The following is a 57,671-nucleotide window of genomic DNA, read 5'->3' as shown; positions in this document are numbered from 1 at the left end:
AGGCGACGGGGTGCAAGAGCCACCTGATTCTGGGTGAGGAACTCGGCGATGCGTTCGTCGTCCGCGTCGTAGAGGGGCTGTTCGTGGGCGGTGTCTTTGACGAAGGGCAGGGAGATTTGCCCTTCGGCGACACCGATCGCCAGCCCAATGGTCGCCAGGTCGGAGGTGTCCCGCCAGCACAGGTAGCGGGGCACCCACTCGGGGTCGTACTTGAGGTTGGAGCGGTAGAGCTGCTCAATCTGGAAGCGGCGGGACACCGCACTCACGGCGCCGCGGCTGAGCCGCTGCAGGAAGGTCGCGCCGACGTCTTCGCCGGCGGCGATGACCTCGCGGAGGGCGGCAAAGTTCAGCGAGATGCGCTGCACGCCGAGCTCCCGGGATTTCTCCACGAGCCCGGTCACCATGAACTCGGTGACGCCGTTTTCGGCGTGGGTGGTATCGCGCCGCATGACGTCGAGGGACAACCCGTGGCGGCCCCAGGGCACGAAGCTGAGCAGGCCACGCGGCTGGCCGGTGGCGTCGAGCGCTTCGACGACGACGCAGTCCCCGTCGAGGGGATCGCCCAAGCGGTTGAGCGCCATGGAGAACCCGCGGTCGTCGCCGTTTTGGCGCCAGGTGTCGGCCAGCTCAATCAGCCGGCTCATCTCCTCCGGGTGGATGTCGCGGTGGCGGCGCACCCGCACCTCATAGCCGGCGGCGCGGACCCGGTTGACGGCGTGCCGCACCGCCTTGAGCTTCGGTGAGTTGATGTCGAAACGGTCGACGAGGAGCACCGCCTCGTCACCAATGACGCGCGCTTTGAGCCCCTTGGCGGCATAGGCCTCCGCGCCCTCCTTCGACGCGCCCACGACGGCGGGCGCGAGCCCCTTGTCGGCGGCGTGCCGCAGGAACGCCTCGACCGCGCCCGGCCAGTGATCCTTCGGCCCCACCGGGTCCCCGGAGGCCAAGCACACGCCCGCCAGGCTGCGGAACGTCACCGCCGCCCGGTGCTCCGGGCCGAACACGCAGCCCTTGTCGCGGCGGGTCGCGAAGTAGCCCAGGGAGTCGCTCTGCCCCGACTCGTCACCCGCGCGCAGCAGGTTCCGCAACACCAGCTCGCTGCTCAAGTCGGTGAACTGCATCGTCGTCTGGGAGCGCATGAGCACAATGAGCGCCACGACCACCGTCGCCGAGAACCCAATCGCCACCACCGTGTCCGGCCAGTGATTGACCGCCCGGGTGCCGGTGAGGAAGTGGTTGACCAGCTCGCCGGCGCTGGGGCGCTCGGTCGAATTCGGGTAGCTCACGATGGCGGTGATGACCGCCAGCACCCACGTCACCGCAGTACCCACCGCCAGGGTGAGCAGCGTGTGCCGCAGGGACTTCTCCGCCAAGCGTGCATGGAACAGCTTCCTCTTGAGTAGCAGCGCCACCAAGAACAGCGTTTGGACGGCGCCGGCGACGACGATGCGCACCATATCCACCGTGGAGACAATGCCGCGCAGCTCATAGGCGTTGGCCGCGAAGCTCGCCAACGCGACCGCGACGACGAAGACTTCGAAGGACAGGTAGATGACCGCGATCCACCAGCCGACACGTTTTAACCTACTTAAGGCATGCGCGATGACTGCCGTCACCAGCGCGGTGAGCAGCGACTCGCCCTGCAGGGGCAGCACGAAGCTGGCGATGCCAGCGATCGTGGCGAACAAGCGCGTGCTCCCCAGCAGGTGGTCGAAGAAGACAAACAGCGCGGTGACGTAGAAGTACATTGGAATGTACTTCTGGACGATTTTTTCCAAAGGGAGCGGGGAAGTCATACACACAACAAGGGGGAGAGATGATGGTGTGGAAAGCCAACGGCGGGCGACATGCCCCCGCCACGGCTGACCGGGGCCGGCGCGCCACGGCCCTCCGGGGCCTACCGCCGTCGGCGTCCCGCCCCTGAAAAAAGGGGAGTGATGATCCAGGGATCGTCCGGGGCTTGCACGGCGGGGTGGGCACGACACCACACGCGGGTGGGGGAGCGCGCGGCGCGCGCGGGTGGCCGGGCCACACACATCAGAGTGAATAAATAAATAAAAAACAGTCGACACGTGCCCCCGAGGCAGGTGTGCGACCGGGTGCGACCAGGGGCAGACACCCTCACGCGGTGGGGCGGGACGCCCGCCGGGGTGGGGTGCAACCTTTGGCTGTCAGTGTTGGCACCGATTGTGCCACCCTGCGGCGGGCGGCGTCTAGAGGCCACGGCGTGCACTGTGCATGGGGGAGGCTATCGCCGGTCCAATCACCCCATCTACTGCGGGCGGGTGACACTCCGCCAGCCCGCCCGATGCGCTGGTACTGCCCCGGCGCACACCTCGCAGCCGCATCCTCACACGCCCCTCCCGGGGCGCATTCGGCCCCGGCGGGCCGGTGGCGCAGGCGGACTTATGCTCCCGGGGTCGGGCCGGTACCCGGGGCGTCAGGCCCGTCGTCGGTGGGCTCGGCGTGTGGGATGGCCCACGCATCCTGCTCCCCGGGCAGGCCGTAGGTCTGGTAAAGCTTCTCGATCGCGATCGCCACCCAAATACAGAACAACAGCGGCAGGATCGTTAAGTTCAAATTATCGGGCTGCAGCGCCACGTCGACGATGACTTGGACGCCGGTGGCGTTTTTCACGTCGTTGGCGGCATCGCTCAAGGTTTGGAAGATCAGCTGGTAGACGGTGAGGTAGATCGTCGTCCACTGGATGATGTACTCCGCGAAGTCGGTTTCCTCCGGGGTGAGCAACAGTCGCGGGAAACGGGTGACGAGGTGGCGGTGAATCCACGCCGTCGTCGTGCCGGTGAGCCCCAGCACGGCGAGCGCGGGCACCATGAGCTCCGCGGGGCTGAAGCGGAACAACTCCGACTCGAAAGGCTCGGGGCGGATGTAGGCCACCACGGAGGCCACGATGAGGACGGCGACCGTGATGAACCCCAACAGCAGGGCGCTCTCCAGCGCGGTGATGACGAGCCCACCCAGCACCCGGAGGATGAGCTTCGGCCCCGCGAACCCTTGGTGGGGGCGCATGAGGAGGCCCGCGCAGATCACCACGATGAGGATTGCTGCGAGGTTGATCCAGAAAGCCACGGTGGGTGCTCTTTTCAGCCGGGGGTGCGGTCGAAAGCAGTGTATCGCCGCTCCCGCGGACATCGGTGGCGTGGCCACAGTTCCCCGTGCGTCGGTGTCCCCCTGTGTTCTTTGCGCCCCGGACCCCCGTGGCGCGGGTACCACCCGTGGGGTCTCGCCCTCGGGCGCCACCCAGCGGGGGCGCCACTCAGCGGGGGTGGGCTACAGGGGGATGTTGCCGTGCTTGCGCGCCGGGCGGGGAATGTTTTTGTCCCGCAGCAGGCGCAGGTGGCGGGCGATGTGGCTGCGGGTTTCGCAGGGCAGGATGACGGCGTCGATGAGCCCCCGCTCGGCCGCGAGGTACGGGGTGAGCATGTAGTCGTCGTACTCGCGCTCAAAGGAGGCGACGAGGTCGGCGAGGTCCTCCTGGCTCATGCCGCGGGCTTCGGCGGCGCTGATATCCCGGCGATGGAGGAACTTCACCGCACCGGCGGCCCCCATGACGGCGATCTGGGCGGTCGGCCACGCGAGGTTGACGTCGGCGCCGAGCCCCTTGGATCCCATGACGCAGTAGGCGCCGCCATAGGCCTTGCGCAGGGTCACGGTGATTTTCGGCACGGTGGCTTCCCCGTAGGCGTAGAGCAGCTTCGCGCCGCGGCGGAGGATGCCCTCGTGTTCTTGGCCGGCGCCGGGGAGGAAGCCGGGCACGTCGACGAGCATGACGATGGGGATGTTGAAGGCGTCGCAGGTGCGGACGAAGCGGGCGGCTTTTTCGCTCGCGTCGATGTCGAGGCAGCCCGCAAAGTGGGTGGGCTGGTTGGCGACGAAGCCGACCGACTGGCCGTCGATGCGGCCGAAGCAGGTAACGACGTTGTCGGCGCGCTCCGCCTGGATTTCGAGGTACTCGCCGTCGTCGGTGAGGCACTCGATGACGTCGCGGACATCGTAGGGAACGGCCGGGGAGTCGGGGATGATCCCGTCGAGCCTTAGATCGTCGGCGGTGAAGCCCTCCTCCCCGGCGCCCGCCTCGGCCGTGTCGGCGGGGAGGTGCGGCGGCAGGCTGCGGTTGTTGTCCGGCAGGAAACCCAACAGGTCGTGCACCCAGTCCAGGGCATCCTCGTCGCTGTCGGCGGTGTAGTGGGAGTTCCCGGCGGTCGTGAGGTGGGTGCCGGCGCCGCCGAGTTCCTCCTGGGTGATGGTTTCCCCGGTGACGGTGTGGATGACGTCGGGGCCGGTGACGAACATCTTCGAAGTGCCGTCGACCATGACGACGAAGTCCGTCAGTGCCGGCGAGTAGGCGTTGCCGCCGGCGCAGGCGCCCATGATGACGCTGATCTGCGGCACCACCCCGGAGGCCTGCACGTTGTGGAAGAACGTGCGGGCGATGAGGTCGAGGGACACCGCCCCGTCCTGGATGCGGGCACCCGCACCCTCGTAGAGGCCGATGAGCGGCCGGCCGGTGGCGACGGCGAGCTCCATCACCTTGATCATTTTCTCCCCGTACACCTCGCCCAAGGCCCCGCCGAAGACGGTGCCGTCCTGGGAGAAGATGCACACTTCCCGGCCGTCGATGGTGCCCCAGCCGGTGATGATGCCGTCGCCGGTGGGGCGGCGGGCCTGCATCCCGAAGGCGTGGGTGCGGTGGCGGGCCAGCTGGTCGAGTTCCACGAAGGAGCCCTCGTCGAGGAGGTAGTCGAGCCGCTCCCGGGCGGTGAGCCGGCCGGCGTCACGGACCTTCGCCAGTGCCGGCGCGCCCATGGGGGCGTAGGCGTCCGCGCGGCGCTGTTTGAGGTCGGCGATTTTCTGGGCGGTGGTGGCCGGTGCCGGGGCGACGCCGGTGGCCGGATCCACCACACGCGGCAAAGGTGAGGAAATAGTCATGTTTTGCATAGTAGCCCCGAGCCGCTTTAGTTTCCACAACCAAATCCGGGTGATCTCCGTCACCAGCACACCTCCAGCAGTGTGATACCCATCCCCAGCAGGCACAACGCCCCACCCGACACCCCAGCCACACGCCCATCACGCCCGCCCCACCGGCGCGCCGGGCCACTGGGAGGGGCCGGCAGGCATCCACGCACGACACTCGCTGTCGCCTGGGTGGTGCCGCCTGTGCCCGATGAACAGTCCGGTGAACAGAGCGCGCGGGCGAGTGTGGGGGAGGGGCCCACCGGGGTGGGCGGTGGGTATCCCGGCGGGGGCAGTCTTCGCATACAGTGATGGCCATGACTTCGCGCGCCCCCCTCAACCGAGAACGCCTCACCAACGCACTGGTACTCAGCGGCGACTACGCCGCCGTGAGCGTCTACGACCAGATCGGCTCCACCAACTCCGAACTCGCCAGCCTCGGCCGGCAGGGGGCTGCGCAGTGGACGGCGCTGCTCGCAGAGGAACAGACCGCCGGACACGGCCGCCACGGCCGCCCCTGGGAAGCGCCCCGCAGCAGCCAGCTCATCATGAGCGTGCTCATCCGGCCCCCGGCGTCCGCGCTCGCGCACCTGGGGCTGCTGCCGCTGGTCAGCGGCCTGGCCATGATCGACACCCTGCGCGCCTTCGAGGAGCTTGCGCCCCTCAACGCGCAACTGAAATGGCCCAACGACGTCCTCGTCGACGGGCGCAAACTCTGCGGCATCCTCGGCGAGGCCGTCGCCCTCGACGAGCATCCCTGTCTCATCATGGGCATCGGGCTCAACATCTCCCTCACGGAGGAAGAACTGCCCGTCCCGCACGCCACCTCCCTCGACCTGGCGGCCGCCGCCCACGGCATCGACCTCGACCTCGACCGCACCGAATTCGCCATCGTCGCCCTGCGGTACGTGAAAAAGCGCCTCGCCCAGTGGGCCGCAGGCGATACCTCCGTGCTCGCGGACTACCGGGCGGTGTGCTCCTCCATCGGGCTGGATGTCTCCGTCCACCTGCCCGACCACTCGCAGCTCATCGGCACCGTCACCACCGTCGACGACACAGGCCACATCGTGGTGCGCGACTCCGGCGGCGACCTCCACGCCCTCGCCGCGGGCGACGTTACCCACCTGCGCAAAGCCGACGGTACTTACGCCAATTAACGGCCATCGCCCACGTCGGGCACCGCGGCGCGGGGCACGTCAGTGCTGGGCGCTGCGGTGGTGGCACCGGGTGGTGGACGCAGTAGACTTTTGAGCCACAGCACCCACCCCACGCCCGCACCAGGAGAGGAGCACACGATGGCCCGGCTACATCTCGTCCCCGGCGAAGTCATCTACGTCAACCTCACCACCCCGCTGCTGCGGAACAGCTACCTGGTGCTGCGGGCCATCCTGCTCACCGGACTGGTGTGGATCGGGGTCGGTTTCATCGACAACTACCTCCTGGCGGGTGGCTACACCTTCGACGGCACCACCTTCCCCCCGAATGATGGGGCCCTGCTGCTGCGGCGGGGTCTGCTCGTGGCGTGGGCGGTGCTCATGGTGACCGCCCTCGTCATCCCCGTGTGGAAGCAGCAACGCCGCCGCATCATCGTCTCCGACCGGCGGCTGCTCGTCCGCAGCCCCGGCTTCGCTGGTGCCGTCATGGATGTGCCTCTCGACCAGATTCTCGGGGTGGCCCGGCAGGGCAGCGACGTGCAGGTCCGCATCCTCGGGGCGCGCCGCCCCCTGGTCATCGCGAAAGCGCCGAAGGCGAAGCGTTTCGCCGAGTCGCTCGACATCCTCGCCGCTCACAGTCGCGGCCACGTGCCCTACCTGCGCGACTAACACAGCCTCCCGGGTGCCGCCCGCTGTGCGGGCGGTGGCCTGCGGCCCCGCCCCTCGGCCTTGTGGCGCGGCCCCACCCCGCGGGGGCAACCGGGGCCTTGTCACAGGGTCGCGTCCGGGCTCTATAGTGGGCACTCGTGACGACACCTGCACCGACTGCATCCACACGTGACACTGATTCCACCCCGCAGGCGTATGAGCCGGCGGCGATGCCCACCATCGTGTGCATCGGTGACGGGCAACTCGCCCGCATGCTCCACAGCGAGGCCACAGAGCTCGGGTTGCGTTTCCGCATCCTGGCCTCCGGGGCGGAGGAATCCGCCGCCCAGGTCGTGGGCGATGTGGTGCTGGGGGACTACCGGGTGGAGGCCGATGTGCGCCGCGCCGTCGACGGCGCGGACGTCGTCACCTTTGAGCACGAGCACGTGCCGGGGGAGATCATCGCCCACCTCATCGCCGACGGCGTCAACGTCCAGCCCCACGACCGGGCGCTCGTGCACGCCCAGGACAAGCTCGTCATGCGGCAGGCGCTCGCCGCCGCGGGTGCCCCGGTGCCGCCCTTTGCCCCCATCGACTCGGTCGACGATGCGCGCGCCTTCTACGCCGCCATGGATGGCGCGGTGTGCCTCAAAGCCCGCCGGGGCGGCTACGACGGCAAGGGCGTGTGGTTCCCCGCGGACGAAGCCGACCTCATCCGGCTGGTGGAGGAACAACTCGCCGCCGGCACCCCGCTCATGGCGGAGCGCAAAGTCACCCTGCTGCGGGAGCTGTCCGCCCTGCTGGCCCGCAGCCCCCGCGGCGAGGTTCGCCTGTGGGATATTGCCGAAACCAACCAGGACGGCGGGGTGTGCCGCTGGGCGCTGGCCCCGGCTGTCGATGTCGATGAGGAGCGGGTCACCGCCATCGCCACCGGCATCGCTGAGGCCACCGACGTCACCGGTGTCCTCGCCGTCGAACTCTTCGACACCCCCGACGGCATCTTCGTCAACGAGCTCGCGATGCGCCCCCACAACACCGGGCACTGGACCCAGAATGGTTCGGTGACCTCCCAGTTTGAGCAGCACCTGCGGGCCGTGGCGAACTGGCCGCTGGGGTCCACCGACATGACCGCCCCCGTCGCCGTCATGGCGAATGTGCTCGGGGCGGGCGAGGACTGGCAGGACACCCTCGCCGAACGCATGGCGACCGTATGGCGCACCTACCCGGACGCCAAAATCCACCTCTACGGCAAGGGGCACCGGGCGGGCCGCAAACTGGGGCACGTCAACCTCACGGGCAGCGACCGGGACGCCACCCTCGCGGATGCGCTCGCCGCCGCCCACTACCTGGCCCACGGCCGCTGGCCCAACTAGGCCACCTGCACCACACCGCCCACACCCCGCACGCTGCACGCCCGTGTGCCCGCGCCGCTCATGCACTGATTCAATGACGTCGGTGACGACTTCGGTGACTCAGCGACTCGTGGATGTACTGATTGGTGGCTGCGCGGGTGCACGAATGCAGGGCCTTAGTGGCCTTGGTGGCCTTGGTGGCCGTTGTGGCCTGTGTGCGACTTTTCCCTTCTTTTCCCTGTTTTCCAGTTTCCCCGTTGTCTTTCTGACCCCACCACTGCTGCAAGGACCCCACCATGACTGACTCACCCACCACCCCCACCACCGCCGGCCCCCTCGTGGGCCTCATCATGGGATCCGACTCCGACTGGGACACCGTGGAACCCGCCGCGGACGTCCTCGTCGAGTTCGGCATCCCCTTCGAAGTGGGTGTGCTCTCCGCGCACCGCACGCCCCAGCGCATGCTCGCCTACGCGGAGCAGGCCCACACCCGGGGGCTCAAGTGCATCATCGCCTGCGCGGGCGGTGCCGCCCACCTGCCGGGCATGGTGGCGGCCGCCACCCCGCTGCCCGTCATCGGTATCCCCCGGGCGCTGAAAGACTTGGACGGCATGGACTCCCTGCTGTCGATCGTGCAGATGCCCGCCGGGGTGCCCGTCGCCACGGTGAGCATCGGTGGGGCGAAGAATGCCGGCCTGCTGGCCGCCCGCATCCTCGGGGCCGGTGACCCGCAGCTGCAGCAGAAGATGGTCGACTACCAGGCCGGCATGGCCGCCGACGTGGAGCGCAAGGACGCCGCCCTGCGCGCCCGGCTGCTGGGGCAGTAGAATCCCGCCCGTGAGCACCCGCCCGGCAAACACCCCCACCACCCCTACGCCCGCGCCCGCGGAGGAGACGCGCTGGCCGGACCTGCGGCCGCTGGTGATCCTCGGCTGCAAAACCGAAGGGCACCGGCCCGGCCCCGCCCTCGAGCGCCGGCTCAAAGCCGCCTTGCCCTACGCCCTCGACGGGCGCGTTGTCGTCGTCAGCGGGCGGGATGAAGCCCCCATCATGGCCGACTGGCTCATCGCCCGCGGCGTCGACCCCCAACACATCCGCCAAGACAACCGGGCCACATCCACCAACGAAAACCTCGAGAACTCCCTCCACCTGGCGACACCCCCATGGCTGGTGGTGACCTCCGACTTCCACGCACCCCGGGTGAAAATGTGGGCCGCCCACCACTCCCTCGACGTCGAGGTCCTCACCGCGCCCACCCCGAAGCGGCGCATCCCGGTGCTCTACGGGCGGGAAATCTTGGCGGTCGTCCACTCGACCGCCCGCATGGCGTGGCGGCGCTACCGCCGGGAGCGCGAATAACGCCAGGCGCTCACCGCCGCGACGACCAACACCAGAGCCAGCAGCGCCGGCCCGAGACTCGGGTCGGGGCGCAGCACGTTCATCACGGCCTGGATGACGGCGACGACGGCGAAGAATGACAAAAAGCCCACGATTGTGTCCCACTGCAACCGCTGACGCGTCGGCGAATCCCCCGCCACAGGTGCCCGCTGCGGGGCAGGGTCGTGGGAGCCCTGGGCGTGCGGGGCGGGGTGCTGGTCGTGGGGCTGGGGGTTGTCGTGCACGCCCTCCATTATGGCCCGTGCCGCATGCCACCGGGTGGCACAACCCCCGGAGAGTGCGGTGACTCCGCCTGCGGGGCGAGCGGCCGCCACGCCAGCGGCAGAGTCTGCTCTTAGGCCTTCACACCGCCGGCGGTCAGCCCGGCGACGATGCGACGCTGGAAGACCAGCACCATGATCACCAGGGGGATCGTCACCAAGGAACCCGCGGCCATGATGGAGGCGTACGGGAACTCGAAGGAGCTCGGCCCACTAAAGCGGGCGATCGCCACGGTGACGGGCTCCGTACTCAAGTTACTCAACTGCTTGGCGAGCATGAACTCGTTCCAGGAGGCGATGAACGCCAGGATCGCCGTGGTAAACAGGGCGGGCGCCGCCAAGGGCAGCAGCACCAGCCGGAACGCCTGGCCGCGGGTCGCCCCGTCGACGCGGGCGGCTTCCTCCAACTCCCAGGGCAGCTGGTTGAAGAAGCTCATGAGCGTGTAAATCGTCAGCGGCAGCGCGAAAGAAATATTCGGCACAATCAGCGCCTGGTAGGTGCCGATCCACCCCAGGTCGCCGAAGAGCTGGAACAGGGGGGTCACCAGCGCAATGCCGGGGAACATGCTCGCCGCGAGGACAATGCCCGTGACGAAGCCACGGCCCCGGAAATTCAGCCTGGTGAGCGCATAGGCGGCGAAGACGCCTACGAGCACCGACAGGGCGGTTGTACTTAGGCCGATGATGAGCGAGTTGCCAATCGCCCCGAGGAAGTCGTTGCCCTTATCGGTGGCCAGCGCGTCGCGGAAGTTCTCCAGGGTGACGTGCGTCGGCCAGGGGGTGGTGTCGAAGGTGTAGTCCTTGTTCCGCAGGGCGGTGACCAGCATCCAGTAGAAGGGGCTCAACCCCCAGACGAGGATGAACACCACCCCGGCGTAGGTGCGGATGAGGGTGCGTGCACGGCTCACAGGTGGTCTCCCATCGGGGTGCGGTCAGCAGTCGCTACGGCGGCGGATGGCGCCGGCGCCCGGAAACCCTCCGGCAGTACCACAGGTGTGGCTGCCACCACGGCGGGCGTGTGCTCGAGGGCGGGACGCGTCGTGGAGCGCGTCGCGCTGCGAATATCGGCGCCGAGGAAACGGATCATGATGAACGCCACCGCGAAAATCAGCAGGAACACCAGCGTCGACAGCGCGGAGGCGGAATTGAAGTGGTTCTGCCGCATGTCCTCGACCACGAGCTGGGAGATCGTCGCCGTCGGCGCATTCGAGGAGGCAGAAATCAAAATGACCGGCAGGTCGTACATGCGCAGCGCATCCAGGGTGCGGAACAGCACCGCCACCATGAGCGCAGGTTTCACCAGCGGCAGCGTGATCTGGGTAAAGATCTGCCAGCGGCTCGCCCCATCGACCCGGGCCGCCTCGTACACCTCCTTCGGGATCATCTGCAGGCCCGCGAGGATGAGCAACGCCATGAACGGGGTGGTCTTCCACACGTCCGCGATGATGACGGCGGTGCGCGCCGCCCACGGGTCGGTGGTCCACGCGATCTTCACCCCCAGCAGGGAGTTGATGATGCCGCGCTCCGCGAAGATGAACTGCCACAGCTTCGCCGTCACCGCCGTCGGAATCGCCCAGGGGATGAGCACTGCGGCGCGCAGGAGGCCACGGCCCCGGAACTCCCGGTTCATCACCGTCGCCATCCACATGCCCAGTGCTGTCTCCAGGGCGACGGTCACGACCGCGAAAAACAGGGTGATGCGCAGCGCCGGCCAGAAGTCCGTGGCCAGCACGCCGGGCGGGCAGGGTGCCGTCGCACCTGAGGGGCTCGTGCACTCCTGGGTCAGCCAGTACAGGTAGTGCTTGAAGCCGGCGAAACCGCCGTCGACAAACATGCCCGTCGTGGGGTCCAGGCCCTTATCCGCCTGGAAGGACAGCCAGATGGCCCGCAGAATCGGGTACCCGATGACCACCGTCAGCACCATGAGCGTCGGCGCGATGAGCAGCAGCGCCTGCCGAGTGGTTGTGCGCTGCATGCGGCGGCCCGCAGCGGCCGCGGAACCTGCGGCACTATCCGGGTGCGTTGACGCCGCAGCGGCCGGGGTGGGGGTCGTGGGTGTGGGAGGTGCGGTCACGGTGAAGTACTCGCCTAACGCCGTAGGAAGACCACGAGCGAACCGCACCCCCATCTCGCGTGCGTCCCACCGCACCGCCGCACACCGCAGGGAGCGCGGCGGGGGAGAAGAGGGAGGCACGCAGGAGGGCGTGGGATTCGACGTGGCGCGCGCACCACGCTCACAGCCCCACCGGTGCCGGAGCGTGGGGGAAGCTGTGCGCGTGGGCGCGCCGAGGATAACGAAGGAAGAAAAGAAAGAAGGAAAAAGATAAGGGACGAAGGAGAGAAAAAGAGAGGAAGAGAAGAAGACACAAGGTGCAAGGGACGTGGTGACGCAGTCATCACCATGCCGCGCACAGCAGGCCTCGTGCCGGCAGCGGCACGCGGGGGTAAGTCACTCGAGGAGACCTACAGCACCCAGGGATGCCGTGCGTGACATGCGGCGCTTTTACTGTATTACACACGCACAATCGCTGCGGGGTGTGAAACTGCGACCAGCCACCCCGGCGACCCCTGGGCGGGGGCGGGATGGCTGGGCGGGTGCGGCCGCACTCGGGGTCCGGGCGGCGCGCGGTGGGGGTTACTTGGTGGCTGCCTCGATGGCGGACTTCATGTCCTGGGCGGCTTGCTCGACGTCGGTCTGGCCGGTCAGCGCCGCGTAGGCGTTGTCCTGGATGGCCTTAGAGATCGCCGGGTAGAACGGGGACACGGGGCGCGGCACCGCGTTCTCCAGGGAGGTCTTCAGCGCCGGCAGGTAGGGGTACTTCTCGGTCAGTGCGGCATCGTCGTAGATGGAGGCCAGCACCGGCGGGAAGGAGTTATCGGCGAAGGAGGTCTGGTTCTCCTCGTTGATGATGAACTCGATGAAGTCGCGGGCGGTCGCCTTGTGCTTGGAGTTGATGTTGATGGCGTTGTTGTAGCCACCCAGCGTGGACGCGCCCACGCCGTCCTTGCCGACGAGCGGGGACACGGCGAACTTGCCCTTGACGGCCGAGTCGTCCTTCTCCGCGTTGGTGTACATGTACGGCCAGTTCACGGCGAACGCGGTCTCCCCGCCGACGAACGCGAGGTTGGTTTCCTCCTCGGTGGTGGCGGTGGAGTTCTTCGCGATGACACCATCGTTGTAGCCGTCGACCAGGGCTTTGAGGCCGGCGACGGAGTTCGCGGAGTCCACCTCGGGGGTCTTGCCGTCGGTGCCAAGCACGTGGCCGCCCCAGCCCTCCATGAAGTCGGCGGTGTTGACGGTCAGGCCCTCATACTGCTTGAGCTGCAGGGTCAGGCACTCCTTGCCGGCATCCTTGGCGGCACCACAGGAGTCGATGAGTTCCTGCCAGGTGCCCGGCGCCTCGGGGACGAGCTCGGTGTTACGGAACAGCAGCTGGCCGTTGGTGTTCTGCGGCACCGCGTACAGGGTGTCCTGGTAGGTCGCGGATTCGACGGTCGGCTGCAGCAGCTTGGAGGTGTCGACCGCGAGGTCGCCAGTCAGCGGGGCGATCCACTGGTGGGCGGCGAAGTCCGCAGTCCACACCACGTCGAGCGCCATGACGTCGTAGTCGTCGCTCTTGGCCTGCAGGGACTGCACGAGGGTTTCGCGCTGCGCGTCGGCTTCGCCGGCGAGCTCCTTCAGGGTGACCTTCTCGTCCGGGTGCTCCTTGTTCCACGCCTCAATGACGGGCTTGAGCTTGTCGGTGTCGTTCTTGCCCATGGCGAAGGTGATGGGGCCGCGAGCGTCATCGCCCGCAGCGGCGGTGGTGCCCGCATCGTTGGCGGCGGGCGCGTCGGTCGACTCGGAGGAGCAGCCAGTCAGCGCCAGGGCGCCGGCCAGTCCCAGGACGGCCAGGGAGGCTGCGGCGGGGCGGATACGGGGGCGGATGTGAGCGGTCATGTACGTCACTTTCTTCTGCCGGGGTCGGTGAACTTCACACCATGGTAAACCCAAAACCGCAACCCCGTGTGACTGTTGGGGGTAAAACTGCGCCGAAAAGGGGGTGAGATTGTGCATAGTGTTTTCTGCTGTCACGTCACCCACGCGCCCCTGTGGCGTCACCCACCCGTATCGGGAGCGCAACTGTGTCGTCACCCGCACCACGGACACCGGTTCATCGGCACGCCACCGACAGGCCACGCCTGCGCAAGGTGTGCGGTGGTCTGCGCGGTGCGGCGCCACACCACGGACGGATGTACCGCCCAGCCCCCGGCACGCCCCACCGGGGGACCCCACGGGCGCGGCCACGAGACCCCGCGACAAAGGATGCCCCACCGCGCGCCTGCGCAGCCCCGCACCCCTACGCCCCCAGATGCACCGCACCCCGAAAAACACCCCACCCCCGCGCCGTGCGCCGTGCCGGGCACAATCGCTGCGGGGGTGGGGAGAGGAGGGGCCAGTGCTGCCGGGGGTTGTCTGGGGCGTGCGGGCGGGGTTGCCAGAGGTTGCCTGGGCGCTAGACCTCGATGCGCTCTTCAGTGGTGGGGTCGAAGAAGTGGCAGCGGGCAAACGGGGCGCGCAGCGTGACCTGGGAGCCGACCTGCGGGGTGGCCTCCCGGGGAGTGCGTGCGGTGAGAATGACCTCCGGGGCATCCGCACGGTGGGCGTAGATGTAGCTCTCCGCGCCGAGTTCCTCCACGAGATCCACCGTGGCGGCAATCTCCAGTACCTCTGCGCTGTTCCCAGCCGCGGGAGCACCTGCTGCACCTGCAGGGGCCGTGGTGGCGACGTCGACGTCCTCGGGGCGGATCCCCAGAATCACCTCACCCGCAGAGGGGTGGGTGGCGCGCAGCAGGTTCATCGCCGGGCTGCCAATAAAGCCCGCGACGAACGCATTCGCCGGGCGGTCGTAGAGCTCCCGGGGGCTGGCGACCTGCTGCAGGACACCGTCTTTGAGGACTGCGACACGATCGCCCATCGTCATCGCCTCCACCTGGTCGTGGGTGACATAGACGGTGGTGGTGCCCAGGCGGCGCTGCAGGGCGGCGAGCTCCGTGCGGGTTTGCACGCGCAGCTTCGCATCCAAGTTGGACAGGGGCTCGTCCATCAAAAACACCCGCGGGTTGCGCACGATCGCCCGCCCCATGGCCACGCGCTGCCGCTGCCCGCCGGACAGATCCTTCGGCCGCCGCTCCAGGTAGGGCGTGAGCCCCAGGATGTCGGCCGCCTCCCGCACCTTGAGGTCAATGGTGTGCTTGTCGATGCCCGCGAGCTTGAGCGCAAAGCCCATGTTCTTCGCCACTGTCATGTGGGGGTAGAGGGCGTAGTTCTGGAACACCATCGCCACGTCACGTTCCGCGGGCTCCTGCCCGGTGACGTCCTCGCCGTCGATGAGGATCCGCCCGGAGGAGACGTTTTCCAGCCCGGCGAGCGCCCGGAGGGACGTCGACTTTCCGCAGCCGGAGGGCCCCACCAGCACCAGGAATTCGCCGTCGGCGATGTCCAGGTTCAGGCCGGTGACCGTCGGCGCATCGGCCCCGGGGTAGCGGATCGAAACGTCCTCAAACGTGATACGTGCCATGACTAGCGAATCTAGCACCCCGCGCCACAGGCCACCCCCGCGACCCCCACCAGCGGTGGCAGACAGTCCCCGTGAAAGATCGCCTCCCCGCAAGGATCCCCCGCGCACATCCCACCCGTGCTGCGGGGAACCCGCGCCCCGAGTGGCCTCACCCCGGGCCGCCAGATCGCCAGGCCGCGAGGTGTGCCCCCGCGGGCCCTACAGGATGGTGGTGGCTTTTTCCTCCTGTGCGATCGCCTCCAGGCGCTGGGTGCTGGCCATGCCCAACACCACGATGGCCGAACCGCCCGCCGCCCAGGGGCTGAGCACACAGCGGGCAAAGCCTGCGGCGTCGGCGAAACCCGTCGACAACACCCGGGGGGATGAGGGGAATTCTTCGTCCGCGAGCGCGTCCGCGCCGGGGTAGTCGGCGAGGACCTCCTCCAGGGTGCGGCTGGGGCCGGCGTAGGCGTCGTCGTACATCCGCACCACCGGCCCGAAGTCCACCATCCCGTCAGGCACCTGCCCGCCGGTTTCCTCCACACCGCGGCCGAAAGGATCCGTGGTGATGAGACAGACCTCGCAGTCCGCATCGGCCGGCACCCGATCCGGGGACGCAAACAACACGGCCACATCCTCGGCGGTGTCGTAGGCGACGTCGACGCCGATCGCGTTCGCGCCGCACGCCAGCACGCAGGACTGCCACCCCGAGGGCAAGGCGATGCCGATGGTGTCGCCGGAAACGAGGTCGAACTCCTCGCTGAGCATGTTGGCGATCTTGCACGCCCAGTTGTTCAAGGTCGTGGCGGAAAAGTCGAGGCGGGCGCCGCTCGTCTCGTCGTAGACGGTGAGTCGGGGGCTCGCAGGATCCTGTGCGAGCAGGGTGGCGAAGAACTCCATGCCTCCCACAGTAGGCATTGCGCGCCAGGCGTGCAGGACGTGCACCGGGTGCACCCGCAGGATGCTGTGATTCAAGCTTTCCTACGAGACACGCCCCCACCGCAGTAGTGCGGTGGGGGCGTGGAGGATGGGGAGGCAACCGGGGAGGATGGGGAGAAAACCGGCGCCTGGGGCGTGGGGTGTTAGTTCACGCAGCGCGGGCCGTCGGAGCCGGCGTCGATGACGGGGGAGGCATCCGGGTCGGCGGCATCGCCCGGCTGGCCGACGATGTCCGGGGTGGCGGTGGCGTCCGCCATGGTGTCCTCGGCGGGGCTGGTGCTGTACGGCTCCTCCGAGGTCGGGCCGGCGTAATCCTCGGTGACCACCACGGTGACTTCACCCGGCGCCATCGACGGGGAGGTGGTGATCGGCAGCCCGCCCAGGCGGGCGGCGAGTTCCTTCGCCGCCGGGTCGGCGGGGTCGTGGGCGACGATCTGCGACTGGGTGTACAGGCCATCGGCGGCGTTGCCGACCTCGCTGATGCGGTAGCCGAGCTGCGCGAGCCCAGAGGCCGCCCGGCCGGCCAGGCCGTCGACGTCGCTGGCGTTGAGCACGAACACGTCCACGTCGGCCACGGGCTGCGCGGCAGCGCTCGGGGCGGCGGACTCGCTGGCGGGGGCGTCTTTGTCGCCGAGCAGCGTCTGGAAGAAGGAGTGCACCTCGTTGCGGTCGATGGTGACCACCGATTCGCCGTAGTCGCCGACACCGTCGATGGAGACCACCGGGATCGTCGTGAACTTCACATTGCCGCCGGTGAGGTTCTTCATCTGCGTCGCCAGGCCCACAATGTCCCAGTCGTCGTCCATCGTCAGCGAACGCTTCGCCGCATCCGCCAGCCCGTTGAGCTTCGTCGGGCTCGACAGGGTGTCCCCGGACAGCACCTTGTGCACCAGGGAGGCCATGAATGCTTGCTGGCGCACAATCCGGTCGAGGTCGCCGCGCGGCAGGTCGTGGCGCTGACGGACGAAGGACAACGCGTCCGGCCCGTCGAGGGTTTGCCGGCCGGCGGGGAAGTTCGCCCCCGACAGCGGCTCGTTGACCGCCTCGTTGAGGCACACTTCCACACCGCCGACAGCGTTGGTCAGCAGCACGAAGCCCAACAGGCCGACCTCGGCGTAGTGGTCGACTGTCACTCCCGACAGCTGGCTGACGGCACTGATGAGTGCTTTGCGGCCCGCCTCCTTGGACTGCTGCTCCAGCTTCTCCTCGTCGGTGACCCCAGACTCGAACAGCGACTCCTTCTTCGCGTTCTTGTACGCCCCATACACGCCGTTGATCTTCATGTTGCCCATGACATCGTCGTGAATGTAGGTGTCACGCGGGATGGAAATCGCGGTCGCCGAGGACCCATCGTTCGGCACACGGATGAGCATGATCGTGTCCGTGTTCTCGTTCTCCTCGTCGCCGGCCCGCAGCATCGCGATCTCCTCCGGGGACAAGGGTTTGCCCTGCGCGTCGGAGCGGGAGTCGATGCCGACGAGCAGAATGTCCTGGGCACCATCGGCGGCCTTCCAGGGCTTTGCGCCCTTACCCCCGCCGAGCGCCAAATCGCCCGCCGAGTTCGACACCTTGCCGCTGACGACGAAACCGGCGCCGCTGAGCATCAAGACAACACTGGCGAGCGCCGCCAGCAGGACGCGCAGGCTGGGGTGCCCGGCCTGCGCCGACAGGCGCGGTAGCGTCGGCGGCTGCACTTCACGGGGGCTGCGAGTAGTCCGGTTGCTCACGGTGGGTCAATCCACGCTTTCCGTAGGAGACGACGAGGGGAAGGAAGAAGGAAGAGGGGAAAGGATGACAGCGAAGGAGGGATGAAGAAGAAAGAGGGACGAAGAGGGAAGAAGAAAACAGGGGAAAGAAGAAAGAGGGGGAAGTAAAGAAAATAGCTGGAACACAGCGAAGGACACACACGCGGCGTGGGGCCCGAGGCACGACTGTCCGCGCGGCCCCTTGTGGGGTGTGGCGCGGGGTGTACGGTGGGGCTCCACCGGTGCGACCCTCCCAGGCTAGTAGGCAAACCTGGACGCTGGCTGGCAGGACACCCGCGCACCCTGGCAGGTGGGCCCGGCAGGTGGGTGATGCGCATCCCGGGGTGTCCACTACATTAGAAGCCGCACGCAGCCGGTACTCAATCCCCGCCCACCTCACCGACCGCGTGGGAGTGTGGGTTGGGCGGGGTGTGTTGTCCCCGTCTCCGAGTGTGGGTTGTGTTGCGTGTGCGTGCGCCGCGGGTGCGGCGCGCCCCTGGTGTCCCAAGAAAGTGGTGTGTCATGGTCCAGCCGGATGGATTCGAGCTTCTTGTCGTCCACGATGATCGGCCGGTGAGCTGGGCTGTGCTGCAGTTGCTGCGCGATGAGGCTTTCGCCGCCGCCCAGGGGGTGCTGCGGTGGCACGCCGTCGATGCGGGTGCGGTGGACTGCACCCGCGCGGGGGCGCTGCGGAACCACCCGGTGGTGGCGGCCGTGCGCGCCTCCGCGCATGGCCACCCGCGGGTCGTGATGAACCTCCTCGATGATGACCGGGTGGACCTCATCGAAACCGACCCGGAGGTCGCCGCCGGCCGCAACGTCACTGCAGCGCACGAGCTTGCCGCCGTGGCGGCGGAGCTGGGGGCGTATGTGGTCCAGCTGTCGAGCGTGTTCGTCTTCCCCCTCGCCCCGCAGCGTGACGCGACTGGTGCGCCCCGCCCCTTCGAGGCCACCGAACCGGTCGGGCCGGCGAGCGTGTACGGGATGATGAAAGCCCGCGCGGAAGATATCGCCCGCGCCGGTGATGCCCCGGCCACCATCGTGCGCACCGGCCTCGTCTACGGCGGCCCGGCCTACGGTGGGGCGGGTGAGCCCGGGAAGGACCTCGTCGGCTTCCTGGCTGAGAAGTTCCGGCAGGGCGGGGTGACGTTCGCCCCGCAGGATCAGGTGGTGAGCACCAGCTACGCGATCGATGTGGCGGCTGGGCTGCTGCGCGTCGCGCAGGCGCGGCAGCCGGGCACGGTGCACCTCGTCAACGAAGGGCAGGTCGGCCGCGCGGAGTTCGCGGCGGCGATCGCCGCCGCCGTCGGCGCCCCGGGCACTGTGGTGCGCGCCATGCCTGCGGAGCGCTACGCGCAGGCCGCGCCCCGCGGCAGCTTCGCGGTGCTCGGGACCGACACCTGGCGGGCGGGCGGGAATCGGCCGCTGCCGTCGTGGCGGGATGCGCTGCAGCGGGCCATCGCGGAGGACACCACCCCGCCGCAGCTGTAGGAGCCCCGGCGGCGTCCCCGGTGCCGACACTGTACGGGGGCAGTGCGTGCGCGGCGGTGCTTCGCTGTGGCGGGGGTGTGGGGCGGGTGTGGGCTGGCTGTTAAGGTGCCGCGAGTTCGAGTGTCCAGGCCCTCCCACGAGTGCATGCTTGTCTACACTGGGCCGGGTTATGAACCAAGCATCCGCGCCGCTGGCGGTCATCACCGTCACCTACTCCTCGGGCGACTACCTCACTCGCTTCATCGAGTCCCTGCCGCACGCCACCGGCCGAGACGTCGTCGTGGTCATGGCCGACAATGGCTCCACCGACGGCTCCCCGGAGCGCACCGAGGCGGCCTACGACCACGTCCACCTGCTGCGCACCGGCGGCAACCTGGGCTACGGCACCGCGATCAACGTTGCCGCCCGCGCCCTCGCCGAGGGGCAGTTCGGGGAGGTGGACCCGGAGGTGCTTCTCATCGCGAACCCGGATGTGGAGTTCGCCCCGGGCAGCATCGACACGATGCTGGACTGCCTTGAGCGCCACCCGGAGGCCGGGTGCACCGGCCCCGTCATCGTCGAACCCGACGGCAGCATTTACCCCTCGGCGCGGGCCGTGCCGACGGTCCGCAACGGGATCGGGCATGCGCTGTTCTCCAGCATCTGGCCGTCGAACCCGTGGACGCAGGCCTACCAGGATGACGCCGACATGGCCTCGGAGCGGGCGGCCGGCTGGCTGTCCGGCTCCTGCCTGCTGGTGCGCCGCCAAGCCTTCGAACAGATCGGTGGCTTCGACGAGCGCTACTTCATGTACATGGAGGACGTGGACCTGGGCGATCGCTTGGGCCGCGCCGGCTGGGCGAACGTGCTGTGCCCCTCGGCGCAGATCACCCACACCAAGGGCCACTCCACGGAGGCCGTCAGCGAACGAATGCTCAAAGCCCACCACGAAAGCGCCTACCGCTTCCAAGCCGACCGGCATGCGGGCGTACTCATGGCGCCGCTGCGGGCGGCCCTGTGGGTGGGGTTGCGGCTGCGCTGCCGGCTGGCGGTGTGGTGCGCCCGCCGCAAAAACTGCGCTTGACGTTCTCCGGCCACGCCTGTGCCCGCCGAAGGGGATGAGCCACGCCGTAAGCGTGCGCGTGGCTGGTGATTGTGTGCGTGCGCGTGGCTGGTGGTTGTGGTCCTGCTTACTGCGGCGGTGGCTATCACGGTGTGCCACACCCCGCGTTCGGTGGTGCGGGGGCTAGGCTGTGGGGCGAGTTTTTCCCTCACCCGGGAACAACCTCACCCCGCCTGCCGCGCCCCGGCGCCCCCGGGCGGAACACCCTTTTTTCCTGTTTTCGATGGGAGTACCCCACGTGATGACACTGAGCCACGACACCGACACCGACGCGCAGTCGGCCTACGAGGCGGTGAAGAACCTCGAGGTTCCCGCCCGCGAGGTCGACGCCGTCATCCTCGTCGGCGGCAAGGGCACCCGGCTGCGCCCCCTGACGGTGGGCACCCCGAAGCCGATGCTCCCCACCGCGGGATTCCCCTTCCTGGCGCACCTGTTGGCGCGCATCAAGGCCGCCGGCATCAACCACGTCGTGCTGGGCACCTCCTTCAAGGCGGAAGTGTTTGAAGAGTACTTCGGCGACGGTGCGGACCTTGGCCTGGACATCGACTACGTCGTCGAAGAGACCGCCCTGGGCACCGGTGGCGGTATCCGCAACGTCTTGGACAAGCTGCGCTACGACACGGCCGTGGTGTTCAACGGGGACGTGCTCGGGGGGACTGATATCGGTGAGGTCATCGCCACCCACGAGGCCAAGCAAGCGGACGTCACCATGCACCTGGTGCGAGTGGCAGACCCCCGGGCGTTTGGGTGCGTGCCCACCGGTCCGGACGGCCGGGTGCTGGAGTTTTTGGAGAAGACCAACGACCCGCCGACCGACCAGATCAACGCGGGCTGCTACGTGTTCAACCGGGACATCATCGCCCAGATCCCGCCGAACAAGGTCGTCTCCGTGGAGCGCGATGTCTTCCCCCGCCTCCTGGAGGAGGGCTACAAGGTCTACGGCCATGTCGACCAGGCCTACTGGCGTGACATGGGCACCCCGGACGATTTCGTGCGCGGCTCCTCGGATCTCGTGCGCGGCATTGCGCCCTCGCCGCTGCTGCGGGGGCGGACCGGGGAGAACCTCGTCGACCCGTCCGCGGGCGTGAAGGACGGGGTGCTGCTGCTCGGCGGCACGGTCGTCGGCCGCGGTTCGGAGATCGGCGCCGGCTGCCGCCTTGACGACACGGTGGTCTTCGACGGCGTGACCATCGAGCCGGGTGTGGTGGTGAGCAACTCGATCATCGCCGACGGCGCCCACATTGGTGCCGGTGCCCGCATCCACAACGCCATCATTGGTGAGGGCGCTGTCATCGGTGCCCGCTGTGAGCTGCAGGCCGGCATGCGTGTGTGGCCGGGCGTGCAGCTGCCCGACGGCGGCGTGCGTTTCAGCACCGACGCGTAAATAAAGCTCCCCAGCACGCCACCACCCCCAGCACACCCCTGGGGGCTGGCGCGAAGAGCAGCCAGGACTTTTCACCCCCAGGCGCCCGGACGCGCACACATGCGTCCGGGCGCCTTCCTGCGTGCGGCCATGCGCCGGGCACGACGGAACGACGTCACGACGCACCGCGGCCGTGCGCGCACTCTGTGCCAGTCAGTGGGGGTGTGCGCTGTGGTCGTCGCCGCGCAGCCAGGGCCGCAGCGCGCGGCCGAGGGCCGTGCCCAGCGCGGCGCAGCAGACGGTGCCGAAGACTGCGAAGACTAGGAGCTTGGCCGGTTCGTCCAGGGGCAGAAGGCCAAGGGCAGCCCATACGAGGAGCAGCAGCAGGCACGCTCCGAGGAACACGCCGAGACTCAACAGTGCCAGGCGCTGTGGGTTGAGCTTGGGCATTGCTAGGACTCCTTGTCATCGTCGGCATGGTCGGCATCGTCGCACCGCGTGCACCAGGGGGTTCCCGGTGCCCGGTCGCGGTGGGGTGGAATGAACCCCACCCTAGTCCGGCCACCTGCTGCGGGGCGGGGATGTCTACACACTGGGGTGTCCGTGGCGGGCGGGGGTATGAGTCGCGTGCGCGCGGGTGTGGGGGCGACACGCCCTCATCCGTGGGTGCTGGTGCTGGGGGTGGGTGTGCTGCTAGGTACTCGGCGGTGCGGGGGTTGCGGGTGTGCGTGGCGTGTGCTGTGGGGGTAGTTGCAGGTCGGCCGATATCTGCCGCCGCTGGGCGGGGGAAGAGCCGTCGGCGGGGGCCGTGTGGTGAGTGGTCCTGGGTGCGTTTATGCAAGCGACCACAACATGTAGTACCCCCGCGTTTTACCCCCGCATGGGGTGGATTGTGGCTTGTGTGACTACTGTGACCAGCTTCAAGGGGAAATGTCGGTTTTCGACTGAGAAAAGCCGCTCAGGGTTGACGGGGCACTACTACTACGTGTGTAATCACATCTGTGTAACCGCCCCGCCGTGGTCTTCACGCACCCCTCCCACGCACCGCGCGACAGGGGGCGAGTCGAACCGCAGGTGCGCATCACAGCTTCCAACCCCCGATGAGGGGTGGGGGAGTGCGTGCCGGGAACTTCCCTCAACAATCACCCGTTGCTTGGGAAGAGTGAGGTTGCATCACGCGCACGATTCTCGCGCGCCAGCCCATGCCCATCATTGTCGGAAACCTAGTGGAGAAAAGGAGCGCTCGTGGAGGAATTCGCGCCCGACGCACCTCGAAGCCTGGAGGGTGCCGCGCAGGTCGGCTTCGACCAGCTCTTTGAGCAGGTGGAGTGGGAATGGCAGGAACAAGCCCTGTGCGCGCAGACTGACCCGGAAGCCTTCTTCCCTGAAAAGGGTGGCTCGACCCGCGAAGCCAAGCGCATCTGCATGGCCTGCCAGGTCCGGGACGAATGTCTGGAGTTCGCGCTCACCAACGACGAGCGCTTCGGCATCTGGGGCGGACTCAGCGAACGTGAGCGCCGCCGCCTGCGCATCAACGAGGCTTAAAACACCCTCGCTGGCTGCACTAAGAACTTTGCGCCGCGCCCGTCCTGGGCGCGAGTGCTTGAAGAACGTGAAATATCTGGACTACACCAGTTTCTCGACAATTCCCACCTGCACCGGGTGGGAATTTTTTTTATCTCTCCAGGTCAAAGGCCGGATCAATGTCCTGCGGGGCGACGTTGAGATACGTCGCCACGAGCGACACCAACACCCGCCGGATGAGCGCTTCCCGCTCCTCGTCGGTGGCGGCGCGCGCCTCAATCGGGCGGCGGAAAATCACAATGCGCGGCCGCGTCGGCTGGCCCGCCGCATCCACGCCCGCCGGGATCACCCGACCCAAGGGCACCGGGCCATCCGCGCACACCTCGTCGGGAAGGATCGTGTTCGACGCCACCAGCCGCATTCGGGGGATGACGTCGACGGCGATGTCCATGTGCGCCAGCTCTTCCGCGAAGTTGTGCGCCAGGGGCGCGTAGGCGCTTGTGACGAGGGCGTCGAAACGATCGCTGCGGGACTGAAACCGCGGGATTGACTGCGGCATGACGATGCCGCGCTGCCCGCGCCCGTGTCGATTCCGGAAAGCCCTCGTGTGCATGACCCACACCCTAAAGCCCCCGTGGGTGCTGGCCGCGGTGTGACGCGCCCGGGCACCCCCGGCCGAGCCGGCGGGCGTTCCCGTGGTGCCCCGGTGGTGCAGGCACGGTCACGGGGTGGAAGGGGAAAAGGGGGATAGCAAGTTTTTCCTCCCCGCGGGGGTGTGGACCCCTAGAAAACCTTTGAGTAAAGGTCTAGACTTGGCGACCGTGAGTCACTTTCGTCGTTGTTCCCGCCCCGGATGCGGAAAGCCCGCTGTCGCCACACTGACCTACGCCTACGCGGATTCCACCGCCGTCGTCGGCCCCCTGGCCGCCGCCAGCGAGCCGCACACCTGGGACCTGTGCGAACACCACGCGGCCCGCATCACCGCGCCGCTGGGCTGGGAGCTGCTCCGGGTGGAAGACATCACCATCCACGACGATGACGACGACCTGACGGCCCTGGCGAAGGCCGTCCGTGAGGTCGGCGGCCACGCCGGCGACCTGCTGGACGACGGCCCCGTCCGCCACCCCTCCCAGCAGCCGAAGGCGCCTGCCCCGCGGACCCGCCGCGGCCACCTGAGCATCGTGCCCGACCCCATCGAGGACACGCCCAGCTAGGACATTCCGGTGCCGGCGCGCGCCGCGGGTGGGTGCCCGCGGTCGGCTGCCGGCCGTGGCACGCGGTGTGCCCGCCTGCGGGGAAGGGCACGCTGGATAGGCCGGTGGGGGTGTCGCGGCCTACAGTGGAGGCAACAATCGCCTCGCATCGTCGCCCTGAGCGTCGGCGGCGAGACGCCTGCGCAAGGACCCAGGTCGGTGTTCCTCGATCCGCAGGTGCCCGGGCTCTGTGCGCCTGAGGTTTTTCCTTCTTCGCTCCTTGACTTCCTTTCTTTCTTCGCGCTCGTCTCTTTCTTCGCCGGTGTGTGACCGGTCTTTTTCCGCGCGTGGGCACCCGCCTGTGTGCCCGTGCGGCACCACCCAGCCGCAGCACCGCTCGGGTGCCGCGTGCGCCCCACCACCCCCTTATTGTTTGATTCCCAGGAGTTTTCCCCCATGCACTCTCGCAGTCACGTGGACGCCAGCATCAAGGCCTACGATGTGCGCGGCGTCGTCGGCCCCGGCTTCGACGCCGACTTCTTCCGCGACATCGGCCAGGCCTTCGGCTGGCTCATGGCAGGGGAGGGCGCGACGAAGATCGTCATCGGCCACGACATGCGAGACAGCTCCCCGGAACTCTCCCGCGCGTTTGCTCACGGTGCGGCCGCCCAGGGCTTGGACGTGGACTTCCTGGGGCTGACGAGCACCGACGAGCTGTACTTCGCCTCCGGGGCGGGCAACTGCCCGGGCGCGATGTTCACCGCCTCCCACAACCCGGCGAAGTACAACGGCATCAAGATGTGCCGGGCGGGTGCTCGCCCCATCGGGCAGGAAACCGGCCTGGCGACGATCGCCGACATGCTCGTCGAAGGCATCCCCGCCCCCGCCGAGGGTGTCACCCCCGGCGAGATCCGTGACGTGGATGTGCTCGCCGACTATGGTGCGTTCCTCCGCAGCCTCGTGCCCCTGGAGGGCATGCGTCCTGTGACGGTCGCCGTCGACGCCGGCAACGGCATGGCCGGGCTCACGGTGCCTGCCGTGCTGGAGGGGCTGCCGATTGAGCTCAAGCCCCTGTACTTCGAACTCGACGGCTCCTTCCCCAACCACGAAGCCAACCCCCTGGAGCCCGCCAACCTTGTGGACCTGCAGAAGTTCACCGTGGAGGTCGGCGCCGATATCGGGCTTGCCTTCGACGGCGACGCCGACCGCTGCTTCGTCGTCGACGAGCTCGGCCAGCCGGTCACGCCCTCGGCGATCTGCGCGCTCGTGGCGAAGCGCTACCTGGCCACCCACCCGGGGGCGACGATCATCCACAACCTCATCACCTCGAAGACGGTGCCCGACATCATCACCGAAAACGGTGGCACCCCGGTGCGCACCCGCGTCGGCCACTCCTTCATCAAGGCCACCATGGCGGACACCGGTGCCGTCTTCGGCGGGGAGCACTCCGCCCACTACTACTTCACCGAGTTCTTCAACGCCGACTCCGGGCTGCTCGCGGCCCTGCACGTCCTCGCAGCCTTGGGGGAGTCCACCCGCCCGCTGAGTGAGCTCATGGCGGAGTACTCCCGCTACGAGGCCTCCGGGGAAATCAACTCCCGGCTCGCCAGCGCTGAAGCCCAGCAGGAGCGCACCCAGGCGGTGCTCGACGCCTTCGCGGAGCGCACCGAGTCCATTGACCGCCTCGACGGGGTCACCGTGCAGCTTGCCGGCACGCCCGCCTGGTTCAACGTGCGCGCCTCCAACACGGAGCCGCTGCTGCGTCTCAACGTCGAAGCACCCACCCGCGCCGAGGTCGACGCCCTCGTCGAGGAGATCCTCGGCATCATCCGCGCATAAGCGCACGCGCGCCGCTCCAGGCGCACGCACACCTGCGACACGCACCCCGCTGCCACACCCCAGGCCGCGGGGTGCGTGTCTTGCGTCCGGCACGGTGGGGTGGGGGAGTGCCTGAACGAAGGCTGAGAACTTCGGCACCCTCGCCCGCGGGCGTCGGGGCCCAAGGGGGTGATGCGTGCTAACCTAGGCGTTTGTTGTCCACTGCATTCGGCACCCGGTGAACCGGGTGTGTGAAGGGCCGTGGACCTGCCACAAATGCACGACATGTGAGAAGAATTCGCGGAGGATCCATGCAGCAGCTCACCGGCTCCATCCGGGCCTACCCGTGGGGATCCCGCACGCTGCTCGCAGGCCTGCGCGGGGAGGACGCCAGCGCCGACCGCGAAGCCGAACTCTGGTACGGGGCCCACCCCGGCAGCCCCAGCACCTTAGGAGGCGTGCCCCTGACCGAGGCACTCACCGCAGACGACATCGGCGCCCGCGTGCGGGACGAGTTCGGCGTCCAGCTGCCGTTTTTGCTGAAAATCCTCTGCGCCGATGAGCCGTTGAGCCTCCAGGCGCACCCGACGAAAACCCAGGCGGAGGCGGGCTTCGCCGCCGAGGAAGCCCAGGGCATTCCGTGCGCGGCCAACAACCGCAACTACAAGGACGACAACCACAAGCCGGAGCTCATCGTCGCCCTCACTGACTTCGCCGCGCTCGCCGGCTTTAGGCCCCTGGCCCGCACCCAGGAACTCTTCCAGGCACTCGACTGCCCGGAGTTGGCCCGGCACCTCACCGTCATTGACGACGTCGCCGAGCACGAGGAAGCCAACCTGCGGGCCCTGTTCACCACCTGGATCACCATCCCCAGCAGCATCCGCGTGCCGCTCGTCGAGGAGGTGCTGCGCTGCGCGGAGGCCTACCTCGCCCGCCCGGCCGCCGAGCAGGAGGAGTGGATCGCGGACGCGCTGCGCAACGTCGTTGACCTTGGGGCACGCTACCCCGGCGATATTGGGGTGCTGGGGGCGCTGCTGCTCAACAAGGTGACCCTCGCGCCCGGGGAGGCCCTCTACCTGGGGGCCGGGCAGCTGCACGCCTACATGCACGGCATGGGGGTGGAGATCATGGCGAACTCCGACAACGTGCTGCGGGGCGGGCTCACCGCCAAATATGTCGACGTCCCCGAACTGGTCAAGGTGCTGGATTTTTCCTCCCTGGCCGACCCCCGCGTGGAGGCCACCACGGACGGCTACCGCACCGACTACCCCTGCCCGGCCCGCGAGTACCACCTCGCGCGCTACCAGCTGCCCGCCGGCGCCACCCTCACCTTTGAGCACGACGGCCCCGCCGTGGTGCTGGGCACCGCCGGCACCACCATCGCCACCCTCGGCGAGCAGACCGAAACCATTGCCCCCACCGCGGCCCTGTGGGTGCCCGCCAGCGATCCGGCCATCACCCTCGGCAGCGGCGACGACGGCGACGTCGAATTCTTCATCGCCACCGCTTAAAGACCACACCCCGCGCCCACGCCGCCCCCAGCAGCAGCTGCACAGGGGGCGGCGTGGGCGGGCGCGTGCGAGAGACGACGAACGCCTCCACATCCCTCACCCACCCCGGATAACCAGGGTCAGTGAAGTGGAGGCGTTCGCGTGTACTCACAGATGTGAGGCGCCCCGCGGGCACCGGGGCCTATTCCGGCGTGACGTCCTCGTCCGCATCAAAATCTACGTCGGCGTCGGCGGCGTCGACCACGCCAGCGTCGGTGGCGTCAGAGGGCTCCTCCGCGGCGGTGGTCTCACCGGCCGTGAAATCGAGACCGAAGTCCGCGTCGTCGCCGGCGGCCACCGGGTGCTCGACGGGACCCCAGGGATCGGCATCCGGGTCCACGCCCGTGATACCTGGCGCCTCCACCGCGTTGCTGGGCGCGGAGTCCTCCGCAGCAGCATCCGCGTCGACGTCCTCGACGTCGTCGACCTCATCGGTGGTGTCCGCACCAGGGGTGTGCTCGTTCGGCCAGATCCACGTCGGCTCCGCGATCGGCAGCGACCACCACTGGTCCTCGCCATCGCCGGCATCCGGGTCGGCGGGGGCCATGCCCGCACTGGCCAGGTCAGGGTAGTACACACCCGGGTAGTCGTCCTCAGGCACGATGAGGCCTGAGTCCAGATCCCACCATTCGAATTCTTCCGCCGGGGTGACAGTCCACGTGCCCTCGTCATCAATGGTGATGACGACACCACCCTCGGGCTCCGAGGGGCCACCAATCCAGATGAACGACGGATCCCGGTCGCCCGCATCCCGCGAGGTGTCCTCAGAGTCGTGCGTCCCCTCCGGGGTGGTCGCTTCAGGATCGACAGGCTCACCGGTGGTGACCTCGTCGGGCAGTTCCTCATTCCCGGAGGACGGGGCGTCCGTATCCGGGAACTCAGGGGTGGTGGTCTCAGGGACTTCGGGAGTGCCAGGGACTTCAGCGTCCCCAGGCTCCGCCGGGGACCCTGGCTCGGGGACAACCGTGCCCGGGGCATCAGTGCCCGGGGTGCCAGGCACACCCGGATCCACCGTCTGCTGCGACAACGCCAGCTTCAGATCGTGCTCCACCCACGCCTCCGGGCGCGGGGCAAACACATCCTCACCACGACGATGCGCCTCAGCCTTGTCCAGCCACGGCCGGTACAAGTCCAACTGGTCCGAGGGCACAGTGATGTGCACATCGTTGGTCCACAAACCATCCCACGTCAGGCCATGACCAAAGCCATTCTTCGGTGGCACCATCGGCACATAGTCGACCTCGTCGACGCGCCACAGGTAATCCTCCAGCAGATCGCCGGCGGGGGAGTACACCTCCACGTGGATGAAGTAATCCTCCAGCACCGTCCAGTACACCCGGCACCCGTGGTACAGGTCCTCCGGGCGCTTCGTCGGTACCGGATCCGGAGTCGGCTCCGGGGTGGGTTCCGGCGTGGGTGCCGGGGTTGGCGGGGCCGAGGTCCCCGGCTCCGGGGAAGGCTCCTCCGTCGCCGGCGGAGTCGGCAACACTGACTCCGGCGGATCCAACGGCAGCGTCGACGGCCAGGGGTACTCCCCGTCCACCTCCGGGGGCTGCGGGTACAGCGTGCCCGACGGGTGCGGCAGCGGCGGCGCCGTCCGGTCCTGATACTCCGACGTCGTCGCCGGAGTCTCGTCCTCCGGCACGTCGGGCTCCACGATGATCGTGACCTCAGGGACCTCGGGGCGCGGCTCCTCACCAGTGCCGGAACTACCCGTGTTAGTACCGGTACCGGGCAGCGGCTCCGGGGTCGGCTTCCAGGTCGACGGCTCCACAGACGTCGGCTGCGGCTCCGGCTCATTCGACGTCGTCGGCTCCACCGGGGTGGGCTCCACCGCGGTGGGCTTCTCCGTCGGATCCACCGGAAGCGGATCCACCGAGGTCGTCTCGGGCGTCGTCGACTCCTCCGGAGTGGGCTCCGGGGTCACCGGCGGCGGCAACAACGGGGTCGTCGGCTCCGGGGTGACCGGATTCGACGTCACCACAGGCACATCAATGACCGGAGTCTCGACCGGCGTCGTCACCTCGGGCAGCGGCTCCACCACCGGCTCAGACGTCGGGGGCGGCAGCAGTGGCGTGCTCGGCTTCGCAGAAGTCGGCTTCGGCTTGGTCGGCTTGACGGACGTGGGCTTCGGCTTGGTCGGCTTCGCAGAGGTGGGCTTGACGGAGGTCGGCTTTGGCTGCGTCGGCTTAGCGGACGTGGGCTTGACCTGGGTGGGCTTCGGCTTCGTCGGCTTCGCAGAAGTCGGCTTGACCGCAGTGGGCTGAGCGCTGGTCGGCTTAACCGAGGTGGGCTTGACCGCGGTGGGCTTCGGCTTGGTCGGTTTGACCTGGGTGGGTTTAGCGGACGTCGGCTTGGGCTGCGTCGGCTTCGCAGAGGTGGGCTTCACCGCAGTCGGCTGAGCACTGGTCGGCTTTACTGCGGTGGGTTTCGGCTGCGTGGGCTTCGCGGACGTCGGCTTCGGCTGCGTCGGCTTCGCAGAGGTCGGCTTGACCTGCGTGGGCTGAGCGCTCGTCGGTTTCACCGGGGTGGGCTGTGCCGTGGTCGGCTTCGGCCGGGTCGGGCTCACCGGGGCAGGAGAATCCTGCGGGGTGCTTGGCGGCACAATGGCAGGAGATGACGGCCGCTGCGAGGGCTTGTCGGCAGGCCGGTCGGCAGGCGCACGGGTCGGCACCGGCCGGGAGGGGCGGGGCACGTCGTCCGCAATGATGAGGTCATCAGTAGTCGGACGGGAGTTTGCCGGGGCGGTCGGCTGCGGCTGCGCGGGGCGCACCGGCGACGCAGTCGGGGTGGTCATGACGACCGACACCTGACTGGGCTGCTGCCCAGTCGGCTGCGCGGCGGGCGATGCGGGGCGTGCGACAGGGCGCTGCGGACGCGGGCCTGCGGGCTGTGCCGCCTGCTGCGCGTTGGCCTGCGGCGCGGCGTTCTGGGCAGCCTGGCCGGCGCCAGCATTGTTGTGCCGCCCGGAGGTGGAGTTGCCGCTGCGGGAGCGCGGCATGTCGAGGTTGGGCTCGGCGTCGCTGGTGGGACGAGCGATGCGCATGACGGCTTCGCGGGCGCGGTTGCGCTGCTCCGCGAGGGCGTCGTTCGGGGTTTTGCCCGGCGCCGGGGTGCGGTTGAGCCCCGGGATGGCGTCCACGAGGAAGCCGTTGCCCTGGTTGTCGCCACCGTTGTCCTGGTTGCTGGAGACAATGCCATAACCCACGCTGGTCACCGCGAGGGAGCCCACGACGGTGAACGTCAGCATGCTGGGGTTGATCTTCACTGCGGAGGCTCCTTTCTTTCATTCAGTGCCGCACGGGCTGGTGATGGTGGGGTGGACAGGTGATCGGCGGGGCGGGGGTTCCCGACCGCACCGGCGACGTCGAAGGGGAACGGGGATCAAGGTGGACACGTGAGTGGAGCGCACCCCCAGGACAGCCGCAAGGACCGCGGGGATCTGCGACATGCCGCGGGCGGGGGAGCGCTGGATGAAGCGATGCTTCAGCGCCCCACACATTCCTTACATGCAGTGTCCCAGACACCTGCGGTGACCTTTCTGATCACACGCGGGATCCCCACGCACACGGGCCGTGAGCTGTGTTGCAGTCGGCGACAGTGCGGCTAAAAAGAGATGAACGTAAGCGTCGTCTCTCGGTGTGCGTGGTGGGCTCCTGGGGAGGTCTGCACAGCTCACGGCCGCCGGGATGGAATCCTCGGCGGCGGGGCGTGGCAAGTGTCTACACTTCAGCAGTAGGGGCCGTGTCACCACGAGGTCCCGCCGACTGCTGTCACGTCAAGGAAAAAGAGCGCATATATACCCCAGGGGGTATATATGGTTGTTATCTTCTTCCGCGTGATGCTGTGCGTCGCTCCGGGGTGGCCAAAGTTTTGGCCAAAGGATTCATCTACCCTAACACGCGACGCCTTTAAGGTAAATCTCAGAAAAATAGTGAAACTCTGAAAGGGTGTGCCACCGATGAGCGCCTGGGATCAAACAATCTTTGCGGTCGACGTCAATGTCGACTTCCTCGACGAGTTGGCAGAGCTCGACGACGACGCCATCGTCGAGGCTATTGAAGACATCTGCATGCTGGTCGCCCGCCAGTCCGGGGCGAGCGAAGACGATCGCAGCAATGCGCTGTGCGCTGCGACGATTGCTGCCATCTGGGCGGGCGCGCCGTACAGTGCCGGCGATGTGGCCGACCGCTACCCGTTCATCCGTCGCCACCACGGCGAGGTTTCCGAGGAGCTCGCCGAGGTCGCGACCGAGGTTCTGCAGGCAGGCGCGGATGCTGACGAGGTCGAAGAACTCCTCGAGGCGCTCTCCTAACGAGCCTGCCGCTACCTGAAGTGCCGCCGCCCATCTGGGCTGCGGTGGGCCTGAACCCGCCCCGCGTCGGGGGCGGGTTTTGTGCTGTCCGGAGCGTGTTGGACGGCGGGTGTCCGAGGTGGCGCCGGGGGTCGCTGCGGGGTGGTGCCAGGGCGTGTCCGTGGGGCCGGTGTGGGCGCGGCTGCGGTCGTGCGGTGGGTGGGGGATATATCACCCGAGCGGCTTGTCTGACATCAGGTCTTTGGGCGCTTGCGAGGGGCTTTCGTAGTACCTATCAGAGTCTTTAAAAAAACCATTGCGCGAGTGAAAAAACCGTGCCGTGAAAAGTCCTGCGGGTGCCGCTAAATCCGCACCGTGGATATTGGCGTTTTCCCATGGGGGAAATTGGCTATTTTCTTAGAGTCTTTTTAGGTCTTTTTTCGATGGGTGTCGATAAGGTGTCGGGGTGAGGCAAAACGTATCGGCGGCTATAGGTTGGGGTGCGGTCGGCGGCAAGCGTGTAGCGCACGTGCTACTGGGTAAACTCCCCAGAAGTATCAACAAATTTTTATACATAAGGGTGCTCCTGTTGGGGTGTGGGGACTGCTGTGTCGGGCGCGCTTGCGACCCAGCTCACAGCACTTTTTGACCATGTCGGACATCCTGGATGGCGCGGGAAGGGAAGCTGTGTGTGGCCTGTGAAGTGGGGTTGTGGTGGGGTGGCTGCACTTTTTCTTCCCTGCCTCTTCCATTGCCTGCAACCGGGTTTAGTTGCTGTAAAAATGCTGCATTAGCCAGGTTTGGGGCCATGAACTTGGCTTTGGGGTCTGCAAGGGGTTCTGGCTGGGGTGTGCGCGGCTTTTGGGCCTGTGTGTCGCTATTGGCGCGGACGGGTTGTTGGCTGCGCAATTGCGACCGGACGCACGCGGATTTCCTTCTGTGACGCCAACCACCGTCGCCGGTGTGGTGGGGGTGATTGCGGGGGAGCCCGCACTGTCGGCCACTGTCGCAAACATCACAGGTGTGTTCCCTGTGGGCGCTGTTGGCTCCCCGTGGGGGCCTGGGGCGTCGTGCTGTCGCTCCGGTGCGGGCAGGCCAGTTCGGGTGGTGCTCTAGAGTGGTTGCCAAGCATGACCGGCCCGCCCGCGGCCACCGGCACCAGGACACACGCCCACCTCCGTGTGGGTGAGCACCCTGCGGTGGCGCGTGCGACGTCTGCCGGAGACGACGTCACTTCACCCCCAGGAGCGTGAATCCCGCATGGACTACCGTGTTGCCGACCTGAGCCTCAACGAGGCTGGCCGCCACCAGATTCGACTCGCCGAGCACGAGATGCCCGGCCTGATGGAACTGCGCCGCGAGTACGCCGAGGAGCAGCCCCTGGCGGGTGCGCGCATCGCGGGCTCCATCCACATGACGGTGCAGACCGCCGTCCTCATCGAAACCCTCGTCGCCCTCGGCGCTGAGGTCCGCTGGGCGTCCTGCAACATCTTCTCCACCCAGGACGAAGCCGCCGCCGCCATCGTCTGCGGCACCGGCACCCCTGAGGATCCCCAGGGCGTGCCCGTGTTCGCCTGGAAGGGGGAGACCCTCGACGAGTACTGGTGGTGCGTGGACCAGATCTTCTCCTGGGGCACCGACGCCGACGGCAACGAAATCCTGCCGAACATGATCCTCGACGACGGTGGCGACGCCACCATGGCCGTCATCCGCGGCCGCGAATACGAAGAAGCGGGCGTCGTGCCGCCGGCCGACGAGAACTCCTCCGACGAGCACATCGCCTTCCTGGGGATGCTCCGCGAGGTGCTGGAGCGTTCCCCCGGCCGCTGGGGCCGCATCGCCGAGTCCGTCCGTGGCGTCACCGAGGAAACCACCACCGGCGTGCACCGCCTCTACCACTTCGCCGAGGAAGGGGTGCTGCCCTTCCCCGCCATGAACGTCAACGACGCCGTCACCAAGAGCAAGTTCGACAACAAGTACGGCACCCGCCACTCGCTCATCGACGGCATCAACCGCGCCACCGACATGCTCATGGGCGGCAAGAACGTCCTCATCTGTGGCTACGGCGACGTCGGCAAGGGCTGCGCGGAGGCCATGGCCGGCCAGGGCGCGCGGGTCTCCGTCACGGAGGCCGACCCCATCAACGCCCTCCAGGCACTCATGGACGGCTTCCCCGTCGTCACCGTCGACGACGCCATCGGCGACGCCGACATCGTCATCACCGCCACCGGCAACCTGGGCATCATCTCCTTCGAGCAGATGCTCAAGATGAAGGACCACGCGCTGCTTGGCAACATCGGCCACTTCGACAACGAGATCGACATGCACTCCCTGCTGCACCGCGATGACGTGCAGCGCGTCACCATCAAGCCGCAGGTCGACGAGTTCATCCTCCCCAACGGCACCGCCATCATCGTGCTGTCGGAAGGCCGCCTGCTCAACCTCGGCAACGCCACCGGCCACCCCAGCTTCGTGATGTCCAACAGCTTCGCCGACCAGACGATCGCCCAGATCGAACTGTTCACCAACGGTGACGCCTACGAAAACAAGGTGTACCGCCTGCCGAAGATCCTCGACGAGAAGGTCGCCCGCATCCACGTCGAAGCCCTCGGCGGCAAGCTCACCACCCTCACCAAGGAGCAGGCCGAGTACATCGGCGTCGACGTCGCCGGCCCCTACAAGCCGGAGCACTACCGCTACTAAGCGCCCGCCCGCCCGACTGTGCGTGCTTCGCCGGCAGTGGAGCCGGTGCCCAGGCACTGTCGGGCGTGCCTGCGTGTTCTCTTCCTGTGTCCTTTTCGCTTCTTTCATGACGAGGTGTCACTGACATGATCATCGCCATCGAAGGCATCGACGGTGCCGGCAAAAACACCCTCGTCCGCGCCCTCGCCGAGGCTCTTCCCGGCAACGTCACCTCGCTGGCGTTCCCCCGCTACGGCACCCAGTTCGCGGACCTCGCCGCCGACGCCCTTCACGGCAAGGTCGGCGACCTCGTCGACTCCATCTACGGCATGGCGCTGATGTTCGCCCTCGACCGGCAGGCCGCCCTGCCCCAGCTGCAGGCCCACACCGAGGGCATCCTGCTGCTCGACCGCTACGTCGCCAGCAACGCCGCCTACACCTCGGCGCGCCTGAACGACGACGCGGGCGCCGACTGGGTCGCGGACCTCGAATTTGACCGCTTCGCTCTTCCCACCCCGGACCTGACGATCCTGCTCGCCACCCCGGCAGAGGTGGCCCGCAGCCGGGCGCGCAGCCGGGAGGAATCCGACAGCACCCGCACCCGCGACGCCTACGAGCGCGACGCCTCACTCCAGGAGCGCACCCTCGCCCACTATCAGCGCCTGGCGGACAGCCAGTGGCACGGGCCGTGGCTCGTCGCGCCGACGGATGTGGATGTCCACCAGCTGGCGAGTGAGGTCGCCGCCCGTATCGCCACCCAGCAGCAACAGCAGGGATAGGGCAGCCCCCTGCTGCGACGGCCGCCACGCGCTCCCCGCGCCGCCGGCCGTGCGTGGCGGCCGCACCCGGTGGGGTGCGTGCGTAAGAAAGGGGTGCACACGCTGCTGGGCAGGGGCGGCCCCGCACAGGCACGTGCGCCACGAATCCGACCATGACGGTGCAATATGTGCCAGACTTGTACACCATGAGCGCCACCATCCTCGTCGTCGATGACGACCCCGCAATCTCCGAAATGCTGAGCCTCGTGCTGCAGGCCGAAGGCTTCGACACCGTCGTCGTCGCCGACGGGGCCGAAGCCGTCGACGTGGCCGCGCGCGTCAACCCCGACCTCATCCTGCTCGACCTCATGCTGCCCGGCATGAACGGCATCGACGTCTGCCGCGCCATCCGCACCCGCAGCTCCGTGCCGATCGTCATGCTCACCGCCAAAACCGACACCGTCGACGTCGTCCTCGGTCTCGAATCCGGCGCGGACGACTACGTCAACAAGCCCTTCAAACCGAAGGAACTCGTCGCCCGCATCCGGGCGCGGCTGCGCCGCACCGACGATCCTTTGCCCGATCGCTTGAGCATCGGCGACCTGGAGATCAACGTCTCCGGGCACAGCGTGCGCCGCGGCGGGCAGGACATTCAGCTCACCCCGCTGGAGTTCGAACTCCTCCTGGAGCTCGCCCGCAAGCCGCAGCAGGTGCTCACCCGCGAAGAACTGTTGGAGAAAGTGTGGGGCTACCGCCACTCCTCCGACACCCGCCTGGTCAACGTGCACATTCAGCGCCTGCGCGCCAAGATCGAAAAAGATCCGGAAAACCCGCAGATTGTGCTCACGGTGCGCGGCGTGGGCTACAAGACCGGCTCGGCGTCCTAACAACCCCTCCACGGCCAACCCTGCGGCGCGCGCCCAGTGCCCCGCCGCCGCGGACTTCGCATGCGGCGCGCCACGGGCAGCACGCACACCCCACGGGCAGGAGGTGTCGCACGCGGGGTGTGGTGACACGTCACCCCGGCGCGGGCCCGCACGCCGCAGGTGCGTGACGGATGGAATGAAAGTGGTGACAACACGGTGGCAACACACGACGGCACGCCCACCCCGGACCAGGACCAGCCCCACGAGGGGGACACCACCCGCGGCGGCGGGGCTGCCCCCGGCGGCACGCCCACACCCACCCCGATAGGGGAGGAGAGCTCCCCGGAGCCCACCCCGCTTGAGGCGGAGCCCGGGTTCCTGGCGGCGAAACCCTCGGTGCATATTCGGCGCGGGCGGGCAGGCGCGGTGGCGCGCCGGGCCCGGGCGCGGTGGCTCAGCCCCGCGCAGACCCCTGATACAGCCGCGCAGTCGGCGGCCGCCCTCGCGGCCGCCCCCGCGGCGGATGCGTCGGGCACGGAGATGGCCAGCGCGGACGCGTTGCCCGCCGGTGCGGATGCGCCGACGGTGGTGCTGCCCACCCGCAGTGTGACCGACGGGCCCGGGGTGATCCTCGGCAGCCCGGTCGGGGATACCGACACCGTCGACATCGTCGTCGACGGGGTGCCGCCCACCCGGCCGGCCGTCTTCGCCCCCGGTGGGGTGCTGGCGCCGGTGGGCCGGATGTGGGACTGGCTGGTGCGCGCCACCAGCGGGCTGTGGCAGCGCGCCGCGGAAGCGTGGCGCACCTCCCTCCAGGTCAAGGTCATTGGCTCCATCGCGGCGGCATCCGTCACGGTCATCATGGTGCTGGGGTTCGTGATGATCAGTGTCGTCGCCCAGCGTCTCGTCGACTCGAAGTTGGCGTTCGCCTCCCAGGAAATCGACCGCGCCCGCGTCATCGTCGAAGCCCAGGTCGCCGCCACCGATACCTCGAACTCGGTGCAGGTGCGCCTCAACTCGGCGCGCGCAGCACTGACGAGCCGCTCGCAGGCCACCAGCGACACGGCGGCCGTGTTTGAGCCGGTCCTCGTGGTGCGCACCGCTGACGGGGCGGCGACGACCTCCCCGGAGGGCTACGTCATCCCCGAGCAACTGCTGCAGTTCGTCGACCGGCGCTACATCTCCTACCAGTACACCACCGTCACCCGGGCGGATAACACCCACTACAAGGCGCTCATCATTGGCACCCCGACCGATTCCGACATCTCCAACCTGGAGCTGTTTTTGGTCTTCCCCCTCGACAATGAGGAAGCCACGATGGCGCTCACCAGGGGGCTGCTCACCGCGGGCGGATTGGTGCTCGTGCTGCTGCTCGTCGTCATCGCCTGGCTGTCCACCAAGCAGGTGACCGGCCCGCTGCGGTCGGCGGCCCGCATCGCGGAACGTTTCGCCGGCGGGCATCTGCGGGAACGCATGCTCGTCGACGGGGAAGATGAGATGGCGCGCCTGGCGGAATCCTTCAACGCCATGGCCGAGTCGCTGTCGAAGCAGATCCGCCAACTGGAGGAGTACGGCGACCTGCAGCGCCAGTTCACCTCCGATGTGTCCCACGAGCTGCGCACCCCGCTGACGACGGTGCGGATGGCGGCCGACATGATCTCCGACCAAAAAGACGACCTCGACCCGGTGACCCGGCGCGCCGCCGAGCTCATGGTGCGCGAGCTCGACCGCTTCGAGTCGCTGCTGGCGGACCTGTTGGAGATCTCCCGCCACGACGCCGGTATGGCGGATTTGGCGGAGGAGCGCGTGGATGTGCGTGCCGTGGTGTCCTCGGCGTGGCAGCAAACCCAGCATTTGGCGGCGGAGTTGGGGGTGCCGGTGTTGTTCGATCTGCCGGATGAGCCGGTGTACGCCACCATTGATTCCCGCCGTATTGAGCGTATTTTGCGCAACCTGTTGGCGAACGCGATTGACCACTCCGAGTCCCGTCCCGTGGAGGTGTTGTTCGCCGCGAACGAGGAGGCGATCGCGATCACGGTCACGGATCATGGTGTGGGGTTGAAGCCGGGCCAGGAGGATTTGGTGTTTAACCGTTTCTGGCGGGCGGATCCCTCGCGGGTGCGGCACTCGGGCGGCACGGGCCTGGGGTTGGCGATTTCCCACGAGGATGCGGTGTTGCACGGCGGCGTTCTTGACGCGGCGGGGACGCCGGGGGTGGGTAGTGTGTTCCGGTTGACGATTCCCCGTACCCCGGGGGAGTACTTTATGACCTCGCCGCTGGAGTTGTTGCCCCCGGAGCCGGTGGAGGACGACTGGGCGGATCATGTGGTGGCGTCGGCGGCGGCGTTGGCGGGGGCCTATATTCCGCCGACGGTGCCGGGTGCCGAGATCGGTGCCGCCGATGATGCTGGTGCTGTGGCTACCGGTGGTGCTGAGGGGGTGGAGTCGCTCAGCCCTGCGGAGCAGCAGGCGGCGCTCGTCGCCGAGTATTTTGCGGAGCACCCGACCGCCGGTGGGGCGAGCCGCTCGTTGAGTGATTTCGTGGCGCGGACGGGGCCGACCCCGACGGGGAGTTTCCGGGCGCAACGCCCGCAGGCTGATGTGCCGGCCGATGCGGCCGACGCGGCTGAGGTGCCCGCCGCGGCGGCGACCCCTGCGGCGCCTGCGGCTGCTGGTGGGTCGGATCCTTTGGCAGGGGTGGATGACTTCCACGAGTTCGCGGAGGAGGAAATCACCGACGCTTTGTTGGATGCTCTCGGCGACGACTGGGAGGATACTCCCGCCGAGGTGAGCACTGGCGCGGCAGGCGAGGACCCTCAGCCGCAGGCTGGGAAGGACACGAACGAGGATGCCGCCGGCATCGACGATGCGACGCAGGAGGAGCACTAATGCACACACGCTGGCGAACCCGACCCGGCAAGGTCGCAACGTGGGTGATGGTGGCGGGCATGCTCGCCGGGGGTGGTGTGCTCACCGCGTGCACCTCCCTGCCGGGTGACGGTAGTCCCCAGGTGCTGCGCTCCTGGGAGCCGGCCGTGCCGACGGAGGAAGACAATGCCGGCCCGATCGATGGCCAGGAACCCGACCTGCTGCTGCGGTCCTTCTTCGCGGCACTGGGCCGGCCGACGGGTTCCCACCAGGCGGCCCGCGCCTACCTCACCCAGGCGATGGCGGAGGCGTGGAATGACGGCGATGGGGCGACGATCGTCGACCGCATCGACATCACCACCACTGCGATGCGCGGCAACAACCGGGTGACGTTCACCGCCCGCGGCAGCGTGGTGGGCAGCCTGGGCACCGGTGGCGCGTACCGGCCCGCCGAAGGGGAGCTGGAGGCCACCATCGATATGGTGAAAGTTGACGGCCAGTGGCGTATCGACGCCCTCCCGCAGGGGGTGCTGTTGGAGCGCACGGAACTGCAGAACAATTTCAGCCCCCAGAACCTGTTCTTCTTCGACTCCACCGGCAGGTTCCTCGTCCGGGACCGCCGGTGGGTGTACACCCGCCAGCCGCAGCTCGACACCGCACTGATCTCCCTGCTCATGGAGGGCCCGACGGGGCTATTGGGACCCGGGGTGGAGACGGTCGTGCCGCCCGGGGGCACGTTCACCGGCATCAGTGACGGCGCCTACATGTTCACCGGGTTCAACGATCTCAAGCCGGACGATCGGCACAAGTTCGCCGCCCAGGTCATCTGGACGCTCGCGAAGGGTGGGATCACCGGCCCCTACCGCATTGAGCTCGACGGGGCGCCCATCGACCCCGACCACGTCGACATGGACGTCGACGACGTTGCCGAATACAACCCGTCGGCCCCGCAGGCGGCCGTCGCGCCCCTCTACACCCTCCTCGATGGCAACCTGTTCAAACTGGAGGGGGACCGCATCCTGCCGCTGAACACGGTGGACTCCACCTTCACGACCGGCATGCTCACCTCCGCCGCGGTGAGCGTGTCCGGGGAGCAGCCCCTGGCGGCCGCCGTGGCACTCGAGCCCGGATCCGGTGAGGAGGGCGACCGCTTCGAGCTGCTCGTCGGCCCCACCGACGGCGCCCCCAGCGTCGTCATGGACGGCGCCACCCTCACCCGGCCGTCCTTCGAATACGGCGGCACCGCCCTGTGGACCGTCGCCGACGGCAGGGACGTCGTGCGTATCGCCCGCTCCACCGCCACCGGCGACATGACCCAACAGGCTGTTGAGATGCCCGACCTCGACGACGACCCGATGGCGGACACACCGATCAGCGACCTCATGCTCAGCCCCACCGGGGTGCGCGCCGCCATGATCCGCGACGGGGTGGTCTACCTCGGCACCGTCGCCCGCCCCGGACCGGGGGAACGCCGCATCGTCAACGTGATCCCCGCAGCCCCCGCCATCGGTAACACCGCCATCTCCCTCGACTGGATGCGCGACGGCTCCCTCATCGTCGGCACCAGCGACCCGGACTCCCCCGTGTGGCGGGTGGAACCCGACGGCTCCGGGGCCACCCCCCTGCCCAGCGGCAACATCACCGCCCCCGTCGTGGAAGTCGCCACCAGCGCGACGATGCTGTACCTCACCGACGCTCGCGCCACCCTGCAGCTGCCCGTCAACGCCGGCGCCACCGCCTTCTGGCGGGAAGTCCCGGCCCTCGTGGGCAGCGGCGGCTACCTCATCGTCGGCTCCTAACCGCCCTGCGGCGCGCTCGCGCCCACGCGGGAGCCGGGCCGTGCAGGGGCTCGCGCCGCACGCGGCGGGGTATCCACACCCGGACGCGCACCAGGGGAGTTCTCCACAGGCCCACCCCGCAGGGGCGTGCGCGGCCGGTACTCCCCGGGCTTGACTGGGGCGCATGAGGACACAGCCCCCACCACCCCCACGCCCGGTGCACGCGGGCGGGCACACACCCCGCCGCGGCCGGGGCCTCGTGCAGGCGCTCCGCGCACGCACGCGCCTGCACGCCTGGCAGGCGGTCGGCTGGATCCGCGGCGGCGGTGACAGACTCCACCACGTCACCCGCAGCAGCATGGAGACCCACCCGCGCACCCAGCCGCAGGCCCACACCCCGGCGCCCGCCCGGCCGCTCGAGGAACCCACGCACTTCCTCGACATCCTCCTGCCCCGTGACTGCGCCGGCTGCGGTGTCCCCGGACTGCGGCTCTGTGCAGTCTGCCGCCGCCGACTCAGCCTCCCACCCGGGCGCGTCTACCCCCGCCTCGACACACTCGTCCCCGTGTGGTCCTTCGGCGCCTACGCCGGCCCCCACCGGGGAGTCATCCTCGCCGCCAAAGACCACGGGCGCCACGACCTCCACCCGCAGGTGGGCAGCATCCTGCGCGCCGGGCTGGAGTACCTGGCCGCGCGGGGTGAACTGCCTGAGACCACCGACTACGTGGTGGTGCCGGCACCCACCCGGCCGGCCGCGGCGCGCGCCCGCGGCGAAGACCACGTCACCGCCTGGGCGCGGGCGGCAGGGCTGCGGGTCCACCCCTGCCTGTGGCTGGATGACGCGGCCGCCGACTCCGTCGGCCTGAGCATGGCGGCCCGCGTCGACAACCTGAGCAGCCACCTGCGGATCGGCGACAACTTGCCCCACGACACGCCCGTGCTGCTCTTCGACGACGTCGCCACCACCGGGGCCACCCTGCGGCTGAGCTGCGGGCGGCTGCTCGCCGCCGGGGTGCAGGTGGTCGGTGCGGTCGTGCTGGCCTCCACGTGAGTGGGCAGTGGGGGAGCGGGGCGCACGCGGCATGCGCCGAGTGCGCCGAGTGCGCCGAGTGCGCTCAGTGGTCCTGCGGGTGGTGCGTGGGGTGGGTTGAGCGGTCGTGCGGCGGCTGTGTGGGCGGGGTGTGAGCGGTGGATGAGTGGTGGTCTGAGCGCTTCGGCGACACGGGGGCATCGGGTGGTCCGAATGCGACCTGGGGGAACGCTGCGCGGGGGCGGTGGGGGTAAAAAATTTTTTTCACCCTCCACGCTGGGGCGATGGAAAAAATACGCCATACCGCTCGGCGCGATGGTTATGACCAGAGGTACTCTAAGGGTGTAGTAATTCCCGTCACCGCCTGCGGGGTTAGTAATCCCACTCACTACCGCGCGGTGGCCCGTACCGGGAGGTAAGTCACGTGACGACCCCTGCTGACATCAAGGTCAACATCACCGGACGCAACGTGGAGGTGCCCGACCACTTCGCTGAGCGCGTGCAGACGAAGCTCGCGAAGATCGCCCGCCTCGACCCGACCCTCACCTTCTTCCACGTCGAGCTGCAGCACGAGCCCAACCCGCGCCGTGCTGACTCCTCCGACAAGATCCAGATCACCGCGACCGGCAAGGGCCACATCGCCCGCGCCGAGGCGAAGGAAGATTCCTTCTACGCGGCTCTGGAGACCGCGCTGAGCCGCATGGAGCGCTCCCTGCGGAAGGTGAAGGCCCGCCGCAAGATCAGCCGCTCTGGCCACCGCACCCCGAAGCCGATGGACCAGGTCGCCGTGGAGCTCGCCGCCGAGGCTGCTGCCGCGAACGCGAAGGCTGAGCAGGAAGCTGTTGATCCTTACGCCGACACCGTCGACGATGTTCAGCCCGGCCAGATCGTGCGCACCAAGGAGCACCCCGCCACCCCGATGAGCGTCGATGACGCCCTGTCGGAGATGGAGCTCGTGGGCCACGACTTCTACCTCTTCGTCGATGAGGAGACCGGCCGCCCGAGCGTTGTCTACCGCCGCCACGCGTACGACTACGGTCTCATCGTTCTCGCCGAGAGCGAGTAACCCCAGGTAGCTGACGCTGCCTGACACGAGCCGCTACGCACGACACCTGCGCTGTGGGTTCGCGTGCGGTGTGCACGGGACGAGCACTCCAGGGTCGAATGCGTTGCCCCGCTCGTCCCGCCCCACAGCGGCGACGTTATTCCAGACGTTTCCCCTCTTTCTCTTCTTCGCCCTTTCTTTTTTCGCGCCCGCCCGGGATCGACGCCGTCACACGTGCAGCGTCCCGGGCGGGTGCGCGCATGTGCGCAGGTTCGCCCCAACGGGTGCGCGCCGCGGGTCTGCCGGGGTGCTGTGGGGTGGCAGCAGCGCCCACCGAGTGCCCCTGCATTCATCAGATGCGTTTCAAGACGCGTAGAATAGTCCCGACTTAGACTGACTCCGCCCGCGTGCCGCCGCACGTGCGCCCCAAAAGCGCACGCCACGCGCGACACCCGGGTGCTGTGCCACCCCACCGCTTCCTTAAGGTTCTTCTTAGACTTTTCCTCGGACGTGTCGACACTGCCGAGGTGGTGCGGTGGCGGGCCTGCCCGGTGCGCGTGGGATTGCTCACCGCGGGCGGGAGTCGTCGGATGACAAAAATATTTGAGTACACGTTGTTCTCGCCTGCTTCAGCACCACCCGGGTGCGTATCACCCTGGACGGTGCGTGCTGTGGCAGATGAGTGATTCGGGCGCGGCCGAGACGTGCCGAGTGAACTGACATTGAAGGATTATTGCCTGTGTTTGGACTTTCCAAGCTGCTTCGCGCTGGTGAAGGGCGCGCCGTCAAGCGCCTGAAGAAGATTGCCGATGAGGTGATCGCCCTCGAGCCGAAGTACGCCGATGTTTCCGACGAGGAACTGCGCGCCAAGACGGACGAGTTCAAGGAGCAGCTGGCGGCGGGGAAGACCGTCGACGATATTCTCCTTGACGCCTTCGCCGTCGCCCGCGAAGCCTCCTGGCGCGTGCTCAACCAGAAGCACTACCCGGTGCAGATCATGGGCGGCGCCGCCCTGCACTTCGGCAACGTCGCCGAGATGCGCACCGGTGAAGGTAAGACCCTGACCTGTGTGCTGCCCGCCTACCTCAACGCCCTCGAGGGCAAGGGCGTGCACGTCGTCACCGTCAACGACTACCTCGCCAAGCGTGACGCCGAGTGGATGGGCCGCGTGCACCGCTTCCTCGGCCTCGAGACCGACGTCATCCTCTCCGATATGACCCCGGAGCAGCGCCGCAAGGCCTACAACGCCGACATCACCTACGGCACCAACAACGAGCTCGGCTTCGACTACCTGCGCGACAACATGGCGCTGTCGACCAACGACCTCGTGCAGCGTGGCCACCACTACGCCATCGTCGACGAGGTGGACTCCATCCTCATCGACGAGGCCCGCACCCCGCTGATCATCAGTGGCCCCGCCGACGGCTCCTCTGCCTGGTACGCCAACTTCGCGCAGATCGCCCCCCGCATGCAGCGCGACGTCCACTACGAAGTCGACGAGCGGAAGCGCACCGTCGGTGTGAAGGAAGCCGGTGTCGAGTACGTCGAAGACCAGCTCGGCATCGACAACCTCTACGCGCCTGAGCACTCCCAGCTGGTCAGCTACCTGAACAACGCCATCAAGGCCAAGGAGCTGTTCACCAAGGACAAGGACTACATCATCCGCAACGGCGAGGTGATGATCGTCGACGAGTTCACCGGCCGTGTGCTGGCGGGCCGCCGCTACAACGAGGGCATGCACCAGGCCATCGAGGCCAAGGAAGGCGTGGAGATCAAGGCGGAGAACCAGACGCTCGCCACGATCACCCTGCAGAACTACTTCCGCCTCTACGACAAGCTGTCCGGCATGACCGGTACCGCCGAGACCGAGGCCAGCGAGCTGCACCAGATCTACAAGCTCAACGTCATCCCGATCCCGACGAACCGCCCCAACCAGCGCCAGGACCTCACCGACCTGGTGTACAAGACCCAGGAGGCGAAGTTCGCCGCCGTCGCCGACGACATCGCTGAGCGTGTCGCCGCCGGCCAGCCGGTGCTCGTCGGCACCACCTCCGTGGAGCGCTCCGAGTACCTCTCCCAGCTGCTGCAGTCCCGCCACATCCCGCACCACGTGCTCAACGCGAAGCACCACGAGAAGGAAGCGGAAATCGTCGCCCAGGCAGGCCTGCCGGGCGCGGTGACCGTGTCCACCAACATGGCCGGCCGCGGTACCGACATCGTGCTCGGCGGTAACCCCTCCATCCTCGCCGACATCAACCTGCGTGCCCGCGGCCTCGACCCCGTCGAGACCCCGGAGGAGTACGAGGCAGCCTGGCTCGGCGAGCTGGAGAAGATGCGCAAGAAGTCCGACGAGGCTGCGGAGCAGGTCCGCCAGGCCGGCGGCCTGTACGTCCTCGGCACCGAGCGCCACGAGTCCCGCCGCATCGACAACCAGCTGCGTGGTCGTGCCGGCCGTCAGGGCGACCCGGGCACCACCCGCTTCTACCTGTCCATGCGCGACGAGCTCATGCTGCGCTTCGTCGGCCAGCGCATGGAGAACATGATGAACCGCCTCAACGTGCCGGACGACGTGCCGATCGAGGCCAAGATGGTCACCAACTCCATCAAGGGCGCGCAGAGCCAGGTGGAGAACCAGAACTTCGAGATGCGTAAAAACGTCCTGAAGTACGACGAAGTCATGAACGAGCAGCGCAAGGTCATCTACCGTGAGCGCCGCGAAATCCTGGAGGGCCGCGACGTGGCCGACCAGGTGCAGTCCATGATCGACGAGACCATCACCGACTACGTGGCCGCCGCCACCGCCAACGGCTACGTGGAGGACTGGGACCTCGACGAACTGTGGCGCGCACTCAACGCCCTCTACGGCCCGTCGATGACCTGGCAGTCCCTCGTCGAGGGCACCGAGTACGGCGGCCGCGGCGACCTGAGCGCAGCCGACCTCATCGACGCGCTCACCAAGGACGCGCACGCCCAGTACCAGGTGCTCGACGACGCCATCTCGCAGATTGCCGGCCCCGCCCAGATGCGCGACATGGAACGCCGCGTCATTCTGTCCGTGGTCGACCAGAAGTGGCGTGAGCACCTCTACGAGATGGACTACCTCAAGGAGGGCATCGGCCTGCGCGCCATGGCGCAGCGCGACCCGCTGGTCGAGTACCAGAAGGAAGGCGGCGACATGTTCAACGCCATGAAGGACGCCATCAAGGAAGACACCGTCCGTCGTCTCTTCGCCTCCCGCGCGGAAATCCTCCCGCAGATCCAGGCCGCCGGTTCCGCCGACATCAACCACGACGGCACCGTCGACGACAAGGACTACGGCATCGACAACGGACCGAAGGAAATGACCACCTCCGGCCCTGAAGAGGTCTAAACCCTTTTCGCAGCGCACGCGCCGCCACCTCTGGCGCCTGCCTGTTCGTCCATGCCCCGCCAGGAGACACCTGGCGGGGCATGCGGCGTTTGTACGGCCCCACACCGGCATGTGCGCCACCGGGCGGCTCAGGAACCGGACAGTCGCAGGTGCAACAGCTGCCAGCCTTTCGTGGTGTGCACGCACATGCCCGTGAGCAGCCCCTTGGCGCCGCGGGCGCGGAACGTGCCATTGAACTCCACCTGCAGGCCTGCGCGGGTACCCGCCGCATCGGTGGCGTACTCGCGCGCCAAGTCCGCAGCCGTCGGCGAGGGCGGATCGTAGGCGACGCGAAGGGCGTCCTCCCGGGCCTTTAAGTAGCGCACCCGGAGGCGCGCTGCGGGGGTGGCGAAGTGCCAGCGGGGCCGGTGCAGCACCCGCAGTTCCCCCAGAACGACGACCGCCCGCCCGGTGGCGACCCGCCGGTTGCGGCACTCCACCCGCACCTGTGGGGAGTATTCCGGCGTCATCACGTCACGCAGGGGGCGTTGCCCGTGGGCGACGGCGAGAGCGTGCTCGACGAGGCTGGCCACCGTGGAGTGGGTATCCATGTCGGCGGCGAGGGTGCCCGGCAGGCCCAACCCCACCGCTGCCAGGCCATGGACGGCCGCGTCCTGCCCGGCATTCAGGTCAGGCGCGCTGGCGTCCTGGTGCGGGGCCGGGGTGAGCACTTGGAGGGTGTGGCAGCCCGGCATGCGGGCGAACGTGGTGGGGAACAGCGGGGGTGGGTCGGGCGCCCGCAGTGGCGCGGCGCCGGTGACCGCCTCGGCTGCCTCCCCGTCGTCGTGGGGTGCCGCCCCGGGAGGGGTGCCGCGGGAAGCCTCCGCACCGCGCACAGGCGGCCCCGGGACGGGGGTCGTGGGCGGCTGCTGCGCGGTGCGGGCCTGCTGCAGCAGGCGTGCGATGGAGGTGGCCTCCGCGCTGCGGGAGGGGTGCATTGCCATGGCCCGCGCCCGTGCGTAGACCACCGAGGCATTGGAGACCTCCACCGCCAGCGGCCGGGCCGCATCCTCCGGTTGATGGGATGGGGCGGCAGGTGCTCCGGCGGGTTGTGGTGCCATCGCGCGCCGCCCGTGGATGACTGCGGGCGCGGACGCGGCGCTGCGCAGGGTTTCCCGCGCCAGCGCCCGTGACGGGGTGGCGCCGGCCTCTGGGGGTGTGAGGGGCTGGGCCGCGTCGGGGAGGGCAACGAGCGCCACGCCCTGCGGGGCGACGGCCGGCCGTGCGCCGCCGGGGTGCACGCCGGTCGCTCGCGCTGCGGGAGGGGATTCGATGGTGTGGACAACATCACTCATGACAGGAACTTTCGGTCACCAAGGGGCTAAGGACATCAGGCACGCGCACGCCACCGCGGAGGGATCCTCCCGGGGGTGAGCCGTGCATCTCTTCCACCCAGGGGGTTCGCGGTGTGGTCGGTCTGGGGAGCGTGGGGCGAGTGCGCCCTCGTGCCGTGGGCGCACTGTCGAAGGCAGCCCGGTGGGGGCGTGGGCATGCCGTCTACCTCCCTAGAGTCACCTGCTGTGAGAAATGGTTCCTTGCCCGTCGTTGATGCAGGTCCGCCCGGGTTGGGCCGGTGCCGGATGCGCTGTCATGGGATAGGCGCAACGCGCCTCCCGGGCGCTGGCGCTGAGAGGTGGGAGTGCGCAAGCGGGGGTGTGCCGCCGGGGGTGCTGTGTGATTGCGCTCACCGAGGGTGGGCGACAGGGGAGAGGGTTGTCGGCTAACTTCTTTGTCACGGTGTTCCCACGCCCCGGCGTGCGCGATGTCTGCCCGCGGTGCCTATCAATTGTGGGCGGCGCATCTGTGCCGTGGCTGGTAGAACGAAACGTGGAAGGGGCGCCCCGCCGACCCGTGCTTCGCGCGGGTGGATGTGGGGGCGCGATGACGACAACACAGGTGCCTCCGGGTGGCCGCCACGCGCGGTGCCCGTCGATGGTGCGGAGGAGAAGACAATGAATTTTCGTAGGGACGCGCACGTCATGCGCGGTCTGATCGTGGACTACTGCGGCGTGCTCGACGGCAGTGATGAGGATGTGCGCCGCTGGAAGGCGTTGCTCGCGGAGCTCAAGGCCCACGGCGTGCAGCTGGCCATCCTGTCCAACACGGAGGCCGATGGCCGCCTGGCGGAGGACATTCGCCAGTGGCTGGCCGACGGCATCGTCGACGCCGTGGCCCTGTCCGGTGAGATTGGTGCCGAAAAGCCCGACACCAAGGCCTTCGACATCGCCGCCGGTTTCCTGGATCTGCCGATGAACGACTGCGTCTTCGTCGACGACAACATTCTCAACGTGCGCGGTGCAGTGGACTCTGGCCTGGTGGGCGTGTTCTACCAGCACTTCGATCGTGCCGTGGTGGAGATCTGCGGCATGTTCGGCATGGACGGGGAGTACTAGGCCCCATGCGTGTCTATCTGCCGTCCACCTTTGATCACCTGGCGCAGCTGCACGCCGAAGGCTCCCACCCGGTGGTGGGCGGCTACGGGTTCACTGCGACCCCGGCGCTCATCGAGGCGTTCGAGGGCCTGGAGCTTGAGGACGTGGAGTACTACGCCTTCCTCGACGCCGCTGAGGCCTCCCTGCGGCTGCTGCACGCAGGCGTGGAGAACCAGCCGCACCGGCGGGTTGTCGTCAGCGTCGACATTGACGATGCGGCCTGCACCATCGACGAGGAGCTGGGTGACAGTGTGGTGTCCGTGGCGGTCGACCGGGTGCCGATGAAGCACATCGCCTCCATCCACATTGATCCCGCCGCGAACGAGGAGGCCACCGCCGCGGCCGTCGCCGCGATCGTGGAATCCGACCTGGGGGAGGAGGACGCCGCCAACACGGTGGCGGACGCGCAGGATAACTTCATGGCCTATCGGGAGCCCTCCCACCTCGAGCGTTTCCTGACGAACCCTTAAATCAGCGGGTGTGTGACGCGGCAGTGCGGCTGCCGCCCTAACCCCGGTGCCCCGGCATCTCACGTCCATGAGCGTGAGACGCTGCGGCACCGGGGTTCTGTGCTGTCTGGGGCGGGGCGGCGGCAGGTGGGTGCAGCGTGCCTGTGGTTGCGGGGGTAGCGGTGGGGGAGGGCAGCAGAACTGCTTTGTGGGCAACACTAGACAGTGAACTTACGGGCTAGTAGGCTACGGGTCCGTAGCTTCGTGTGGTGGGCCGAGTCCTTCGTCCAGGCCCCCGGCGATAACCCAACGCACAAAGGACTGCCGTGGCAGAACACTCACGCTTAAGGCGCATCCTGCGCCGCTTCACCACCCCCCTGTTGCCCGACGACTACACCCAGCTGGTCAACCCCCTGTGGTCCGCCCGGGAACTCCGCGGTCGCATCGTGCACGTCACCCGCGCCACCCCCGACACAGTCACCCTCGGGATCAAACCCGGCTGGGGCGTGCCGGTCGACTTCCATCCCGGCCAATACATCGGCATCGGGGTGCCCATTGACGGCCGCTACACCTGGCGCAGCTATTCGTTGACCTGCGCCCCACAGCCCGCCAGCGGGCACCTGGAAATCACCGTCCGCGCCGTCGAGAAAGGCAAACTCTCCACCCACTTGGTGAGCGGCGCACACCCCGGCATGACGGTGCGGCTCGCGGCACCGGCCGGCGACTTCCACCTCCCGGAGCCGCTGCCGGAGGCGCTGCTGTTCCTCACCGCCGGCACCGGGATCACCCCGGTGGTGAGCATGCTCCGCAGCATGGAGGACCGCCTCGCCCCCGGGGCACACACCTTCCCCACCGACTGCGTGCTTGTGCACTCGGTCCGCAGCGAAGCCGACCTGCTCTTCGCCGAGGACCTGCGGCGGGCTGAAGCCCGCGGGGTGCGCGTCCACGTGCACCTCACCGGCACCCAGGGGCGGATCACCCCTGACAATCTCAGCACCCTCGTGCCCGATGCGGCTCAGCGGGAGGTCTTCGCCTGCGGGCCGGAGGCCATGTTGCAGGCGCTGGAAACCTGGGCGGAGCGCACAGGGGCACGCCTCCACACGGAGCGCTTCACCCTCGACCGCGCGAGCGACGCGCAGGGCGGGCTCGTCACCTTCGGCACCCGCGGCAGCATCCAGGTCGACGGGGCCACCACCCTCCTGGAGGCGGGGGAGCAGGCCGGCATCCAGCTGCCCTTCGGCTGCCGCATGGGCATCTGCCAAACCTGCGTCCAGCAAGTCCAGCACGGGCACGTCACCGACCTGCGCACCAGTGACGTCAAAGGCCCCGGCGAGCGGGTCCGCACCTGCGTGTGCGTCGCCAACGGGGACGTCACCCTCGACGTGTAGCGCGCACGCCACCCCAGGGGCGGCGTAGTCCGCGCACTGGCCGTGCAGGCCCCGCCACCGTGTGGGAGCTTCCCCTTCCCGCGTTCTTTACTTTCCCATTTCTGTTCACCACCCCCACGTCCCTAGGAGAACCCCATGGCCATCGACAACATCAAGGCCTACAGCCACCTGACTGACGCCGACATCGAAGAGATCGGCCGCCGCTTCGACGCCATCCAGGAGCGGGTGAAAAACTCCCTCGGCGAGCGCGACGTCGCCTACATCCACAACCTCATCCGCTTCCAGCGCGGCTGCGAAATCGCCGGCCGGGCCGCCCTGCTGTTCAGCCACAAGAAGCCTCTGTTCTGGGCGGGGGCGGGCCTGCTGGGCCTGTCGAAGGTGCTGGAGAACATGGAGATCGGCCACAACGTCATCCACGGCCAGTGGGACTGGATGAACGACCCCGAGATCCACTCCACCACCTGGGAGTGGGACATGACCTGCCCGAGCTCCCAGTGGATGCACTCCCACAACTACGTCCACCACAAGTTCACCAACATCCTCGGCATGGACAACGACGTCGGCTACGGCGTGCTGCGAGTGACCCGCGACCGCCGCTGGTCGCCGTTCTTCGCCTTCCAGCCGGTGACGAACTTCGTGCTGGCGAGCCTGTTCCAGTGGGCGGTGGCGTTCTACGACGTGGAACTTGGGCGCTTCTTTAGCGGCAAGCAGGACTGGGCGACGACCGCACCGCGTTTCTGGGAGGCAGTCGCCAAGTCGAAGCGGCAGGTCACCAAGGACTACATCCTGTTCCCCGCGCTGAGTGGCCCGAACTTCGGCCACACCATGAAAGCCACCATGATCGCCAACCTCATCCGCAACTACTGGTCCTATGCGGTGATCTTCTGCGGGCACTTCCCCGACGAGACGGAAACGTTCACCAAGGAGCAGTTCGCGACGGAGACCCGCGGCGAGTGGTACCTGCGGCAGATGCTCGGGTCGGCGAACTTCCACGGCGGCACGATCCTCACGATCCTCTCCGGCAACCTCAACTACCAGATTGAGCACCACCTCTTCCCCGACATGCCCTCGAACCGGCTGGCGGAAGTCAGCCGGGAGGTGCGCGCCATCGCCAAGGAGTACGACCTGCCGTACAACGTCGACAGCTTCCCGAAGCAGCTGCTCAAGGTGCAGCGCACCCTGCTGAAGCTGACGCTGCCGAACAAGTTCTTGGCGGCCAGCCGTGACAACGCCCCGGAGGTGCGCTCTAATCGGGCGCTCACCCCGGAGGTCGAAACCCACCTGCATGTCGGTGCGGACGAGGCGGGGCACCGGGCGGGCCTGGTGCCGGCACTGCGGATGCTCAAAGAGCTGCGCCCCGGGGTGGTGGCCGGCGTGCGGCACCTGCTGGGCGCGGCGTTCCGCCGGGTCTAAACTGCCTTCTCCCATCCGGTCCCGCAGAGGCGCGTCCCAGTCCCGCAGGGGCACACCCGGACCCGTCCCTCAGATAGCCGCCTGCACCGGGGAGCCATCAGCGTCAGGCAGCCGTGGCCCCCGGGCGGAGTGGCGTGGGCCGTGGGCGCTAGGTGGCCTGCGTCCACTGGGTGGGCGCCCAGATCGTGGCCTTCGATTCCTTGTCGATGAGCACCGCCCACGCCCGGGTGGCCAGCGCTGCGGCGATGACGGTGACGAACATCGCCAGGTAGCCCTGGGCGGGCATGTCGGTGAACTCCACGGCCGCGAGCATGCCAAACATGGGTGCCGCCATCGTCGTCGACAAAAACGCCGCCGCCCCCATGAGCGCGAACGCGCCCAGCGGCAGCGTGGGGAACAACGGGTGCAGCACCGTGCCGACCGCCGCCCCAATGAGTGCCCCCAGCGCGAACGCCGGGGTGAGGGTACCGCCCACGGCGCCGGTGCGGAAGCACAACAACGTCACCGCGGCGCGCGCCACCCCCAGCACAAGCATCATCGACACCGTCATCTCGTCAAACAGCAGCAGCTGCGCCGCGTAGCGCCCATTGCCCGACACTCCGGGGATCACGAGCGCGAGGGCGGCGACGACGAGGAACGCCAGCGGCATCTGCCACAGCACCTGGGTGCCGCGGGCCCGGCGGGCCGCCACCTTGCGGGCTGCCCGGCCAAAGAAGTGGCCCGCCGAGCCGGCGAGGGCACCCACAATGATGGCGACAAGGAGCACCTCGGGGCGCTCCGAGAGGGTGACCGCCCGGTAGATGGGGTGGTGGTGCACGAACAGGCTCGTCGTGGCCACCGCCGTCGCGGAGCACACCATCGCCGCCACCACCGTGCGGGTGGTGAACTCCAGCAGCAGCAACTCCAGGGTGAACAGCGCGCCCGCGAGCGGCAGATGGAACGACGCAGCCAGCCCCGCCCCCGCCGCGGAGGCCACCAGGATCCGCCGGGAGGCGGCATCAATGTGCAGGGAGCGCGTCATGCCGGCCGCCGCCAAACCGCCGAGGAGCCGGGGTGCGTTCTCCCGGCCGACGGGCGCGCCCGCAGCCACACTCATGACCTGGAGGAACGCGCTGGCCAGGGTTTCCGGCACGGGCATGTGTTCCCCCTTCATTGCGCCGGGAACGCTGACGGTGGGGCGGCCGAAGCGGCCGAGGAGGAACCACGCCACCGCGGTGACCACCCCCACCCCGACGAGCGTCCACGCCAGGCGCGCCGGCGCCACGGTCTCCCCGGGGCCGAGGGTAGCGATGTGGTCGGTGCCGTACACGAGCCTCTCGGTGCCGATGACCGCCCAGTTAATCGCCGCCACCAACACCCCGGTGACCACACCTGCGATGATCGCGAACAGGGCCAGCCGGTTGAGCGGGGTTTCCGTGATCCAGGCCCGCCCGCCCGGGGCCTCCGGTGCGGGTGGCGCGGGCGGCGGGGTCGGGCCGCTGGGGCCAACGACCCCAGGGGTGACAGGATCGCGGGCGAGGCGGGGGTGCGGCTCCCGGTCGAGGTGCCCCTCGGCGCGGGTGCGTTCCTCCAGTGCGCGTCCCGTGGCGTCCTTCGCGCGGGAATGCCCGCTGCCAATCCACCAACCCACGTCCAACCTCCAGTGTCGACAACGTCCCCGCCCGCAGGCGGCTACTCCCAGTCCACGTTCTGCCGCAGCGCCCGAATGAGCCGCAGCACCGCCTGGAACCGCCGCCCCGAGGTGCCCTCCAACTCGGCGAGGGCACAGCCCGGCTCGTCGTGGGAACACCCACGCGGGCAGTCCTCGGCGGCGGCCCGCAGATCATCAAACACGTCGACGATGGTGTCGGCATCGACGTGCGCCAACCCGAAGGAACGAATACCTGGGGTGTCGATGATCCAGCCGCCCTGCGGCAGCGGCAACGCCACCGACTGGGTGGAGGTGTGCCGGCCCTTGCCGACACCGCTGACCGCACTCGTCGCCCGGTCCGCGTCCGGCACCAGGCGGTTGACGAGCGTCGACTTGCCCACACCCGAGTGCCCAATCAGGGCGGTCACTTTGCCGCGGGTGACGTCCTCCACCGGGGTGATGGGGTCCTCGGTGCCACACACCACGACAGGAACATCCAGGTCGGCGAACTCGGCGGCGAAAGCACTCGGGTCCGCCAGGTCCGACTTCGTCAAGCACACAATCGGGGTGCAGCCCCCCACGAAGGCGGCGATGAGCGCGCGCTCCACGAACCCGGTGCGGGGCGGCGGGTCCGCCACCGCGCACACGATGAGCAGCTGGTCGGCGTTGCCGACGACGACGCGCTCGTAGGCGTCCGTGTCGTCCGCCGTGCGCCGCAGCACGCTGGTGCGGTCGGCGAGTTTCACGATGCGGGCGAGTGTGCCCGGCGCGCCCGAGGTATCGCCGACGATGCCGACCCGGTCGCCGACGACGATGGGGGTGCGGCCCAGTTCGCGGGCGCGCATGCACACAATGGGGCTGACCTGGTGGTTGCCGTCGTTGAGGATCTCGGCGGCGTCGGCGTCGAGGACCACGCCCCAGCGGCCGCGGTCCTTGGACACCACCATGCCGAATTGGGCGTCGTTGTGGGTGGGGCGGTCTTTCGTGCGGGGGCGGGAGCCTTTCCCGGGGCGGACGCGGATGTCGCTTTCGTCGACGTAGCGGGAGGAGCTGCGGGCGCGGGCCATGGGGCTACTGCTCCTCGCCGTCGAGCATGCGCTGCCACATGTGCTCGAACCCGGGCAGGGTTTTCGCGGTGGTGGCGATGTTGTCGATCTCCATGCCGGGGGTCACCAACCCGAGGATGGCGCCGGCGGTGGCCATGCGGTGGTCGTCGTAGGACAGCCACTGCGCGCCCGTGAGGGTGGGCGTGCCGGTGATGCGCAGCCCGTCGGCCTCGTCCGTGGCAGTGCCGCCGACGCGGGTGATCTCCGTCGCCAGGGCTTTGAGGCGGTCGGTTTCGTGTCCGCGCAGGTGCGCAATACCGGTGAGCTGGGATTCCCCGCCCGCCAGGGCGCACAGGGCCGCCACGGTCGGCGTGAGTTCGCCAATGTCGCCCATGTCCCAGGAGATGGGGGACAGGTGCGCGGCACCGGGGCCAGTGACCGTGAGCTCCGCGGCATGATCGCCCGTGTCGCGGAGAGTGCAGGTGGCGCCCATCGCGGTAGCGATGCGGCGGAACTCGTCCCCCGGCTGGGTGGTGGTCTGGGGCCAGGGCATCGTCACCGTGCCCCCGGTGACCATCGCCGCCGCGAGGAACGGCGTCGCATTCGACAGGTCCGGTTCGATGAGCCATTCCCGGCCCGCGATGGGGCCCGGGTGCACCGACCAGGTGGAGTGCTCCACATCGACGTCGACGCGGACACCCGCCTCGCGGAGCATCGCCACCGTCATGTCGATGTGCGGCAGCGACGGCAGGGTGGCGCCGACGTGGCGCACCGTGATGCCCTCGTCGAAACGGGCGGCCGATAGCAGCAACCCGGAGACGAACTGGGAGGAACCCGAGGCGTCGATGGTGACCTCCCCGCCGCGGGCCCGACCGGTCCCGATGACCGTGAACGGCAACTTATCGCCGCTCACCGCCACGCCCAGGTCCTTCAAGGCCGTCAGGATGGTGCCCATCGGGCGGTTACGGGCGTACTCGTCGCCGTCGAAGGACACCTGCCCGGAGGCCAGTGCGGCCACCGGCGGCACGAACCGCATGACGGTGCCCGCCAAACCGCAATCGACGTGGCCGCCCACCAGCGGCGCCGGGGTCACATGAATCACCTCGTCGCCGGTGGACTCCTCGACGCGGGTGTCGATCCGCACGCCCATGGCGCGCAGTGCCCGCATCATGAGATCCGAGTCGCGGCTCCGCAGCGCACCACGAATCCGGGACGGGGACTCGGCGAGTGCGGCCAGGATCAGCGCGCGGTTCGTCATCGATTTCGAGCCCGGAACCTGCACGCGGGCAGTGATCGGGGCATCGGCTGTGGGAGCGGGCCAAAAATTTCTCACGCACCCATCCTAAGGGAGAGCCCTCACACCGCCAGCCCTCGTGGGGTGGCAGGGTCCACAGGCTCCCCGCCAGCGGGTGCTGCCATCCACACCCCCGTGAACAGTGCCGCACCACCGGCACCGTACGACACGGCGCTGGCAGCCCCGACACCGTCTGCGGACGCTTCCCCCTGGCGGGCTGGGTAGGCTCAAGCGCACACGACACGGCCCCCGCACCACGCCGCGGGCCACCGGGACCAAGCCAAGGGAGACCACGATGTGCGGACGCTTCGTGCTGTACGCGACAGAAGACGACATGGCCACAGCACTCCTCGACATCACAGGCCGGGTGCTCTACCCCTTCGGCATGCCCCCAGAGCGCTACAACATCGCGCCGACCACCCCCATCCCCATCATCACCCGGCACAGCACCCTGCGCGCCCACACCCCGAGCGAATACCACGCCACCCTGCCCCAGGGTGACGACGCCGGCGCGGCCCACCCCGACGAGCTCGTGGTGGTGCCCGCCCGCTGGGGGCTGATCCCCCGCTGGGCGACAGACGTGCCGACCTATTCCACGTTCAACGCCCGGGTCGAAACCGCCGCAACCAAACCCACCTTCCGGGGCGCGTGGCGCGAACAGCGGGCACTGATCCCCATGAACGCCTACTACGAGTGGCACGACAAACAGCCTTACCTCATCCGCCAGGCGGGCACGATGCTGTTCGCCGCCGCACTGTTCGACACCGGCTGCGCACGACTGTCGACCACCATGGTCACCGGCCCCGCGGAAGGGGCACTGGCGGCCGTGCACCACCGGATGCCGCTGTTCGTCGAGGGGCCTGCCGCCCGCGCTTGGCTCGACGGGGAGGACGACGTCCCCCGCGCCCACGTGCCCGCAGTCACCATCAGTCCCGTGGACCGCGCGGTCGGATCCGTCGCCCACCAAGGCCCCCACCTCATCGACCCCAACGGTCCACCCCTGGATACCACCCAGCGCGCCGGGGCAGACGCGCCCGCAGGCGCCCCGGGGCATGCGGGGGAGGAGCAGCAGACGCTGCTCTAGCTGTACTTCCTCGCGAGGTTGTGAACGCTGCGCGAAGGACGGGGCCTGCTAGGCCGTGTTAGGAAAGTCGCTTCAGTGCCTGGCGGATGCCTGCGATGATCACCGTGGACTCAAAATGCACCGCGAGCTTGTCGACACGTAACGCCACAGCCCG

43 protein-coding genes (1 of these 43 running past the window's edge) are annotated in these 57,671 nt (G+C 68.4%); 26 read left to right on the top strand and 17 right to left on the bottom strand.

Features of this window, described 5'->3' with window-relative positions; genetic code table 11:
• From lysX to C1Y63_RS09690, 3 genes are all read right to left on the bottom strand, one after another.
• A protein-coding gene (gene lysX / locus C1Y63_RS09700; protein WP_199189106.1) for a bifunctional lysylphosphatidylglycerol synthetase/lysine--tRNA ligase LysX crosses the window boundary here: on the bottom strand, positions 1–1,796 show its 5' portion. It extends 1,474 nt beyond the left edge of the window; the window shows 1,796 of its 3,270 coding nt (coding positions 1–1,796); the start codon lies at positions 1,794–1,796; its stop codon lies beyond the left edge, outside the window.
• Positions 1,797–2,406: 610 nt separating this feature from the next.
• Complete coding sequence (locus C1Y63_RS09695; protein ID WP_106016250.1) at positions 2,407–3,090, bottom strand: hypothetical protein; 684 nt, start codon at positions 3,088–3,090, stop codon at positions 2,407–2,409.
• A 201-nt stretch (positions 3,091–3,291) separates the two neighbouring features.
• Positions 3,292–4,950 carry an acyl-CoA carboxylase subunit beta gene (locus C1Y63_RS09690; RefSeq protein ID WP_106016262.1) on the bottom strand — a complete coding sequence of 553 codons (1,659 nt, stop codon included), beginning with the start codon at positions 4,948–4,950 and terminating at the stop codon, positions 3,292–3,294.
• A gap of 335 nt (positions 4,951–5,285) precedes the next feature.
• Between C1Y63_RS09690 and C1Y63_RS09685 the strand changes: the two genes are divergently transcribed.
• From C1Y63_RS09685 to C1Y63_RS09665, 5 genes are all read left to right on the top strand, one after another.
• The gene (locus tag C1Y63_RS09685; RefSeq protein ID WP_199189105.1) at positions 5,286–6,131 is read left to right on the top strand and encodes a biotin--[acetyl-CoA-carboxylase] ligase; all 846 of its coding nucleotides are present in this window, start codon (positions 5,286–5,288) and stop codon (positions 6,129–6,131) included.
• 138 nt (positions 6,132–6,269) lie between these two features.
• Positions 6,270–6,797 (top strand): hypothetical protein, encoded by a 528-nt coding sequence (locus C1Y63_RS09680; RefSeq protein ID WP_106016249.1) that lies wholly within the window; start codon positions 6,270–6,272, stop codon positions 6,795–6,797.
• 137 nt (positions 6,798–6,934) lie between these two features.
• On the top strand, positions 6,935–8,149 hold the full coding sequence (locus C1Y63_RS09675; RefSeq protein WP_255414084.1) for a 5-(carboxyamino)imidazole ribonucleotide synthase: 1,215 nt from the start codon (positions 6,935–6,937) through the stop codon (positions 8,147–8,149).
• Between the two features lie 275 nt (positions 8,150–8,424).
• Positions 8,425–8,955: a 5-(carboxyamino)imidazole ribonucleotide mutase gene (purE, locus tag C1Y63_RS09670; RefSeq protein WP_106016247.1), complete on the top strand. Its 531-nt coding sequence runs from the start codon at positions 8,425–8,427 to the stop codon at positions 8,953–8,955.
• Between the two features lie 10 nt (positions 8,956–8,965).
• Positions 8,966–9,487: a YdcF family protein gene (locus C1Y63_RS09665; RefSeq protein WP_233195677.1), complete on the top strand. Its 522-nt coding sequence runs from the start codon at positions 8,966–8,968 to the stop codon at positions 9,485–9,487.
• Here the strand turns inward: C1Y63_RS09665 and C1Y63_RS09660 are convergent.
• The 7 genes from C1Y63_RS09660 to C1Y63_RS09630 form a co-directional block, all read right to left on the bottom strand.
• Positions 9,466–9,750 (bottom strand): hypothetical protein, encoded by a 285-nt coding sequence (locus tag C1Y63_RS09660; RefSeq protein WP_369831042.1) that lies wholly within the window; start codon positions 9,748–9,750, stop codon positions 9,466–9,468. The two genes, C1Y63_RS09665 and C1Y63_RS09660, sit on opposite strands and share 22 nt — an antisense overlap.
• Positions 9,751–9,860: 110 nt before the next feature.
• On the bottom strand, positions 9,861–10,694 hold the full coding sequence (locus tag C1Y63_RS09655; RefSeq protein ID WP_233195676.1) for a carbohydrate ABC transporter permease: 834 nt from the start codon (positions 10,692–10,694) through the stop codon (positions 9,861–9,863).
• Positions 10,691–11,761 (bottom strand): carbohydrate ABC transporter permease, encoded by a 1,071-nt coding sequence (locus C1Y63_RS09650; protein WP_106016246.1) that lies wholly within the window; start codon positions 11,759–11,761, stop codon positions 10,691–10,693. The genes C1Y63_RS09655 and C1Y63_RS09650 overlap by 4 nt, the downstream gene beginning before the upstream one ends.
• Before the next feature lie 660 nt (positions 11,762–12,421).
• On the bottom strand, positions 12,422–13,726 hold the full coding sequence (locus tag C1Y63_RS09645) for an ABC transporter substrate-binding protein (RefSeq protein ID WP_106016245.1): 1,305 nt from the start codon (positions 13,724–13,726) through the stop codon (positions 12,422–12,424).
• Positions 13,727–14,282: 556 nt separating this feature from the next.
• Positions 14,283–15,347, bottom strand: a complete 1,065-nt coding sequence (locus C1Y63_RS09640) for an ABC transporter ATP-binding protein (protein WP_106016244.1) — start codon at positions 15,345–15,347, stop codon at positions 14,283–14,285.
• A 198-nt stretch (positions 15,348–15,545) separates the two neighbouring features.
• Positions 15,546–16,226 (bottom strand): TIGR03089 family protein, encoded by a 681-nt coding sequence (locus C1Y63_RS09635; protein WP_106016243.1) that lies wholly within the window; start codon positions 16,224–16,226, stop codon positions 15,546–15,548.
• A 182-nt stretch (positions 16,227–16,408) separates the two neighbouring features.
• Entirely contained in the window at positions 16,409–17,992 is a 1,584-nt protein-coding gene (locus tag C1Y63_RS09630; protein WP_106016242.1) for an LCP family protein, read from the bottom strand.
• Positions 17,993–18,532: 540 nt separating this feature from the next.
• Between C1Y63_RS09630 and C1Y63_RS09625 the strand changes: the two genes are divergently transcribed.
• The 3 genes from C1Y63_RS09625 (at position 18,533) to C1Y63_RS09615 (ending at position 21,987) form a co-directional block, all read left to right on the top strand.
• Entirely contained in the window at positions 18,533–19,501 is a 969-nt protein-coding gene (locus C1Y63_RS09625) for a sugar nucleotide-binding protein (protein ID WP_106016241.1), read from the top strand.
• 169 nt (positions 19,502–19,670) lie between these two features.
• Complete coding sequence (locus C1Y63_RS09620) at positions 19,671–20,564, top strand: glycosyltransferase family 2 protein (protein WP_106016240.1); 894 nt, start codon at positions 19,671–19,673, stop codon at positions 20,562–20,564.
• 277 nt (positions 20,565–20,841) lie between these two features.
• Positions 20,842–21,987, top strand: coding sequence for a sugar phosphate nucleotidyltransferase (locus C1Y63_RS09615; protein WP_233195675.1), 1,146 nt, complete (start codon positions 20,842–20,844; stop codon positions 21,985–21,987).
• A 192-nt stretch (positions 21,988–22,179) separates the two neighbouring features.
• Here the strand turns inward: C1Y63_RS09615 and C1Y63_RS09610 are convergent, their stop codons facing one another.
• Positions 22,180–22,416 carry a hypothetical protein gene (locus tag C1Y63_RS09610; RefSeq protein WP_106016238.1) on the bottom strand — a complete coding sequence of 79 codons (237 nt, stop codon included), beginning with the start codon at positions 22,414–22,416 and terminating at the stop codon, positions 22,180–22,182.
• A gap of 795 nt (positions 22,417–23,211) precedes the next feature.
• Here C1Y63_RS09610 and C1Y63_RS09605 point away from each other — a divergent pair.
• Positions 23,212–23,511: a WhiB family transcriptional regulator gene (locus C1Y63_RS09605; RefSeq protein WP_106016237.1), complete on the top strand. Its 300-nt coding sequence runs from the start codon at positions 23,212–23,214 to the stop codon at positions 23,509–23,511.
• 130 nt (positions 23,512–23,641) lie between these two features.
• Here C1Y63_RS09605 and C1Y63_RS09600 read toward each other — a convergent pair whose 3' ends face one another.
• Entirely contained in the window at positions 23,642–24,103 is a 462-nt protein-coding gene (locus C1Y63_RS09600) for a metallopeptidase family protein (protein ID WP_106016236.1), read from the bottom strand.
• A gap of 208 nt (positions 24,104–24,311) precedes the next feature.
• Between C1Y63_RS09600 and C1Y63_RS09595 the strand changes: the two genes are divergently transcribed.
• The 3 genes from C1Y63_RS09595 (at position 24,312) to manA (ending at position 28,012) form a co-directional block, all read left to right on the top strand.
• Positions 24,312–24,704, top strand: a complete 393-nt coding sequence (locus tag C1Y63_RS09595) for a DUF3499 domain-containing protein (protein WP_106016257.1) — start codon at positions 24,312–24,314, stop codon at positions 24,702–24,704.
• A 435-nt stretch (positions 24,705–25,139) separates the two neighbouring features.
• On the top strand, positions 25,140–26,522 hold the full coding sequence (locus C1Y63_RS09590) for a phosphomannomutase/phosphoglucomutase (protein WP_106016235.1): 1,383 nt from the start codon (positions 25,140–25,142) through the stop codon (positions 26,520–26,522).
• 290 nt (positions 26,523–26,812) lie between these two features.
• Positions 26,813–28,012, top strand: coding sequence for a mannose-6-phosphate isomerase, class I (gene manA, locus C1Y63_RS09585; RefSeq protein WP_106016234.1), 1,200 nt, complete (start codon positions 26,813–26,815; stop codon positions 28,010–28,012).
• 181 nt (positions 28,013–28,193) lie between these two features.
• Here the strand turns inward: manA and C1Y63_RS12560 are convergent, their stop codons facing one another.
• Positions 28,194–31,319 (bottom strand): hypothetical protein, encoded by a 3,126-nt coding sequence (locus tag C1Y63_RS12560; RefSeq protein WP_146128924.1) that lies wholly within the window; start codon positions 31,317–31,319, stop codon positions 28,194–28,196.
• A 693-nt stretch (positions 31,320–32,012) separates the two neighbouring features.
• On the opposite strand from C1Y63_RS12560, the gene C1Y63_RS09565 reads away from it, so the two are divergent.
• The 9 genes from C1Y63_RS09565 (at position 32,013) to secA (ending at position 46,742) form a co-directional block, all read left to right on the top strand.
• Entirely contained in the window at positions 32,013–32,366 is a 354-nt protein-coding gene (locus tag C1Y63_RS09565) for a DUF4259 domain-containing protein (RefSeq protein ID WP_106016230.1), read from the top strand.
• 1,239 nt (positions 32,367–33,605) lie between these two features.
• Positions 33,606–35,048 carry an adenosylhomocysteinase gene (gene ahcY, locus C1Y63_RS09560; protein ID WP_106016229.1) on the top strand — a complete coding sequence of 481 codons (1,443 nt, stop codon included), beginning with the start codon at positions 33,606–33,608 and terminating at the stop codon, positions 35,046–35,048.
• Positions 35,049–35,173: 125 nt separating this feature from the next.
• A complete protein-coding gene (locus C1Y63_RS09555) occupies positions 35,174–35,806 on the top strand; it encodes a dTMP kinase (protein WP_106016228.1) in 633 nt (210 codons plus the stop codon).
• 185 nt (positions 35,807–35,991) lie between these two features.
• A complete protein-coding gene (gene mtrA, locus C1Y63_RS09550) occupies positions 35,992–36,672 on the top strand; it encodes an MtrAB system response regulator MtrA (protein WP_106016256.1) in 681 nt (226 codons plus the stop codon).
• A 720-nt stretch (positions 36,673–37,392) separates the two neighbouring features.
• Positions 37,393–39,540, top strand: coding sequence for an MtrAB system histidine kinase MtrB (gene mtrB, locus C1Y63_RS09545; RefSeq protein ID WP_106016255.1), 2,148 nt, complete (start codon positions 37,393–37,395; stop codon positions 39,538–39,540).
• Complete coding sequence (locus tag C1Y63_RS09540) at positions 39,540–41,318, top strand: LpqB family beta-propeller domain-containing protein (RefSeq protein WP_106016227.1); 1,779 nt, start codon at positions 39,540–39,542, stop codon at positions 41,316–41,318. The genes mtrB and C1Y63_RS09540 overlap by 1 nt, the downstream gene beginning before the upstream one ends.
• Positions 41,319–41,481: 163 nt before the next feature.
• Positions 41,482–42,348: a ComF family protein gene (locus C1Y63_RS09535; protein ID WP_233195674.1), complete on the top strand. Its 867-nt coding sequence runs from the start codon at positions 41,482–41,484 to the stop codon at positions 42,346–42,348.
• 403 nt (positions 42,349–42,751) lie between these two features.
• Positions 42,752–43,393, top strand: coding sequence for a ribosome hibernation-promoting factor, HPF/YfiA family (gene hpf, locus C1Y63_RS09530; RefSeq protein ID WP_106016226.1), 642 nt, complete (start codon positions 42,752–42,754; stop codon positions 43,391–43,393).
• 718 nt (positions 43,394–44,111) lie between these two features.
• Complete coding sequence (secA, locus tag C1Y63_RS09525) at positions 44,112–46,742, top strand: preprotein translocase subunit SecA (protein WP_106016225.1); 2,631 nt, start codon at positions 44,112–44,114, stop codon at positions 46,740–46,742.
• Positions 46,743–46,870: 128 nt separating this feature from the next.
• On the opposite strand, the gene C1Y63_RS09520 is transcribed toward secA, so the two are convergent.
• Positions 46,871–48,076 carry a hypothetical protein gene (locus C1Y63_RS09520; protein ID WP_106016224.1) on the bottom strand — a complete coding sequence of 402 codons (1,206 nt, stop codon included), beginning with the start codon at positions 48,074–48,076 and terminating at the stop codon, positions 46,871–46,873.
• Positions 48,077–48,760: 684 nt separating this feature from the next.
• Here C1Y63_RS09520 and C1Y63_RS09515 point away from each other — a divergent pair.
• From C1Y63_RS09515 to C1Y63_RS09500, 4 genes are all read left to right on the top strand, one after another.
• Positions 48,761–49,174: an HAD family hydrolase gene (locus tag C1Y63_RS09515; RefSeq protein WP_106016223.1), complete on the top strand. Its 414-nt coding sequence runs from the start codon at positions 48,761–48,763 to the stop codon at positions 49,172–49,174.
• A 5-nt stretch (positions 49,175–49,179) separates the two neighbouring features.
• Positions 49,180–49,683, top strand: coding sequence for a hypothetical protein (locus tag C1Y63_RS09510; RefSeq protein ID WP_106016222.1), 504 nt, complete (start codon positions 49,180–49,182; stop codon positions 49,681–49,683).
• A gap of 305 nt (positions 49,684–49,988) precedes the next feature.
• Positions 49,989–51,050, top strand: coding sequence for a ferredoxin reductase (locus C1Y63_RS09505; protein ID WP_106016221.1), 1,062 nt, complete (start codon positions 49,989–49,991; stop codon positions 51,048–51,050).
• A gap of 135 nt (positions 51,051–51,185) precedes the next feature.
• Positions 51,186–52,463 carry a fatty acid desaturase gene (locus C1Y63_RS09500; RefSeq protein WP_106016220.1) on the top strand — a complete coding sequence of 426 codons (1,278 nt, stop codon included), beginning with the start codon at positions 51,186–51,188 and terminating at the stop codon, positions 52,461–52,463.
• 148 nt (positions 52,464–52,611) lie between these two features.
• Here C1Y63_RS09500 and C1Y63_RS09495 read toward each other — a convergent pair whose 3' ends face one another.
• Genes C1Y63_RS09495 through aroA form a run of 3 tightly spaced genes read right to left on the bottom strand, consistent with a single transcriptional unit; the run spans position 52,612 to position 56,472 of the window.
• Positions 52,612–54,093: a chloride channel protein gene (locus C1Y63_RS09495; RefSeq protein WP_369831041.1), complete on the bottom strand. Its 1,482-nt coding sequence runs from the start codon at positions 54,091–54,093 to the stop codon at positions 52,612–52,614.
• Positions 54,094–54,134: 41 nt separating this feature from the next.
• Positions 54,135–55,160: a ribosome small subunit-dependent GTPase A gene (rsgA, locus tag C1Y63_RS09490; protein ID WP_106016219.1), complete on the bottom strand. Its 1,026-nt coding sequence runs from the start codon at positions 55,158–55,160 to the stop codon at positions 54,135–54,137.
• A gap of 4 nt (positions 55,161–55,164) precedes the next feature.
• On the bottom strand, positions 55,165–56,472 hold the full coding sequence (aroA, locus tag C1Y63_RS09485; protein WP_233195673.1) for a 3-phosphoshikimate 1-carboxyvinyltransferase: 1,308 nt from the start codon (positions 56,470–56,472) through the stop codon (positions 55,165–55,167).
• Positions 56,473–56,728: 256 nt separating this feature from the next.
• Between aroA and C1Y63_RS09480 the strand changes: the two genes are divergently transcribed.
• Positions 56,729–57,517: an SOS response-associated peptidase gene (locus C1Y63_RS09480; RefSeq protein ID WP_106016217.1), complete on the top strand. Its 789-nt coding sequence runs from the start codon at positions 56,729–56,731 to the stop codon at positions 57,515–57,517.
• Positions 57,518–57,671 lie beyond the last annotated feature (154 nt).

The sequence above is a fragment of the Corynebacterium sp. 13CS0277 genome (assembly GCF_002994655.1).
GTDB lineage: Bacteria > Actinomycetota > Actinomycetes > Mycobacteriales > Mycobacteriaceae > Corynebacterium.
The sequence above is the reverse complement of the archived record's forward strand: the minus strand, read 5'-3'. Positions and strand labels throughout refer to the sequence as shown.

Excerpts from the sequence above, each read along its gene's own strand:
- C1Y63_RS09640 (WP_106016244.1), bottom strand. The coding sequence starts at position 15,347 with ATGGCACGTATCACGTTTGAGGACGTTTCGATCCGCTACCCCGGGGCC.
- mtrB (WP_106016255.1), top strand. The coding sequence starts at position 37,393 with ATGTGGGACTGGCTGGTGCGCGCCACCAGCGGGCTGTGGCAGCGCGCC.
- rsgA (WP_106016219.1), bottom strand. The coding sequence starts at position 55,160 with ATGGCCCGCGCCCGCAGCTCCTCCCGCTACGTCGACGAAAGCGACATC.
- C1Y63_RS09680 (WP_106016249.1), top strand. The coding sequence starts at position 6,270 with ATGGCCCGGCTACATCTCGTCCCCGGCGAAGTCATCTACGTCAACCTC.
- C1Y63_RS09520 (WP_106016224.1), bottom strand. The coding sequence starts at position 48,076 with ATGAGTGATGTTGTCCACACCATCGAATCCCCTCCCGCAGCGCGAGCG.
- mtrA (WP_106016256.1), top strand. The coding sequence starts at position 35,992 with ATGAGCGCCACCATCCTCGTCGTCGATGACGACCCCGCAATCTCCGAA.
- C1Y63_RS09480 (WP_106016217.1), top strand. The coding sequence starts at position 56,729 with ATGTGCGGACGCTTCGTGCTGTACGCGACAGAAGACGACATGGCCACA.
- C1Y63_RS09515 (WP_106016223.1), top strand. The coding sequence starts at position 48,761 with ATGCGCGGTCTGATCGTGGACTACTGCGGCGTGCTCGACGGCAGTGAT.
- C1Y63_RS09500 (WP_106016220.1), top strand. The coding sequence starts at position 51,186 with ATGGCCATCGACAACATCAAGGCCTACAGCCACCTGACTGACGCCGAC.
- ahcY (WP_106016229.1), top strand. The coding sequence starts at position 33,606 with ATGGACTACCGTGTTGCCGACCTGAGCCTCAACGAGGCTGGCCGCCAC.
- C1Y63_RS09565 (WP_106016230.1), top strand. The coding sequence starts at position 32,013 with ATGAGCGCCTGGGATCAAACAATCTTTGCGGTCGACGTCAATGTCGAC.
- C1Y63_RS09690 (WP_106016262.1), bottom strand. The coding sequence starts at position 4,950 with ATGACTATTTCCTCACCTTTGCCGCGTGTGGTGGATCCGGCCACCGGC.
- C1Y63_RS09625 (WP_106016241.1), top strand. The coding sequence starts at position 18,533 with ATGGTCCAGCCGGATGGATTCGAGCTTCTTGTCGTCCACGATGATCGG.
- purE (WP_106016247.1), top strand. The coding sequence starts at position 8,425 with ATGACTGACTCACCCACCACCCCCACCACCGCCGGCCCCCTCGTGGGC.
- C1Y63_RS09540 (WP_106016227.1), top strand. The coding sequence starts at position 39,540 with ATGCACACACGCTGGCGAACCCGACCCGGCAAGGTCGCAACGTGGGTG.
- C1Y63_RS09555 (WP_106016228.1), top strand. The coding sequence starts at position 35,174 with ATGATCATCGCCATCGAAGGCATCGACGGTGCCGGCAAAAACACCCTC.
- C1Y63_RS09685 (WP_199189105.1), top strand. The coding sequence starts at position 5,286 with ATGGCCATGACTTCGCGCGCCCCCCTCAACCGAGAACGCCTCACCAAC.
- C1Y63_RS09610 (WP_106016238.1), bottom strand. The coding sequence starts at position 22,416 with ATGCCCAAGCTCAACCCACAGCGCCTGGCACTGTTGAGTCTCGGCGTG.
- C1Y63_RS09600 (WP_106016236.1), bottom strand. The coding sequence starts at position 24,103 with ATGCACACGAGGGCTTTCCGGAATCGACACGGGCGCGGGCAGCGCGGC.
- C1Y63_RS09645 (WP_106016245.1), bottom strand. The coding sequence starts at position 13,726 with ATGACCGCTCACATCCGCCCCCGTATCCGCCCCGCCGCAGCCTCCCTG.
- C1Y63_RS09650 (WP_106016246.1), bottom strand. The coding sequence starts at position 11,761 with ATGCAGCGCACAACCACTCGGCAGGCGCTGCTGCTCATCGCGCCGACG.
- C1Y63_RS09535 (WP_233195674.1), top strand. The coding sequence starts at position 41,482 with ATGAGGACACAGCCCCCACCACCCCCACGCCCGGTGCACGCGGGCGGG.
- C1Y63_RS09620 (WP_106016240.1), top strand. The coding sequence starts at position 19,671 with ATGAACCAAGCATCCGCGCCGCTGGCGGTCATCACCGTCACCTACTCC.
- C1Y63_RS09590 (WP_106016235.1), top strand. The coding sequence starts at position 25,140 with ATGCACTCTCGCAGTCACGTGGACGCCAGCATCAAGGCCTACGATGTG.
- C1Y63_RS09635 (WP_106016243.1), bottom strand. The coding sequence starts at position 16,226 with ATGGAGTTCTTCGCCACCCTGCTCGCACAGGATCCTGCGAGCCCCCGA.
- manA (WP_106016234.1), top strand. The coding sequence starts at position 26,813 with ATGCAGCAGCTCACCGGCTCCATCCGGGCCTACCCGTGGGGATCCCGC.
- C1Y63_RS09510 (WP_106016222.1), top strand. The coding sequence starts at position 49,180 with ATGCGTGTCTATCTGCCGTCCACCTTTGATCACCTGGCGCAGCTGCAC.